Annotated in this window: 41 protein-coding genes (2 of these 41 cut by a window edge); 7 read left to right on the top strand and 34 right to left on the bottom strand. The window is 54.9% G+C overall.

From position 1 onward, the window contains the following. Positions 1 to 201, top strand: the 3' end of a protein-coding gene (locus B1748_RS22030; protein WP_087570107.1) for a phytanoyl-CoA dioxygenase family protein. 630 nt of this gene lie to the left of the window's left edge; only the last 201 of its 831 coding nucleotides appear in the window; its start codon lies beyond the left edge, outside the window; it ends in the stop codon at positions 199 to 201. 118 nt (positions 202 to 319) lie between these two features. On the opposite strand, the gene B1748_RS22025 is transcribed toward B1748_RS22030, so the two are convergent. Continuing rightward, positions 320 to 1384, bottom strand: a complete 1065-nt coding sequence (locus B1748_RS22025) for an undecaprenyldiphospho-muramoylpentapeptide beta-N-acetylglucosaminyltransferase (protein WP_087570106.1) — start codon at positions 1382 to 1384, stop codon at positions 320 to 322. Between the two features lie 212 nt (positions 1385 to 1596). On the opposite strand from B1748_RS22025, the gene B1748_RS22020 reads away from it, so the two are divergent. Continuing rightward, positions 1597 to 2322 carry a MerR family transcriptional regulator gene (locus B1748_RS22020; RefSeq protein WP_087570105.1) on the top strand — a complete coding sequence of 242 codons (726 nt, stop codon included), beginning with the start codon at positions 1597 to 1599 and terminating at the stop codon, positions 2320 to 2322. Between the two features lie 17 nt (positions 2323 to 2339). After that, positions 2340 to 2996 (top strand): GAP family protein, encoded by a 657-nt coding sequence (locus B1748_RS22015; RefSeq protein WP_087570104.1) that lies wholly within the window; start codon positions 2340 to 2342, stop codon positions 2994 to 2996. A gap of 54 nt (positions 2997 to 3050) precedes the next feature. Here the strand turns inward: B1748_RS22015 and B1748_RS22010 are convergent, their stop codons facing one another. Further along, positions 3051 to 5138, bottom strand: a complete 2088-nt coding sequence (locus B1748_RS22010) for a serine hydrolase domain-containing protein (protein WP_256975856.1) — start codon at positions 5136 to 5138, stop codon at positions 3051 to 3053. Between the two features lie 206 nt (positions 5139 to 5344). Next, positions 5345 to 7261 carry an FAD-dependent oxidoreductase gene (locus tag B1748_RS22005; protein WP_087570102.1) on the bottom strand — a complete coding sequence of 639 codons (1917 nt, stop codon included), beginning with the start codon at positions 7259 to 7261 and terminating at the stop codon, positions 5345 to 5347. Between the two features lie 202 nt (positions 7262 to 7463). Between B1748_RS22005 and B1748_RS22000 the strand changes: the two genes are divergently transcribed. Then, positions 7464 to 7847, top strand: a complete 384-nt coding sequence (locus B1748_RS22000; RefSeq protein ID WP_087570101.1) for a hypothetical protein — start codon at positions 7464 to 7466, stop codon at positions 7845 to 7847. 551 nt (positions 7848 to 8398) lie between these two features. Here the strand turns inward: B1748_RS22000 and B1748_RS21995 are convergent. The 3 genes from B1748_RS21995 to B1748_RS21985 all read right to left on the bottom strand — a co-directional run bounded on the left by B1748_RS21995 (position 8399) and on the right by B1748_RS21985 (position 12556). Beyond that, positions 8399 to 9985 (bottom strand): peptide chain release factor 3, encoded by a 1587-nt coding sequence (locus B1748_RS21995; RefSeq protein ID WP_087570100.1) that lies wholly within the window; start codon positions 9983 to 9985, stop codon positions 8399 to 8401. Between the two features lie 25 nt (positions 9986 to 10010). After that, complete coding sequence (gene zwf / locus B1748_RS21990) at positions 10011 to 11567, bottom strand: glucose-6-phosphate dehydrogenase (protein WP_087570099.1); 1557 nt, start codon at positions 11565 to 11567, stop codon at positions 10011 to 10013. Positions 11568 to 11680: 113 nt separating this feature from the next. Then, positions 11681 to 12556, bottom strand: coding sequence for a hypothetical protein (locus tag B1748_RS21985; protein WP_087570098.1), 876 nt, complete (start codon positions 12554 to 12556; stop codon positions 11681 to 11683). Between the two features lie 726 nt (positions 12557 to 13282). On the opposite strand from B1748_RS21985, the gene B1748_RS21975 reads away from it, so the two are divergent. Next, the gene (locus tag B1748_RS21975) at positions 13283 to 13993 is read left to right on the top strand and encodes a hypothetical protein (RefSeq protein ID WP_087570096.1); all 711 of its coding nucleotides are present in this window, start codon (positions 13283 to 13285) and stop codon (positions 13991 to 13993) included. Here B1748_RS21975 and B1748_RS21970 read toward each other — a convergent pair. The 8 genes from B1748_RS21970 to B1748_RS21935 form a co-directional block, all read right to left on the bottom strand. Further along, positions 13977 to 15077 carry an alpha/beta hydrolase gene (locus B1748_RS21970; RefSeq protein ID WP_087570095.1) on the bottom strand — a complete coding sequence of 367 codons (1101 nt, stop codon included), beginning with the start codon at positions 15075 to 15077 and terminating at the stop codon, positions 13977 to 13979. The genes B1748_RS21975 and B1748_RS21970 overlap by 17 nt on opposite strands. A gap of 5 nt (positions 15078 to 15082) precedes the next feature. Beyond that, positions 15083 to 16087 (bottom strand): glycoside hydrolase family 88/105 protein, encoded by a 1005-nt coding sequence (locus tag B1748_RS21965; protein ID WP_179215738.1) that lies wholly within the window; start codon positions 16085 to 16087, stop codon positions 15083 to 15085. 22 nt (positions 16088 to 16109) lie between these two features. Further along, a complete protein-coding gene (locus B1748_RS21960) occupies positions 16110 to 20237 on the bottom strand; it encodes a fibronectin type III domain-containing protein (RefSeq protein WP_087570093.1) in 4128 nt (1375 codons plus the stop codon). 79 nt (positions 20238 to 20316) lie between these two features. Next, the gene (locus B1748_RS21955) at positions 20317 to 21903 is read right to left on the bottom strand and encodes an extracellular solute-binding protein (protein WP_179215737.1); all 1587 of its coding nucleotides are present in this window, start codon (positions 21901 to 21903) and stop codon (positions 20317 to 20319) included. 126 nt (positions 21904 to 22029) lie between these two features. Then, positions 22030 to 22905, bottom strand: a complete 876-nt coding sequence (locus B1748_RS21950; RefSeq protein ID WP_087570091.1) for a carbohydrate ABC transporter permease — start codon at positions 22903 to 22905, stop codon at positions 22030 to 22032. Between the two features lie 14 nt (positions 22906 to 22919). Next, positions 22920 to 23837 carry an ABC transporter permease gene (locus B1748_RS21945; protein ID WP_087570090.1) on the bottom strand — a complete coding sequence of 306 codons (918 nt, stop codon included), beginning with the start codon at positions 23835 to 23837 and terminating at the stop codon, positions 22920 to 22922. Positions 23838 to 24045: 208 nt separating this feature from the next. Continuing rightward, the gene (locus B1748_RS21940; protein ID WP_087570089.1) at positions 24046 to 26367 is read right to left on the bottom strand and encodes a helix-turn-helix domain-containing protein; all 2322 of its coding nucleotides are present in this window, start codon (positions 26365 to 26367) and stop codon (positions 24046 to 24048) included. 302 nt (positions 26368 to 26669) lie between these two features. Next, the gene (locus tag B1748_RS21935; RefSeq protein WP_256975855.1) at positions 26670 to 28088 is read right to left on the bottom strand and encodes a molybdopterin molybdotransferase MoeA; all 1419 of its coding nucleotides are present in this window, start codon (positions 28086 to 28088) and stop codon (positions 26670 to 26672) included. A gap of 103 nt (positions 28089 to 28191) precedes the next feature. On the opposite strand from B1748_RS21935, the gene mobB reads away from it, so the two are divergent. Then, entirely contained in the window at positions 28192 to 28758 is a 567-nt protein-coding gene (gene mobB, locus B1748_RS21930) for a molybdopterin-guanine dinucleotide biosynthesis protein B (protein ID WP_087570087.1), read from the top strand. Positions 28759 to 28775: 17 nt separating this feature from the next. Here mobB and B1748_RS21925 read toward each other — a convergent pair whose 3' ends face one another. From B1748_RS21925 to B1748_RS21900, 6 genes are all read right to left on the bottom strand, one after another. Continuing rightward, positions 28776 to 29426 (bottom strand): response regulator, encoded by a 651-nt coding sequence (locus B1748_RS21925; RefSeq protein ID WP_087570086.1) that lies wholly within the window; start codon positions 29424 to 29426, stop codon positions 28776 to 28778. A gap of 62 nt (positions 29427 to 29488) precedes the next feature. Then, positions 29489 to 30505 carry a sensor histidine kinase gene (locus B1748_RS21920; RefSeq protein ID WP_087570085.1) on the bottom strand — a complete coding sequence of 339 codons (1017 nt, stop codon included), beginning with the start codon at positions 30503 to 30505 and terminating at the stop codon, positions 29489 to 29491. A 101-nt stretch (positions 30506 to 30606) separates the two neighbouring features. Then, complete coding sequence (locus B1748_RS21915) at positions 30607 to 31329, bottom strand: PspA/IM30 family protein (protein WP_087570084.1); 723 nt, start codon at positions 31327 to 31329, stop codon at positions 30607 to 30609. A 4-nt stretch (positions 31330 to 31333) separates the two neighbouring features. Then, positions 31334 to 31870, bottom strand: coding sequence for a PspC domain-containing protein (locus B1748_RS21910; RefSeq protein ID WP_087570083.1), 537 nt, complete (start codon positions 31868 to 31870; stop codon positions 31334 to 31336). After that, complete coding sequence (locus B1748_RS21905) at positions 31858 to 32544, bottom strand: PspA/IM30 family protein (RefSeq protein ID WP_087570082.1); 687 nt, start codon at positions 32542 to 32544, stop codon at positions 31858 to 31860. Before B1748_RS21905 ends, B1748_RS21910 begins: the two co-directional genes overlap by 13 nt. Positions 32545 to 32601: 57 nt before the next feature. Further along, the gene (locus B1748_RS21900; RefSeq protein ID WP_087570081.1) at positions 32602 to 32898 is read right to left on the bottom strand and encodes a LiaF transmembrane domain-containing protein; all 297 of its coding nucleotides are present in this window, start codon (positions 32896 to 32898) and stop codon (positions 32602 to 32604) included. A gap of 260 nt (positions 32899 to 33158) precedes the next feature. On the opposite strand from B1748_RS21900, the gene B1748_RS21895 reads away from it, so the two are divergent. Then, positions 33159 to 33734 carry a C40 family peptidase gene (locus tag B1748_RS21895; RefSeq protein ID WP_087570080.1) on the top strand — a complete coding sequence of 192 codons (576 nt, stop codon included), beginning with the start codon at positions 33159 to 33161 and terminating at the stop codon, positions 33732 to 33734. 112 nt (positions 33735 to 33846) lie between these two features. Here B1748_RS21895 and B1748_RS21890 read toward each other — a convergent pair whose 3' ends face one another. The 14 genes from B1748_RS21890 to B1748_RS21825 form a co-directional block, all read right to left on the bottom strand. After that, the gene (locus B1748_RS21890; protein WP_087570079.1) at positions 33847 to 35382 is read right to left on the bottom strand and encodes an ABC transporter substrate-binding protein; all 1536 of its coding nucleotides are present in this window, start codon (positions 35380 to 35382) and stop codon (positions 33847 to 33849) included. A gap of 76 nt (positions 35383 to 35458) precedes the next feature. Next, positions 35459 to 37015: a TolB family protein gene (locus tag B1748_RS21885; protein ID WP_087570078.1), complete on the bottom strand. Its 1557-nt coding sequence runs from the start codon at positions 37013 to 37015 to the stop codon at positions 35459 to 35461. A gap of 131 nt (positions 37016 to 37146) precedes the next feature. Next, positions 37147 to 38694, bottom strand: coding sequence for an ABC transporter substrate-binding protein (locus B1748_RS21880; protein ID WP_087570077.1), 1548 nt, complete (start codon positions 38692 to 38694; stop codon positions 37147 to 37149). Positions 38695 to 38781: 87 nt separating this feature from the next. Next, positions 38782 to 39720, bottom strand: a complete 939-nt coding sequence (locus B1748_RS21875) for a carbohydrate ABC transporter permease (RefSeq protein WP_087570076.1) — start codon at positions 39718 to 39720, stop codon at positions 38782 to 38784. Positions 39721 to 39732: 12 nt separating this feature from the next. Next, positions 39733 to 40665 carry an ABC transporter permease gene (locus B1748_RS21870; protein ID WP_087570075.1) on the bottom strand — a complete coding sequence of 311 codons (933 nt, stop codon included), beginning with the start codon at positions 40663 to 40665 and terminating at the stop codon, positions 39733 to 39735. 363 nt (positions 40666 to 41028) lie between these two features. Continuing rightward, the gene (locus B1748_RS21865) at positions 41029 to 42633 is read right to left on the bottom strand and encodes a helix-turn-helix domain-containing protein (RefSeq protein WP_087570074.1); all 1605 of its coding nucleotides are present in this window, start codon (positions 42631 to 42633) and stop codon (positions 41029 to 41031) included. Between the two features lie 3 nt (positions 42634 to 42636). Next, positions 42637 to 44388, bottom strand: coding sequence for a sensor histidine kinase (locus B1748_RS21860; protein ID WP_087570133.1), 1752 nt, complete (start codon positions 44386 to 44388; stop codon positions 42637 to 42639). Positions 44389 to 44550: 162 nt separating this feature from the next. Further along, positions 44551 to 45654: a hypothetical protein gene (locus B1748_RS21855; protein WP_087570073.1), complete on the bottom strand. Its 1104-nt coding sequence runs from the start codon at positions 45652 to 45654 to the stop codon at positions 44551 to 44553. A 24-nt stretch (positions 45655 to 45678) separates the two neighbouring features. Next, positions 45679 to 50847, bottom strand: a complete 5169-nt coding sequence (locus B1748_RS21850; RefSeq protein ID WP_087570072.1) for a hypothetical protein — start codon at positions 50845 to 50847, stop codon at positions 45679 to 45681. 16 nt (positions 50848 to 50863) lie between these two features. After that, entirely contained in the window at positions 50864 to 51748 is an 885-nt protein-coding gene (locus B1748_RS21845; RefSeq protein ID WP_087570071.1) for a carbohydrate ABC transporter permease, read from the bottom strand. Between the two features lie 19 nt (positions 51749 to 51767). Beyond that, positions 51768 to 52661, bottom strand: coding sequence for an ABC transporter permease (locus B1748_RS21840; protein WP_087570070.1), 894 nt, complete (start codon positions 52659 to 52661; stop codon positions 51768 to 51770). A 69-nt stretch (positions 52662 to 52730) separates the two neighbouring features. Then, positions 52731 to 54401, bottom strand: a complete 1671-nt coding sequence (locus B1748_RS21835; RefSeq protein ID WP_087570069.1) for an extracellular solute-binding protein — start codon at positions 54399 to 54401, stop codon at positions 52731 to 52733. Positions 54402 to 54563: 162 nt separating this feature from the next. Further along, complete coding sequence (locus tag B1748_RS21830; protein ID WP_087570068.1) at positions 54564 to 55970, bottom strand: response regulator; 1407 nt, start codon at positions 55968 to 55970, stop codon at positions 54564 to 54566. Between the two features lie 4 nt (positions 55971 to 55974). Further along, on the bottom strand, positions 55975 to 57671 hold the 3' portion of the coding sequence (locus tag B1748_RS21825) for a sensor histidine kinase (RefSeq protein ID WP_179215736.1). It continues 31 nt past the right edge of the window; only the last 1697 of its 1728 coding nucleotides appear in the window; the start codon falls outside the window, past its right edge; the stop codon is at positions 55975 to 55977.

The following is a 57671-nucleotide window of genomic DNA, read 5'->3' as shown; positions in this document are numbered from 1 at the left end:
TGGACGATGCATTCCGCCCCGGGCAACCCGACGGAGCATATGCGCAAGGTTATGACCGTCATCTATATCGCGGACGGGCTGACGGTAGCGGAACCCGACAGCAAGGCGCGCGAATCGGACATGAAAAGCTGGTTCCCGGGCTGCAAGCCAGGCGATCCGGCAGCAAGCCCGCTGAACCCGCTCGTCTACAGCCGGAAGTAATCGCTTTGCCTGCTGTCAGTCCGGGCACACAAAACCCCGCCAACACAAAAGCTGCCTTGGCGCCATCGCAAACGGATGGCGTCAAAGCAGCTTTTTCCCCGTCTCCTTGCGGACAGGCTTACTTCATAATCGTCGTGATCCAATCACGAATTTGTTTGATGCCGTTACCGGGATCAAACGCCTTCATCGTTTCCTTGTAACGCTCCCTGTTCCCGTACAGGTCCATCGTCCGCTCCAGCAGCGAATCCGGCGTCAGCTGCTCTTCCGGCAGCACTTCGGCATAACCCAGCTTGCGGAACGATTCGGCGTTCAGTATCTGGTCGCCGCGGCTTTGACCCTTAGTCAGCGGAATAAGGAGCATGGGCTTGCGGAGAGCCAAAAATTCGAATATAGAGTTCGAGCCCGCACGCGAAATGACCATGTCCGCGGATGCCAGCAGATGCGGCAGCTCGTCGTTTACATATTCGAATTGCCTGTAGTTGTTCGATTCCAGCTTGGTCTCTACGCCGCCTTTGCCGCATAGGTGGACAATCTGGAATCGGCTCGTCAGCGGCGACAGCTGCTTGCGTATGGCTTCGTTAATGCGCCGCGCCCCGAGACTGCCGCCCATAATGAGCAGCACCGGTTTATCCCGGCGGAAGCCGCACAGCTCGCGTCCCCGTTCCGCTTTCCCCTGCAGCAGTTCATCGCGAATGACGGGACCTATGTACCGGCTTTTGCCCGGCGTGGTCGACTTCGTCGTCTCCGGGAACGTCGTGCAGATGCCCGAAGCAAACGGCAGCGCGATTCGATTCGCCAGACCCGGCGTCATGTCGGATTCATGGATAAGCACGGGCACTCGGTTCAGCCAAGCTCCGATGACGACAGGCACGGACACGAAGCCGCCCTTGGAGAAGACGACGTTCGGTTTCTCCTTGTGAATGATTCGGTAGGCCTGCAGCAGTCCGCCCACCACCTTAAATGGATCCTTCACGTTATTCCAGTCCAGGTAGCGGCGCAGCTTCCCTGTCGAGATAGGCCAATACCTCACATCGGGCAGCTCCTCGATCAGCTTGCGTTCGATGCCGCTGACGGAACCGATATAATGAATCGACCAGTTCTCCTGACGAAAGTATGGAATCAGCGCGAGATTCGCGGTCACATGACCAGCCGAGCCTCCGCCCGTGAACATAATTTTTTTCATCCCCGTTAACCTCCAATCACATTCCTTTCATTATACTTTCGTCAGGGAAAAATAGCACGGGCAATCGCATTCTCCCCTCAACTTCCCATCGACTGCAAAAAAAACGGTTGAATGACAAAAAAACACTTGAAAGTGACGTTGCGTCATCTTTTACAATAGAATCATACCTAAATTGCGGGAAGAAGGTGACGAAGTCGATCTCCATTCATGAAATGTCCAAACAAACCGGCATTACGGTTCGTACGTTAAGATATTACGACCATATAGGCTTGCTCAAGCCCGCGGATAAGACGCAAGGAAATCACCGATTATACGGCGATTCGGAATTGATGAGACTGCAGCAAATCCAGTTTCTCAAAAAACTGGGCTTTGGCTTGCGGGAAATCGCGGACATGCTTGCCAGAGAAGAATGGAACTGGTCCGGCTCGCTAAAGCAGCAGCTCCATTACGTCATAAACGAGCAAAAAAAATTAAAGCAAACGGAATCGGATCTGCGAGGGCTTCTTAATAGCCTCGCGGTTGAAGGAGCAACCAATCGAGACGTCATCCATCGGCTTATCCGGTCATCCGGCAGCGATTCGGCGATCAAACATGATTACCGCGCACGAATGTTCGAGGAACGCGAACTCCCCCTGCTGGAACGGCTTCCTAATTTGAACAGCGACGATCCCGATTCTCTGGAGTGGATCGCTTTACTGGGTCAGCTCAACAAATACGGGGATTCGGCCCCCGACTCTCCCGCTATTCAGCGTATTATAGCTCGCATGCACGAGAAGTATCTGGAGGAATTCGGCGGCGAGGAGGCTTTTGCGGAGAAGCTGTGGGACATTCGGAAGTCCTCGGAACAATCGGAGCAGATGGGGCTGTATCCCATCCACGATCGGCTTATCTCGTTAATCGAAAACGCGTACGCCATCTTTTTATCTCGCAACAATTAGGGATCGGAGGTAGTTCGTTGACCACAGAATTAATTTTATCCGTTGGCGCCTTGTCCCTATTGGACATGCTTAGCCCCGCCATCATCGGAGTCACCATCTATTTGCTGCTCTCCCCCGGAGGGAAGGTGTTCACTCGTCTACTCGCCTATATTGCAACCGTCGCCGTTCTGTATTTTGCCGTCGGAGCTTTATTGATGATGGGACTCGGCACCGTCATGGAATCGGCAGCGGATCTTTTCCAAAGCCGGGCTGTCGGCATAGCTTTGACGATTATCGGCGCGGCCCTGTTTATCGGCAGCTTCTTTATCAACACCAAAAAAAAACATTCGCCCCCTAGACCTAAATCCAAAAACGTCGCTTCCATGGTTGCGCTCGGAGTAACTACTTTTGCGATAGAGGTCGCGACAGCTCTCCCCTATTTTGCCGCGATCGGGCTTATGGGCATAGCCGAGCTGACGCCGGTGGAGTGGGTTCCGCTGTTAGCCTCGTACAATGTGATCATGGTTTTGCCCGCGATCATATTATATTTGCTTCATCTAATTCTGGGACGTCTAATGCGCCATCCGCTTGAGAAACTTGGCACAAAGCTTGCTAACAGCGCCGGATCGACGTTGTCCTGGGTAATGAGCATCGCGGGGATCATCCTGGTTCTTAATAACATAGACAAATTTTAAACTCTTGGAATAAAAGAACAGCTCCCGATGCCAAGCATCGGGAGCTGTAATCCATTATTGAGCTTGCTGGGCCATCAACCCCGCAACGATAGCATCCGTCGGCGATGTCAGAAGCGCATGGAGAATAAAGGCTTCTTCCTGACGCTTAAGGGTTGCCTTGGACAAGAAGTCGAAGGCTCCGTCCGCATTCTGCTTTACTTCAGGACCGATGAGGCCTAACCCGACGAGCATCTTAACGGCAGGCTCAGCCCATTCGTCCGTATCCCCGGACAGCTTTACGGATTCGAACAGCTCCGCCGGATATTGCAGAACGAGCGCGCGCCAGATCATAACGGCCGCTTCCTGTCTGGTAATTGGTCGATCCGGTCTAAATTCTTCCGTGTTCGCTCCTTTGACAAGTCCCATCTCATAGGCTTGTTGGATAAACGGAGCGGAAGGATGGCCGGCGAGATCCTTAAAGGCGGGCTCGTCGGAAGTACTGCCGCTTAGTCCGCTAATCTCCATCAGAGCCTGCACGAACCCGCCGCGCGTTGCTGCTTCTTCGGGTCCGAATGCTGCCTTCGCGTCATTGGCGAGGTAGCCAAGCGACTGAAGCGCATGGATGGCCTCCGCATACGGATGATCGGCCGGGACATCGGCGAAGCCGGCAGGTTCTACGCCCTTGCGCGCATAGCCGAGCGGATTCAGATAAGGTTCCTTCATATAGGTAGCGATGCCGTCGTCGTTTAGTCGGAATGCCGTAAACTTGCCCGTCAGACCGTCGACAAACAAATTGTCGTCCACTTGCTTCAAGCTGCGAGGTCCCAGGAAGGAATCCGAGATGACCAGGCTGCCGTCTCCTTCCGCACCGAGCGTCGATACGATAACGCGAAGCCGCAGATCGGAATAAACGCCGCTAAATGCTTCCAGCTCCTCCGTCGTGTAGGGCTCGAACGCTGGATCCAGCTCAGCCGGCTTGGCGATATCCGGGAAAAACTCTGTAATAAAGGCCGAGTAGAACAGATCACGCAACGGTCCGAGTTTGTTGTATGTCAGGAATACGCCTGTCTCTTCCTCCGGAATCATAAACATCAGGGAACTGGTGCCAATGAGATCGCCCGCCTTGGTAATGACGCTTGAGCTGCTGCCCGCTCCAGGCAGCTGGATCGGCGCCTCAAAGCCATAAGTTGTATCCGGCAGCAGCGGATGCGCGTAAGAGCGGTACTCCTGCATGTCGGCTACCGTCGCACCCTTCAAAATACGTCCGGAACCGGCCGCTCCTTCGTTTAAGAACGACACCATATATTTGCCGACATCCTGAGCCGTGGACAACATGCCGCCCTGCGGCATTACCGTCGGATCGATGGCATAATGATCAAGCACCGAGCCGTCGACCCCATACTCCGTTACCATTCGCTCCTTCAGCTCATCTTTGGGCAAAAAGGTGCTGTTCGTCATGCCAAGCGGCTCGAACAGATTTTCCTCCATATAGGTCTCGAACGGCACGCCGCTGACGTTCTGTACCACTAGTCCTTGCAGCAGCGATGCGAAGTTGTCGTACATATAGGAGCTTCCGGGCTCCCTGACGACGGGAGGCATATGCTTGAGCGCGTAATCGTCCAGCTTCACGACACGATCGTAATCGGTATGTATATCCTCCGGAAGCGGATCCTGAATTTCGAAGCCGGTTGTATGCGTCAGCAATTGTTCGATCGTCACCGGGGCATCGTATGGATTATCAAACTTCAGTCCTTTGATGTACTTCGAGAAATCATCCTTTAAGCTCACTTTGCCTTGCTCCACCAGTTGCATGAGCGCCGTTGCCGTAAAGGACTTGGATACCGACGCTATTCGGAACAGGCTGCTTGCCGGATCGACCGGCTCTTCCGACTCCAGATCCGCAAACCCGTAACCGTTCTCCGCGATCGTCTTGCCGTCCTTGACGATGACGACGGATGCTCCTACATATAGCGGCTTTGCTTGCTCGGAGGCAAAAAACGAATCCAAAAATGCTTTAGCCGTCTCTGCATTCAAGTCCTTTGCAAGCGGCACTGCGCCAGAGCCGGCAGCCGTCGTATCCGTCGCCGGAGCTGCGTAAGCAGCAGGCACAACCAGGCTAAAAGCCACGACAGAAGCGGTCATTGTTTTAGTCAACCATCTCAACTGAACTTTCACTCCGTTTCTCGTAGTAAGATAACCAACTCTACTTAATACGGGATTCATAGAATGGCAGTTTCATATATTTGGAATAATAGGACCTCTGCGACTCTATAGAAGCAAATCAGCGAGTTCGAACCATGTTTAGCTCGTTAAGAGTCGCAGATGAAAAGCCGACGGGGCGAATTACGCTCCATCGGCTCTTTTTGGTCTTATTTAGTGGACAAGGCGTCCACGACATCTTTAATTAGCATGTATACGTCGCCGTTCGTCAGCTTATTGCGGTCCTTGATCAGGGACAGCGTGTCCGCCTGGACGAGGCCTCCCGCCATAAGCACGTCCAGCGCCTTGGCCGGCACGGCTTCGCCTTCCACGGCCGTCAAGAGGGAATATGCGGCTTGCTCCAGCGTCAATGGCATCGTGCTCACTTGGTCCGTCGGAATGTCCTTAATGGAAGGTTCCGCCGAATGCGCGAACGCTTCGGGATGCGTCTTGGACGCACCGGTCAGATTAAAGAAGAGACGTTTCGGATTGGACTCGATATCCAGTCCGAAGTCGACACCGTACCCGGCTTGAGAGATGCCCATGCTTACAGCCAGCTTCATGCCTTCGTAAGCTGGGTGGCTGATGAAGGGATATGGCTCGAGCTTAGGCGGAGTCAAATCCATGCCCTGCTCCGTCAGACGCTCCTTCAGGGTCGCGATCAGCGACTCGCTCGCCGACAACTCGCGGAACGTGATGCCTTCCTCCTGTGCAAGCTTTGCAGCTGCTCCTGCAGCCTGGGCTGTTGCCATGCCGAGCGGTACGACGCGAGCGCTGCCATGAGGCAAAGAGTCGAAGCTGGCCGAACGTCCGACGACGAGCAAGCCGTCAATCTTTTGCGGCACGAGCGTACGGAACGGTACGCCGTAGAACTTCGGTCTCATAACGACAGCGCCTCTGTCCGTAGGCGCGGACGAAGTGCTCTGAATATCGACCGGGTAGGAGCCGAATGCGATATCGTCCGGATGAGTCTGCTGCTCCAGCAAATCCGTCATCGTCAGACGATATTCGCCGATCAAGTGGCGAGTCTCTCGCACGTACAGCTCCGGCGCGAGCGCCCCAAGCTCGATCGGCTCAAGCTCCGGGTACAGCGACTTCAAATAATCGAGCATAAGCGGAATTTCCTTACGCGCGATTTCGTAGGCCTCTTCGATGGATGCGGGATTGAACGGGTCGACCTCGAAAATCTGAACGGCATTGATAAACGCGGTATCATTGACCGAACGGCCGATGTTAAGTCCCCGGGAACGAATGCGCTCCGGATTCGTGGAAGGATATTCCCACATTTCTTTGAAGCCCCATACGCTTTCGTTATTTGCTCCCGTATCCGGATCGTCGTCATTGTTCTGACGTTTACTGATGGCATCCCACACTTCCGGGGTCACGTTAACTAGCTCGTACACCGGCGTAACGGCCATCAACAGCTTGTCGTCGCCGATATCCTCGCGGCCGAACGTAAACGGCGCTCCCGCAGCAGCAGCGAAATCGCCGTCCTGCGTCGCGTCGATGACTGCCCCTGCGGTTATTTCCAATACGGTGCCATCAGCGGCCGTCAGCTTCGCTCCCGTTACGGTCGTTGCGCCGCCATCAGTCGAAATAATGGGCTCTATGCTCTTCATGCCCAAGCGAACCTCGATGTTATCTTCTGCTTCTACCAATTCATGGAAGGCATTGGTAGCCGTAATGATAGCAAAGGAATCGCCTTCGACTCGGTCGAACCATTCCTTAAATATGCCTTTGTTATAATAATCGACACCATCCGGCGCCCGGTTCATGTCCAGACTGTTAAGCCAGCCTAAAGTAAACAGTCCGCCCAATATTTCACGGTTTTTCCCGTCAACCAGCAGCGTCTTCAGGCCATTCCGCGCCGCGGATACGGCTGCGGCCACGCCCTCCGGATCGGTGCCTACGACGACTACGTCGTACTGCTCCTTCAGCTCCTTTACCGGAACCTGTGGAATATCCTTAACTTCCGTCACGGGCGCGGGGCCCTTGTCGTCCTGTAATTTTATTACGTAAAACAACCCTGCGATAATGATCAGCAATAGTCCCAATGTCAGCAAAATAATAGACTTGCGATTCTTCATGCCTGCTCTTGTACCCTCCCATTCTCTTTGTATCCCAACTATTATAGACTAACTGTCTATCTGGGCACAATAAAAGAGCGATAGTTTCATAGAGTTGCCACGTTTGAATAATCCATCCACATCCTGCGAATAACTAATCGGGTTGGCGTGAGACAGAATCGCGAAGCGCCACACTATCCTAATATCAGACGGAGGTAATTTCATGTATCAGAACCAATCCTTGTACCAGAATCAATCCATTACCGGCCAGATCAACCAATGCGAGCAACTGATCAGCCAACTCATCACCCAAACGCAGCAAGCCTCTCAGATGTACCAGCAATTGCTGCAGCAAGAGCAGCAAAACGCAAGAACGCTGGAGGAAATCGCTCAGAAGGAGCAGCGTGCCGCTCAAACGATCCAAACGGCACTGCAAGGTCATCAAACAGCCATCCAGCAAATGCAGCAAATGTCCCAAAACCTGCGTCAAATCGAGCAAGCTTCCCTTTCCCACGTTTCTCCTGCATTCGCCAATCAGCAAACCAGCCATTCCTACGGTTTTCAAAATCAAGCAGGGATGAACCAAGGCTTCAAAAGCTTCCAATAATTGAGCTTCTTGCAAGCGTGCGCCTCATTGGCGCATGCTCTTTTTTACTTCTTTTCTAACCATTCGGTTACGTTTCACTGGCTTTGTCAGCACAGTGGTTGCAAAACTTGCACTTTTTGGAGCCATAAGCGTTACAAACGCCTATGGCTGCTAATCAGAGTTACTTTTCGGTCCATCGGCGTTTTTAACGTCTACAGCTGCTCGTTAGCCTACTTTTTGGTGCCATATGCGTTATTAACGCCTACGGCTGATAATCAGGGCTACTTTCCGGTCCATCGGCGTTTTTAACGTCTACAGCTGCTCGTTAGCCTACTTTTTGGTGCCATAAGCGTTTATAACGCCTATGCACGCTAATTGGAGTTACTTTCCGGTCCATCGGCGTTTTTAACGCCTATAGCTGCTCGTTCGCCTACTTATTAGTCGCAAAAATGACCGCCAACCTATTTTGCCCCATTACTGCTGAAGCTCATTATCCACAATCTCGTATGTCGCATTATTTCCTATACAATAAAAAATCCTCCCGGCAGCTCTGCCGAGAGGTTGAGATAAGTTTAAGGCGCCGTCTCCAGAAACTTGGAGGTCGGATTTTTGTCCATGGCGGTGCGCATCGCATATTCGTTTTCGAACAAGGCAACGTAATTGCCCTTTTTGTCCTTCACGAGCGTGGAGTTGATTCGGAACTTGGAAGGATCGATCTTCTCGTCCACGATCCAGCGGGCGAATTGGAACGTCATCCGGTGCAGTTGGATGTCTACGCCGTATTCCGCCTTCATCCGATGCTCGAACACCTCGAATTGCAGATGGCCGACGACGCCGAGAATCGTCTCGTCGAAGTTGCCGGTGGAGTAAAACACCTGGATCGTGCCTTCTTCCGTCAGCTGGTCCAGCCCCTTCTGGTATTGTTTATGCTTAAGGGCATTTTTAACCGTTACCTTGGAGAAAATTTCGGGAGAGAACGTTGGCAGCTCGTCGAATTCCACCTCCATGCCTTGCGACAAGGAATCGCCTATACGGAAGATGCCGGGATCGAACAGACCGATAATGTCGCCGGGGTAAGCCGTCTCGACGATATCGCGGTCCTGCGCCAGAAATTGCTGCGGCTGCGACAGCTTGATCTCCTTCTTGTTGCGTACATGCTTTACGGCCATCCCCCGCTCAAACCGTCCCGAGCAAATACGCAGGAACGCGATACGATCGCGGTGAGCCGGGTTCATGTTGGCCTGAATCTTGAACACGTAGCCACTGAACTTCTCGTTCGTCGGCTCGATTGGGCCCGACATGCTGTTCCGCGAAGTCGGCTTCGGCGCGAGCTGCAGGAAGTTCTCCAGAAATGTCTGTACGCCGAAGTTGTTGACGGCGCTGCCGAAGAAGATCGGCGTCAGCTCGCCTGCGCGTACCTTGTCGTAGTCGAATGGATCACCCGCTACGTCAAGCAGCTCCAGATCGGAAATCAGCTGATCCGTCAAATAGTCGCCGGCCATCTCGCGAATAATGGGATCGTTGTAGTCGCCGACTTTGCGTACTTCTATCGTGGAATGATCGTTCCCTTGGAACAGCTCCACCTGGTTCTTCATCCGATCGTAGACCCCGCATAGCTCCCGGCCCATGCCGATTGGCCAATTCATCGGCACGGAACGGATGCCAAGTACCTGCTCCAGCTCTTCCATAAGATCGAACGGGCTTTTGCCCTCGCGATCCAACTTGTTGATGAAGGTAAAGATCGGAATTCCGCGCTTGCGGCAAACCTGGAACAGCTTTACCGTCTGCACCTCGACGCCCTTCGCAACGTCGATCAACATGACCGCGCAGTCCGCCGCCGTCAACGTGCGGTAGGTGTCCTCGGAGAAGTCTTGGTGACCGGGCGTATCCAGAATGTTTACCCGATGCCCCAAATAATCGAACTGCATGACGGACGAGGTAACGGAGATGCCCCGCTGCTTCTCGATCTCCATCCAGTCGGATGTCGCATGACGGCTGGCTTTGCGGGCTTTGACAGAGCCGGCCAGTCGAATGGCGCCCCCGAATAGAAGCAGCTTTTCGGTCAAGGTCGTCTTGCCGGCGTCCGGATGGGATATGATCGCGAACGTACGCCGTTTGTCGACTTCCTGCTTAATTTCGTTAGATAATGATTGATTCATGCTTGCCTTCCCTTCACGGTCTTATCTATTTATCCTTATTGGTGATCCAGATGACGTTATCCTCATCCTGGCCGTTGACCGGCCACCAGTGATGGCCCTGCTCCGCGAGCAGCTCGTTCGCCTTTGCCGGACCCCACGATCCTGCCGGATACGGCTCCAGATCGGATGAATCCTCGCGCCAGCCTTTCGCGATCCGGTCCACGAATTCCCATGCATGGGATACTTCGTCCCAACGCGTGAAGTAAGTGGAATCGCCTCGAGCCGCGTCATGAATGAGCCTCTCGTAGGCTTCCGGCGTATTGATGCCGATCATGCAGCTTTGGCAAAATTCCATCGATACCGGCTGGACGTCGTTGTCCGCGCCCGGTTTCTTGGCGTTGATCTTAATATAGATGCCTTCCATCGGATTAACCCGGATGACAAGCAGATTCGGCGACAGCTCGTGTTTTTGCGCGAACAGGACGTTTTGCGGCATCGCTTTAAATTCCACGACGACCTCCGTCGTCTTAACCGGCAGACGTTTGCCCGTACGGATATAGAACGGCACACCCGCCCAGCGGAAGTTATCGACAAACACCTTTGCGGCAAAATAAGTTTCCGTCGCGGACTCTTCGCCGACAGAATCCTCCTGGCGGTAGCCCGACAGTTCCTTGTTGCCCAGCTTGCCGGCGGTATATTGACCGCGCACGACATGACTGCGCACTTCCTCGTTCGACTCGTAGCCGCGAAGGGAACGAAGCACCTTTACCTTTTCGTCGCGGATGTCCTCGCCGTGAAGTCGGCTTGGCGGCTCCATGGCGATCATCGTCAGCATCTGAAGCATGTGGTTCTGCCCCATGTCCCGCAGCGCCCCGGACTTGTCGTAATAGCCGCCGCGTTCCTCGACGCCCACTGTCTCCGACAACGTAATTTGCACATTTGCGATATGGTGATTGTTCCACAACGGCTCAAAAAATGCGTTCGCGAAACGGATGACCTGGATGTTCTGAACCATCTCTTTGCCCAGGTAATGGTCGATCCGGAAAATCTCTTCTTCCTTAAACACTTGGCCCAATTGTTCGTTAAGCTTCTGCGCCGAGGGCAGATCATAGCCGAATGGTTTCTCAATAACTAGCCGATGCCATCCCTTGGACTCCAACAGACCTCCGTCGCGGAGATTTAGGGATACAGGGCCAAACAGTGACGGCGCAAGCGCCAGATAAAACAGACGGTTGCCCGGGATGTCGAACTTCTCGTCCAGCTCTGCGGATAACAAGGATAGCTCGCGAAACCCGTCGACGTTGTTAATATCCAGCGACATATAGACGAAGTGCTCCGCGAACCGCGTCCAGAGCTCGGCGTCGTCCGCCTTGTAGCGGCAGAACTCGTTGATGGATTCGTACAGATCCGAACGGAACTGCTCGTTGCTGCGCGCCCGGCGAGCGAGACCGACGACAGCGAATTTCTCGGACAGCTTGCCTTCTTTATATAAACTGAACAATGCCGGGAACAGCTTGCGTCTTGCGAGATCTCCGGTCGCCCCGAACAGGTAATAAACCGCGCCTTCCGGGGAATTCGATTCTATTATGGGATTGGGAGTCATACGCCTCATTCTTTCTACCTGAATTTTTATGGGAATTGCATGATATGTAGTTTAGCATATTCAACCTTAAATCGCCATTGAACGGGTTATAAAAAATGCAAATAAACCATCTGTTAATCTGCTCGTTCTTCGGCCGTTCGAACAGAAGAGAAATCACCCGAAATTAGCGGTACTCCTATCGTCAGCTCGTTCCGCGCTGTTTCCGTGCTGCGATGCTCCGCGACCTGCAAATTGGCATGCCAGTTATTTCCGAGTGCCTTCGACGACAAAAGAGCGTCGCTTAACATCGTGACGCTGCGCGTGCCTCCGTCCTCATATTGCTCCAGGATGCGGCCTCTGGCTATTCGCTCCAGCGTTTTGGCTCCTTCTTGTTTGTCCGAATACCCATGCGTCTTCATCGTTAGTGTCCACTCGTCGCTCATCTTCGCGAGGAGGGAGCCCAGTTGCTTAAGCGCAGCCTGCAGACCTTGCTCCGTCGAGTCTTCGACGCCCGATTCCAAAAGCAAGATCACCGTCATGCCATTGTCAGACTGTCCCGTCTGATGCAGCGACAGTCGAGCGGCGTCCGTACTTTCACCAAGAAGCGCGAAGTAATGTCCGGACACGCTGTTTCCCCCATTCGTCACGATTCGTTCCGTCTTTATGACTCCATCTGCGTCGGAGAATACGCTGTCGGACAACTGCGCCAATGACATCCCTTCGCTTAATACCGCATCGAACCGAAGCGTCCATTCTGCCGTCTTCGCTCCACCGGCTAACACCGAATCGCTCCAGCTCCATAGCTGCGCAAGATCATGGGCGTACCGCGCAGGGGCGGCAGCCTGATCCTTCGATTCCGATTTTTGCAGCACCAAAGCCGCAATCAGCAAGAGAACGAGCATCGCGCTTGCAAATGCCACGCCGTATTTGTTGCGGGGTCTGCGGGATCTCCCATGTCTTGCTGCTTCTGCTACATCCCGATTCAACAACGAATTCCGGGGTACATACATGGTATAACCTCCGTTCTTGTATAGGTAAACGTACATTTCGGCTTCCGGATGAATACACTGTCGCAACAACACCAATGGAGGGAATGGTTACGGAGCCATGGAACGAATCTATCCGCTTACTGTCGATCACTTGCAGCATATTATCGGGATGCCGGTCTGCGCAGTGGCAAAAAACGGATTGAGGTATGTTGGAATCGCGGAGAGTTGCGCTAACGGACGTCTTGTTCTCGTATCTCCTTGTCAAGGGGACTGTCAAGGCTTGCATTTCTCGCAGCCATATGGAAACCAATCAGCCTATGAACGGGAGCAGGGAAGCTCGAACGAGCAATCCACGTCAAACAGGCGAACAACAACCGGCAAAAAGAGTAAAGGTGTTCGCGGCAAGAAACAGCGGCAAGGGGATAAAGCAACGTCTGCTTCCATAGAAGCACACTCTACTAATTACACGCAATCAGGACAGAATCCTGCCCATGTATTGTCCCGAAGCGGATCACCGGGCGTTGCCGTTTTAAATCTAGACGACATTGGACTGTTATTTCTTATCATCTAATCGACAGCGAGAGTCTTTCGTCGACAAATTCGTTCCTTATAACGAACATTTCGTGACGTTTCGACTCTCTCGTTCGAGTCCTTTCGTGTTCGTTATATAGTATGCTGATTATATTATTTTTTTCTCATTCTCGTCGTGAATGTCCTTAAACAGGACTTGGAAAGGGGGAACACTTAATGGCTGAATATATCCGCTCCATAAGAGGGATTGAACGTTCGAATGCTTATGCGCCGATTAGCGCAGTTAACCCTTATGCCGCTTATCGCAACCGGGAGCTGATCGAACCTTCTCGCGCCGAGCCCGTCAACGGACTGGCCGATTGGGAAGCGTCGTCTGCTAAGGGAGCCGCGGCCTGGCTTCGAACAGCAAAAGCCGCCGAAGGAAAGCTGAACAGCCTGATAATCGAGCTGGGCCGCCAAGAAGGCTGGCGAAATGGAGAAGTAACGAAGGACAAGCTCCGTGAGCTGGATGATCTGTTGAACGGGCTTGCTTCTGTTTACAAGCGCAATGAGGAATATTTGATGCCCGAAGTGTGGGAGGTCATCGAACTTGCTCTGCGGCATCCGGCAACTTCGCAGTTTGGACTGGCGAGAGGCGAATTATCGCTGGAGGGCATCGAGGAGCGCCAAAAAGAAACTTTTGGCGCGCATTCGCCGGCTCTCCTCTCTGCTCTTGAAGACCCGGACAAGGCGAGGCGCCTGCTGCTTGGAGCGGATGGATTATTGACGGGATTGAAGACGGCGGTCGCATACGCCGAGAAGCAGCAGCCCGCGGACTGGCTTAAGCTTCCCTTTACAGCTGCATACCCTTACGCCATGTATTATGGCGCCGCCCAACTGTACTGGCCGCTTCCAAGCAGGGGGTCCATCGTCAATAAATACATTTGAGGGGAAGCATCCCATCGTTCTCCCAGAATCCTGCGTTTTCCAAGAAACGATCGATGTCTCCGAGTGCTTCCATCGTTTCCGCCACAGCCGCTGTATAGCCGAATAAAATGAACGCATGCTTCGATCGAGGATATAGAATTAGCCTCGCGTAGTTGCCGCAGCTGCGATGCGCTTCTACATATCTCACAGACTGCTCGGCTTCAACCGTACGGTCAAGCAGGCCATGCAGCGTCAGCGACGGCGGTTGACCCGGACGAATCCGCTGAAGTGGCGACAGCCGTCCCGCTTCCTCGCGCCCCAGAAACCAGTTTCGCACAGCCTGCCCGTTGGTCTGTGCCTTCTCCTGCAGAGGAGCGCGGGAGGAATACCGCCATTTGTCGGTCAGATCGACAATACCGTTGCAATTGACGATCGCAAACACCCCGAGCGGATGATCAAGGGGCAAAGTCCCGATGCAGGCGGAGAGATGTCCGCCTGCGGAATCGCCAGCGACGACGATTCGTTCGGGATCGACCCCCATCTCCGAGGCCTGCTCGCGAATGAACCGCAAGGCATCGATACAGTCGCTAAGGCAGTCCTCCACGCTGGAAGCTTGACACGCAAGCTTCGCCGCCGATGCAAGGCGGTTTGCCCCGCGGTCCTGATCTGCAGCGGAGTCGGCGCTTTCCTCCATGTTCGTGGTGAGCGGACTCTCCTTGCTTAAGCCCGCCTTTTCCTCCGTATTCGGAATGAGCCTGTAATCCACGCTAAAGCCGACGGCTCCCCGCAGCGCCGCGTACCGGCAATGCGGCACGAACTGCTCGGGCTGTCCGCCCGACCAACCTCCGCCGTGAATCCAAATGATCGCCGGCCTGCGATCCTCCGGTCTCCAGTCATCCGGCTTCACGAATAGCAGCCGCAGTCCGTTGCCGCCGACGCTTTTGTACATCAGCGTCTCCGGTTCCGCGCCTTCCAGCAATTTCGCAACCGGCCACGCCAATTCTCGTCCCGAGCCGAGAACGTCGCCGTATCCAAGCGTCCTCTGCGCGCCTTCGCCATCTGTCGTTTCGCGATCATTTCCTTTGCTGCTAAATCCTTCGCCCATCTAACTCAGAGCTCCTCGGACAACATCAGCAGCAGCAAACCTTGCCCGTAGCCTTCCAGGCGATCGCGCGCGATAACGTGATATTCGCCGGGATGGCTTTGCACGCCCGTTCCGCTGGATACGCCCCGCAGCACGCCGTCATGATCGATCAGCGCGCAGACAGCTCGATACGCCATGCGGGCCATTTCGCCAAACGCGGGGTCGACCGATCCTTCTCGGATGCCTCTCAGCACGGCGTAAGCGATGCCCGCCGCTGCCGAGCTTTCTACATACGTGCCCGGTTCCGTCACCACCGTCGTCCACAAGCCCGACAGATCCTGATACGCCTGCAATCCCATCAACTGTTTGTGCAGCACATCCCGAATTATCCGCCGATCCTCCGCATAACGTTCCGGCAGGATTCGCAGCAGCTCCACAGCCACGACGGCCGCCCATGCGTTGCCGCGCGCCCACTGACAGCCGATAATGCTTCCTTTGCTTTCGTCCCAGCCGTGATAGAAAAGGCCGTTCGGCTGCTGCAGCCCCGCGACATGCACATGGAATTGCTTCAGCCCTTCCTCTACCGCATCCTCGTTCCCAAGCCGAAACCCCGCTTCCGTCAGGAACAGTCCCGCCATAAACAAAGTATCGACCCACATCTGCTTCTCGAACTTGGTTTCCGTCAGCGTATGCTCGTAAGCGCCGTTCGCCAGTCTGAGCGAGCGATGCAGCAGATGATCGACGCGATCCGCGAGCCGATCGGCGTAATCGACCAGCCCCAGCTTGCCCGACAGCTTCATCAGGCCTGCCCAAGGAGCCGTGCCGTTCACCGTCTCCGGGATCGAACCCCTGCCGAGATGCTCGCCATACCACCGCTCAAGGAATGTCCGAATGCGCTCCGATCCCGTTCTCTCCCATAACGTAGTCAAACCGTACAAGGCCACGCCTTCGCTCCAATTCCATTCGCGAAGCGGCATCCGCAGCGTCGCGTCGACCGCCGCTTCTCTTATATGCTCAATCGTTCTTGACATTCGTATCGTCCTCCCCGTTGACTCAAGACTGTGGATAGGGCGGCAAGCTGCCCTTCCGTACGTTCTCCCAATAATCAAACCCGTTATGCCCGTATTCGTGGCTGCGGATGTAGCGGCGGAAAGTTTCATCCGGCTTGGGATCCCAATCGATTAGTCCGCCCGGAACCGTATCCCGGTCCCGCGAGCGAGGACCTTGCCCGTTGCCGTTTACCGATGCAACGCTATAGACCCAATTCGTCTCATCCGCCGTAATGTTGTCGTCTAGAAAGCGTCGCTCCGTCCCCTCGTACAGCAGCACGCTTTCGCCGCCTTCCGCCTTCCGCCGGTACAGCCGATACCGCTGCGCGCCCAGCACCATTCCCCATGTCGCTTCCACTGCTCCGTCCCTGCGCCGCAGCCGCAGCCCTTGCGGAGCGGCAGGCGGTTGCGCCGACGGATAGATCGGGTACGGCTCGCTCCAGTCCCCAGTCGCTTGCCCGCGGCATGCGCGGACCCGGACATGCAGCTTCGTTCCCGCAATCAGCCCTTCCAGCCGGTAATGCTTGCCGCGAATATCGTCGGCTGCCGTTTTCCACGAACGGCAGCCGTCCTTGCTGACGGCCAGCTCGTAGCGGTCCGCTCCCTCTGCCGAGTCCCATTCCAGCTCCGCCTCTTGCGGCGAGGCCAGCGACATGCGGAGCGTTCCCAGCCTTCCCGGCATGGCATCGCCATCCGTCCATTGCCATTCCGTCCGACCTGCCGGAAGAACAAATTCCAGCACGGTCACACCCTCACCGGCCTCGTCGCCGACCGCAGCCTTTGCTTCGTGCGCCTTACCGTCCACGTAAAGCTTATGCTGCCCTGTCACCCGGGAGGTCGGCAGCTCCAGTCGGACGACAAGCGGAGTCGCCGATGAGGAGTACCCGCTGAGCAAGCCGCCCACCACCGTAAACGCGAATGCTCCTGCACCTTGCCCACTGCCGCGGTACCGCGAACCTCCCGATGCGCCCGGCTTGGCCTCCGTTACGCCGCAGTCCAGCGCTTCCGCCGAGATGCCCGCCGTTGCCGTCGCCGCTTCCACCAGCTCAATCGTCGCCTTGATGCCCTCCGCCGCGATGAAGCGGCCACGGAACAACGCCGCCTCGACATGCCCTCGGCCATAGCGGCGTACGATGCCCGCATAGCCGTCGAACGCCAGGTCATCGCCGCCATGGCGAATGCGCGTTGCGCTGCGGAAGATATGGTCCTCTCTGCCAACCATCACCACGACGGCGCCGTAAGGCGTTGCCTTGACGCTCAAGATCTGCGGCTGCCATTCGCCGCGATGCGTCACGACCGTCAGGAAATCGCCGAAGCCGTCGTAATATCGTCCGACAGAGCCGTTGGGATAGCCATGCGCCTTCCGATTGATTTTATATTGTCCCGCCGGAACCTGCGGCCCGTCGATCGGCCCTGCCAAGGTGACCGGCGAAGGCGATACCCCCGGCTTCAGCTGGTAAATGGCCGGGAACGGGTCGTCGCGATGCGAGAACCAGGAGAAGCGCCCCCGTACCCGCATATCCGCCACTTCGTCGTAGATAACGATATAGTCGTTGCCGGACATCAGCACGCTGCGGGAGCGGTAATGCGGCCTCGCGTCGGGCCCCGCCGCCAGATCGGCAAACTGCGCATAACCAAAGTCGTGCAGCGCCCCCGTCAGCTCGTTACGTCCGATGCTCTTGTATTCATGCCCGTCAAGCACGGCGAAGGTCGTGCTGCCTTCTCCCGTCCCCATGTTATCGTCGCCGACATCCTCGGGACGGTTGTAGCTGTATCGTTTGCCGTCCGCGTAATAATAAATGACGCCGTTGCCGCCGTCGCCCGAACGTCCCCAGCGATAGTTGGGACCTTCGTCGATTTGCTGCAGGTGCACCGACATCTCACCGGACGTCCCGACTGCGGAGCGCAGAACGTGGCCGTAGCCAGTGAATTTTGCCGACTTCAGCCCCGGCGGCGTACCGGGATTAGACAGGTATTCGCCTTGCAGCATGATACGCCAGACGTCGCAATGGTCCCCGCTTTCGAAGCCGGGAGCCTCCGCGGGACATACCGCGAGCAGTTGCTCCGCCAGCAGCGGATCATAGTCCAACAACATATCTCCCAGCACCCGAAGCGCGTAAGGCGGAGGCAGCGGATCGTTATGGACGCCGGAATGCGCCCCCTGCGGCGGATAGGACCGACCGCCCGACAGCGGAGCGCTGAGGCTCCTCAGCAGCCAACCCCCAAGCTTCGCCAGATTGGGATACAGCAGCGTACTTTCGCCATGCGTTTTGCGTAGACACCATGCGGACCGAACCATCGGTACCAGCGCGGCCCAGACGTAGCAGCCCAGATTTTCCGTCCAGCGGCCGCCTTCGGCATTCCACTGCGCTACGTCGGGACGGGTATGGTACTTCAAATTCAGCGCCATTGCCTTCTCGTAATGGGCCATCCAACGACCGGCGTGGGGGTGATGGGGGAACAGCGCCGACATATATCCAAGCACCGCCTTGTAGTCAACCAGGAAATTGGGATGGCCCGACAACATCGTATGAATGGGAGCCACGTATTCATCCTCACGCACATAAGCCATCAACGCGCTGGCCGCCTTGAAGCGGCGGAATTGCTCCGGCGTCATGTCTCTGGCCGACAGGTCGAAGACCGGCGTCCAGAACGCGAACTCCCTGCTCGACACCGGTGCGGTGCCCTCCACCTGGTTGAAGTTGAAGGACAGCTTGTCGACGATTTCCTCCATATCCTCCGGCCTCGGCACCTCATGCAGTTCAAAATACCACATATGCCCCGCCTTCGGCAGTTGCTCCGGATCGAACAATCTTGGATATTGCTCCTGCGGTTCCTCCCAATCCAGCACCCAATCCTTCACCTTGTCAAGCGGCAGGAAGCTATGCCACAATGCGAGCTCGTCGATCAACGGCAGACCGCCCCCGGCTGCGGGAACCCTGAGCGCTGCCGTCGACTGGGCCGCACGTTTCCTATCAGGGTCATACACCGCCAGTTTGGTTGCCCGGACGCCGGAGGCCAGAGGATAGGACCAAATCAATCTCTCCTCTTCGTGCTCCTCCAGACCGTCCTCCCCGTATCGGAAGGAAATCGCCAGCGTATCCGACGATCTCCAGAGCGCATATTCCCCGTCGTCCCATTTCATGGGATCCCCATGGAACAGGCCGACCGCCAGCCGTTTCTCTTCATCCACAAACGCTGCTGACCTTCCCGTATGCCAGGACAGGAAATTGTCGTAAGGCAAAATACGAAACGGCAGCTCCCCCCGCTCGCCGAGGTAAGCGTCGATCGCCTCGTCGCCCCGACTCTTTGTGTAGCGGCGGGACGGCTGCAGTCCTGTCCATTCGATTTCCAGCCGACTGCCGGCCGCCCTCTCCATTTGCTCCTCCAGCTCCACAAAAGGCATGTCCGCCGCCAAACGGATCGTTAGGGCGTACCGCTCGTCGTTCTCCCACAGAAAGGTGATCCGATGCTCATGCAGGACTGCGCCAGAGGAGATGCATTCGCTTTGCACCGAGCACGGTTTTTGCCCGCTTGTCAGACGCGCCGTGGCCAGCTTGCCGCCGTTCGCCAGATAAAGGCCGAACGCCTCTTGCGTCGCGACATCTTCATCTTCCGGCGAGCTATCGACGGAATCCGGCCGTGTCGATCTCAATTCGGCGGTCGTCGCCGAATTCGCAGCCTTCGCCCCTCCGGGCGTCGCCCTATCTCCGCCAGCTCCCTCAAGCGCGATGCCGGCGCGCGGCACGGCAATCTCGATCAACCCGTTGCCGAAGCGAATGCCGTCGCCATCCTCCCGCACCGCCATGCCGCGGGTCTCACTCGCTCCTTCATGCTTCTCTTCATCCACTACAGACTCCGAAGCTGCCCCGTAATGCAGCTCATAACGCCGCGTCCCGCCTCTCGGCAGATCGGCCAGAAAAGCGATTTCCCCGCTTATGACATAGCCGCCTGACAGTTCGGCCCCAACGAGTTGCACCGGTACCCGCCGACCGTCCCCGTCTCGCAGCGCCAAGCTGTCCGGATGCGCTTCGCCGGGTTGGAGCCGCAAGGGATACCGCACCAGCGACAGCGGCCATTCATATTGTTGATGATCCAAATGATCCTTTAATTCGTATACCGTAATCCCCATGTTTTCCCCTCCAAGGCCATTCTACAGGTTCGGGCAGGAGACGAATCTCCTGCCCGACTTTTAAATAACTTTGCGCCGATTATGATTGCAGCGAATCGTACAGCTCCTGCGCTTCCTTCTGCAGCTGCTCTCCGCCCATGTCGTTCCATTGCTTCACGAAGCTGTCGAAATAGTCGATCGGCTGATCTCCGCGAATGATGGCGGCGTAGGCTTCGATTTTCAGCTTCTTCAGCTCGCCCCAATATTGTCCGGCCGAAGGCAGGATGTCGGGTTTGCCGAAAATATCGGCAACCGGGTTCGCGGCATACTTTTCATTGATTTCCCGAAGCTGGTCGCCGTAATATTTGTAGAAGATTTCGAAGTTGGGACGTCCGCCGAAAAACGTTTCTCCAACTTTAATGCCTTCCTCCCGCATCTTGACCGCATCGTCGTACGGCGGCAAATATTTGACGCCTTCCTTCAGGTCCGTGCCGTTCTTGAAATCCCAATGCGTTCCTTGCGTCCCGTAAGCGAGCGGCACATACACCTCTTCGTCGTTGATGACGGCATCGATAATTTCGAGCGCGCGCTGCAGCTTCTCCGGCTGGTCCTTCATATGAGCGCCGAACGACATCCCGTTGGCCGCCGTTCCCCACGACCATCCGCCGCTTTCGCCCCTAGGTCCCTTCGGCAACGCCCCGAATTCGATTTTGCCATCCGGATTGATCGCCTTTAGTGCGGAAACCGCGGAGTTGGGGTTGCTTTCGTCCGTCGTGAATATGCTGGCATTGTCATTAAAAGCAAAGGTGCCGTCGATAAACTTTTCGCCCAAATTTTGTCCGGTCACGAATTCGGGATCGATATACCCTTTTCCATACCAATCGGCGAGCAGCGTCAACGCTTCCTTGGCTTCCGGCATAACGGCGCCGTTCGTCACCTTGCCGTCTTTTACCGTCCACTGGATCGGCATAACGCCGAAAGCGCCGAATATTTTTTGGAAAGCCGCGTAATCGGAATTGCCGTTGGAGCTCATGCCGAATACATTAATGGCTTTCAGCGCTTCAAAAGCCGCCGTCATTTCGTCGATCGTTTCCGGGATTCCGGTTACTCCCGCTTTCTCCAGCAGGTCGACGCGCCATGCGATCGGCGTCGTGTTTTTGCCGCCGAACAACGTCGGCACGCCGTAATTGACGCCCTTGTGCTCCGTATAGAACCAGCCTTGCGGCGCATTATTGTCGATTTCCGCTTTGGTGCGCGGCGCATATTGCTCGATCAGCTCCATCGGCACCTCGGCGAGCAAGCCCTGATCCGCATATTTCTTCATTTCATTGGGGTCCATGACGATCATGACGTCCGGCACTTCGCCCGTCGTCATCATAATTTGCTGGCGCTGGGCGTAATCCGCGCGCGGAATGGACACGATATTCAGCTTGACGTTAAACTTCTCCTCCACAAACTTCTCGCCGAATGAATCCGGCAGCATCACATCGTTAACCATCCAAGTCAACTCGACCGGCTCAGGTCCCCCCGCCGCTTCCTGTGTCGGGCTTCCGCCCGGCGATGCGGATGGCGACGGCTCCGCCCCATTGCCGGAGTTCCCGGAACATCCAGCCATAACGAGCGTCGTTGCCAACATCAGCGCCATACCGTTCAACGCCAAGCCCTTTTTTCCTTTTCTCAATACCATTTGTAGTTCCCCCATTCGTAATGTAGGATTGCATCTATTGTACGAAGTCTTGCGACTTGATACCGATTATGGCGTGGAACGGGCACTCCGTCGCCGTGTATCGGCATATTGGTGCGCCCATACCTGTCATCCTTTGACGGAGCCCAACATGATGCCTTTGACGAAGAAGCGTTGAATGAACGGATAGACGCACAGGATCGGCAGCGTCGCAATCATGACGGTTGCGGCCTTTAGCGTTTCCTTAGAATACGTTGTGGCATGCAGCAGCTCTGCCTGGGTCGCCAGCGCGTCGCTTTCCTCGATAACGGTTCGTCTGACGAACAACTGCAGCACTTGCTTATCCATATCATGAATATAAATCATCGCGTCGAACCAGGCGTTCCAATGACTGACGCCCGACCATAGCGCCACCACCGCAAGCACCGGCAGCGACAGCGGAAGCACGATCGAGGTGAACGTGCGAAGCTCGCCCGCTCCGTCGATTTTGGACGAATCCATGATTTCCTCCGGAATGGCTTGGAAGAAATTGCGCATAATGATCAGATTGAACGCGCTGACGGCGCCCGGAAGAAGAAGCGCCCACATGCTGTTGAGCAGTCCCAAATTGCGGATCAGCAAATACATCGGGATAAGTCCGCCGCTGAAAAGCATGCTGAAGACGTAAAGCTTCATAATGAGGCTGCGGTGCGGAAACGATTTGCGGGATAGCGGATACGCCGACAATGACGTAAATAGCAAAACCAGTGCGACACCTCCGACCGTTCGCAGCGCCGTATTCAGGAAGGCTTGCGCGATACCGCTTTGGGCGAACACCTTCTCGTACGATTCCAGCGTCGGACGCATCGGGAACAGATGCAGGCCGGGCAGCTTCGCGTCAACCGGCGTGCTGAGCGACATCGTAAGCGTATATAAAAAAGGATACAGCGTCAGAAAAGCCAGAATCAGGAGAGCCATTATGTTGATGCCGTCGAATATTTTTTCGCTTCTTGTGCGATGATGCATGTTGTCTCTCCCCTCTACCAGATGCCCTGGTCTTTATCGTACAGCTTGACCAAACGGTTGGCGAGAATGACCAGCAGCAATCCGAAGGTCGAGCTGAACACGCCCGCCGCCGCTCCAAGCTCATAATTCATCGTCAACAGCCTGCGCAGCACGTACGTATCCAGAATATCGCCCACTTTGGAGGTGGTGGCGGTCATCAGGTTGTAGATCTGATCGAAGCCGACGGACAGGAAATTGCCGATCGACAGCAGCAGCATGATCGTAATGACAGGCGTAATGGCCGGCAGCGTGATATGCCAGATCCTTCTCCATCGGCTGGCGCCGTCCGCGATCGCCGCTTCGTATAAGGTGGGATCAATGCCCGCCAGTGCCGCAAAATAGACGATGGAACCCCAGCCTACGCTTTGCCAGATATCCGTCGCGACGATGATGCCATAGAAGTAGGAAGGTTCGATTAGCCAGCTTATTGGCTGAAAGCCGAAGTAGCCCAAAATCCGGTTGAATCCTCCGTCGCGCCCCAGGAACGTAAACAAAATGCCGCCGAGAATAACCCAGGAGAAAAAATGCGGCAAATACGTAATGGTCTGGATGCTCCTCCGAAACCAGCTCAGCCGCACTTCATTCAACAATATGGCGAGCACGATGGGAGCCGGAAATACAAAAGCGTATTTCAGCAAAGCGATAATAACCGTATTTCGCAGCGCGTCGGTAAACCCTTCGCCCGCAAACAGATATTGAAAGTGCTTGAAGCCCGCCCAGGGACTTCCCATGATGCCCTCCAAAATTTTGAAATCCTTGAAGGCGATCAGAATGCCGTACATCGGTACATATTGAAATAGCAAAAACAATAAAAAACCCGGCAAAAACATGAGAATCAAATATTTATTCGACGCATAGGAACGAAGAGTTGCCTTGATTCCGCTATGTCTCACCCCATCACTCCTTAACGTTTGGTTAGTTCGGCAACCGCCTGACATCAATGTAGCCGTAATGTGCATTTCGCCGCTACTGACACTTTTTGAATTGATTTCTCCCCGCTTCGGGAGGGCAGCAGCAGCCATAAAAAATAGGTTCGTGCTGCCGTAATGGGCGGCAGGACGCAAAAAACTCCGGCATCGCGGGGTGGCGACGCCGGAGACGTTATTCCTTTTCTTTCGTTTTGGCGCTTTCTCTGTATTCTCCCGGCGTCATGCCAAGCTTCTTCTTAAACACGCGGAACATCTGCTGCACGCTCGTATAACCGATGGCTTCCGCGACTTGCCCCATGTTGAGATCGGTTTCGACCAGCAGCCCTTGCGCTTTCTCCAGCCGGATCCGGGTCACATAATCGATAAAGGTCTCACCCAGCTCTTCCTTGAACAACTTGCTCAGATAAGAAACGCTGATCCCCGACTCTTCCGCCGCCATCTGCAGCGAAAGATCGGACGAATACCGGTCATGGATCATATCGACGGTTTGCTTAATGATCGTATCCGTCTTGCGACGTTTGACGGAGTCCATGTAGCGCAGAATCGGACTCATCAGCCACTCTCGAAACCAGTTGTCGATTTGGGAAATGGATTCCATGCGGAAAAAGGATTCGTACGGATTTTCGCCGAACACGGCTGCGATATCCTCCTCATACTCCTGCACCAAACGGATCACGGCGACCAGCAGCTGCAAATAAAAGGTTTTGGCCATTTGCAACGATGCATGCTCGCCGTCCAACTCGTCGCGAAACGCCTTCAAACTCCGTTCGGCAAGGGCGCCGTCTCTGGAACGGAGCGCATGGAGCAGCTCCTGCTCCTCGGCTGCGGGATAATGAACCAGCTTCTCCGCAACCAGCGTCATATTGGCATAAGGAAGAACCTCGTCATAGGCGCTGGCCACATTCATGCGAAGCGCCTGGAGCGCATCCCTGTAGGAATAAGCGAGATCGTGGGCGGAATCGACGCCAGAGCCTACGCCGATCGTAATCGTTTGCTTCAGAATTTGTTTGACGACCGATCGCAACTGGTCCGCAAGCGTCACCGGAAGCTTATCATGATCCTCGCCATCGGGATAATTAACGATCAGCACCGTGTGCCGATCCGTAATAATGGACTCCATCCGAAACGTCGATTCATCCTGCTCCTGCAGCTTGTTCAGCTCGGTCCCGATATTGGACACCGCGAACAGAAACAGCTCTCGCTCCGCCCGGAAGGAGCTTTGCCCAGATTCGTCCATCTGCGCGATCATGACGCACAGCTTGCCGAGCGGGAACAACTCGCTCCTGTCAATCTCTTTGGCCAGCCGCGACACATCGACTGCATTGCCGTGTATTAGGGAATGAAGATAGTGCGATCTCAGGAAGGAAAGGTGTACGTCCCGCTTGCTTTGTCCTTCCTTGACCGTGGCGAGCAGCCGATTGATGCCCTCTTCCATCACCGCAATCGCATCTCCTTGCAGCTGTGGATGTTCGGAAGGACGGGCCGACGATAACCTATCCAGAATGGATCGGATGCTTCGCTGAAATTTACTGTGCGTGAAATAGGCGGAGTATACGACCATCAAGCACAAAACAACCGTAATGATAATTATGATTCGCTTGAATTCTTCTACCGGCTGCCTTGGCACGTAGGCAGGCACCGCAATGGCGTAAGTCCACCCGTTTTTGTCCGATCGGAGCACGGAAAGGAAATGTTCGCCGACCCTCGTCGTCCGGACGCCCTCCTGCGAAATCCGGCTCATTTCGTGAAGTAAAGCATCGTCCTTGTCGCCTTCCCCGCTCTCGTCCGGCATACGGGCAATCAGCTGCCCTTCCTTGTTCATCACAAACAGCTTGCCTTCCGCGTTCAGGGGAAACCTGGAGATTGTCCGTTGCAGAAAGTCGGGTTTCATATTAACGACGATGACCGCTTTGGGTTCCTTGTACAGCATCGGCAGCAAACGAATGTGCGTCAGTGTCGAGGTGGCTTCGCCATTCAGGCTGACGATTTCTCTTGGAGCCACCCACTTCTGGAGACTTCTGGCGGCGATCATATCGTCTACGTTATCCAGCCAGGATACATCGCGGAACACGCGGCTTTCATTCACTTTGGAGACGATATCGTGATTCACGATAATTTGTTGGCCTATATGGTAAAAATAAATCGAATGGATCGTATCCGTTACGTTTTTGATCTGGGAGAGCTGGTTGCGGACGGCGTTGGTTCGCGGGAACGCGCCAAGCGTCGTTTCGTTCTGAATGTTCATCAGCGCGATGATATCGGACTGCAGCGCGATCTGATTCGACATCTGTTCGATATTGACCATGTCGGATTCCACTTGATGCCGAACTTGGGACAAGCTTTCCATGGACGAACGGTGAATTTCCTCCTGTACAATCCGCGAACCCATATAGTAGATCAAGGATCCGAACAAAATGACGGGAATGATCGACAACAGAAGTGTTTGCGTTATCCACTTCGAGGAAGCTCTGATTCTCATCGAAAGCCTTTTCACGCCGTGCTTCCCCCTGACTTGATTCTTCTTTTCCTTTTATGATGCCATAATGACCATTACGATTCCATTGGCATTTCTTCCGAATCGCCTTTAAGGCGCATAAACACAAGCTTGATCGCCCTACCAGCTTCGGCATTACGCATCCATTAACATTATTTCAGATGGCAAGCTAGCCGGCTACGCCAAACACCCCGAACTCCCGTTTACCCGGAATTCGAGGCTAATGGATGAACGATTCAAGATCGGACGGCAATGATGGCTGCGTTTCCGTTGCAGCCGGACCGTACTTGCCGGGCATGCCCTCACGTCGGCAGCAACATCACTTGCGCCCATTCTCCCGCTTCCAGCCCCTGCGGGCCCGCGGGAATGATGACGAGTCCCTCCGCATCAGCGATTGAAGCCATCATGCTGGACTTGGAGAACGCAAGAGGGTCGGCGTATATAATACCGTCTTCTCCATACCGGAGGAGAGAGCGAACGAAGCGGATATGCGGGCTGCCCTTGGATACGGAAAGCTCCAGCTTCGCGGTTATCTTGCGCGGCAGCGGCGAAGCGCAGCCCTGCATGGCTAGCAGTGCCGGGCGCGCGAACAATTCGAAGCCGACGAAGCAAGCTCCGGGGTTGCCGGATAGGCACAGCAACAGCTTGTCTTCGTATATCGCGGCCGAAGTCGGACTGCCCGGACGCATCGCGACTTTGTTGAACAAGAGGCCGCTCTCCCTCACTTCGTCCGCTCCGGCGCCGTAGACGCGGGTTCCTGCAGCCCCCAGCTCCCGAAGCAGGCAAGCCATCACGTCGTAGTCGCCCACGGATACGCCGCCCGTCGTTATAATGAGGTCGGCTTCCTCCGAGGCGCGGCGAAGCGCCTCCTCTACCGCCGCCCGATCATCCGGCAGCGTGCCGCACAGCCAAGGCACCGCCCCGCTCTGCTCGGCCATCCACGCGACCATCGCGCTGTTGCTGTCGCGGATCCGCCCCGGCGCGGCAGGCGCCGCCACCGGCATCAGCTCGCTGCCGGTGGCAAAGATCGCCACGCGGGGGCGCCGGTACACCGGCACGTCGGCATAGCCGAACGTGCCGAGCAAAGCGGCGTGGCCCGGCCTCAGCAGCATGCCGGGCTCCGCCAGCAGGCTCCCGAGGCGGAATTCCTCGCCTCGGGGCGCCACGTTCTGGCCGGGCAAGGCGGCCGCTCGCACGAGCACCGCCGCTGCGCCCCCGGCCAGAGACGCCTCCGCGGTCTGCTCCAGCATGACGACCGCGTCGGCTCCTTCGGGGACAGCCGCGCCTGTCATGACGCGCGCAGCCGTCCCCGGCGCAAGGGCCGCGGCGGCGAGCTCGCCCGCCGCGACCGCAGCCGCTGCGCGGAGCAACGCCGGCGAGTCCGGCGCCGCTCCCGCGGTATCCGCCGCGCGCACGGCGTAGCCGTCGAGCCCCGCGCGCGGGAACGGCGGCCAGTCGCTCGTCGCGCGCAGCGACTCCGCGAGGCGGCGGCCGCCGCTTTCGGCCAGCGGCGCCAGCTCGCTGCCGACAGTTCTTGCAGCGGCAACGACGCGCCGCTGCGCCTCCTCCGGCGTAATCGCCCGCCGGTTAAAGCGTCCATCGCTCCCTGGCGAGTTTACTCGCTCCACGCCATCCAATGACCCCTTCTCTTTCCCCATGCACGTTCCTCCAAGTCCATGAACTTGAGCCCATCTCTCTTCCTCCATTGTATCACAGAGCAAGTGAGACAACCTGCCATAAGCATCAATTTCATCTCTCCAGATTCCGCATCTTCCCGCAAAAATATGGTAAGATGAGCAAAATGATCTCGAGAGGAGCTTCTCTATGGCGAATCCGCAGCACAACGAATTTATGAAGCCTCACGCCAATCCCCCTGCCCGCCCCTTCGTCATCCAAGTCGTCGGATACAAAAATACCGGCAAAACCACTTTGGTTTGCCGGTTGACGGAGCTGCTGAAGCAGCGGAATTATAAGGTTGGCACAGTTAAAAGCGATGCTCATGATTTCACCATCGATGAACGCGGCACGGATACTTGGCGGCATCAACAGGCAGGCGCCGACATAACGGCCATATCCTCTTCGAGACGTAGTGCAATACTAAGCAACAAACCGTCATCGCTTGCCGAATTGCTAGTTCATATGCAGCATGTCGATATCGTCCTGGTCGAAGGCTTTAAGAGAGAGACACATCCGAAGCTCGTGCTCGTACGAGAGGAAGTCGACGCTGGGCTGCTCGCCAGCTTATCTCATATAAGCGCCGCCGTCCTATGGCCTGAGGCTCTGTCCCTACCTGCCGTCACAGAGCGCTTAAACGGGCTGCCCGCTTATAGCGTTAACGATTCCGAGGAAATCGCCGCGTACATTCTTTCCCAGGCCGCCAAACATTTATAACGCCGCAGCTTTTTTTGTTACTCCGCAATTCCCTGCTTATGGGCATAGATCGCGGCTTGCGTACGGTCGTCCACATCCAGCTTGTTAAAAATATTCGTAATATGAAACTTTACAGTTTTTACGCCGATAAACAGCTCGTCCGCGATCTCCTGATTGGACTTGCCTTGCGCGAGCCGCTTGAGAACATCCATCTCGCGTTCCGTCAGGTCGTCGTGCAAAGGAGCCTTCTCCTGTTGTTTGGGCTGCCGGAACCGGTTCATCATCTTCGCGGCCACTTGCGCCTCAAGCACGGATTGGCCGCGCGCCGCCGCGCGGATCGCCTCGGCGATCTCATTTGCGCGGGATGTCTTCAACAGATAGCTGAAGGCTCCCGCTTCGATGACGGGATAGATCTTGCTGTCGTCGATAAAGCTCGTCAGTACGATAACCTTGCAATCCGGATGCTGCTCCAGCAGCTTAGCCGTCGTCTCGACGCCATCCATGCCCTCCATGACCAGATCCATCAATACAATGTCGGGCTTATAAGCCGTAGCCAGCCGTATACCTTCCGGGCCATTGCTGGCCTCTCCCACTACCTCGATACCATCCTCTGTATCCAGCACGGCTGCAAGTCCGATACGCACCATCTCGTGATCGTCGACCAGCAGCACTTTGATTGGCGCCTCCATATCTTCCATCTCTCCCCCAGTAGGTTGTTACCATCCGGAACTCCGCTGTTCGCAACCTTGATTTATTGAGCCCCGGCCTTCACTTGGCCGTCTACCGGCACCCACAGATGTATTGTCGTTCCTTCTCCAGGCTGGGACATCATTTGCATGCTGCCCCCAAGCTCGTTCACGCGTTCCTCCATCGTGAGCAAACCGTACGACGTTTGTTTCTTCACTTCCAGATCGAAGCCGATGCCGCTGTCCTGCAAGGTCATATGAACCCGATTGTCGAGACGCATCAGGCGGATATGCATCTTGTCCGCCTTGGAATGCCTCAGCGTATTCGACAGAGCCTCCTGAGCGATTCGGAAGAGATGATCCTCCGCTGCTGGCAGCAGCGTAATCGTCTCGTCGACTTCGAGCGTAATTTCCATCGGTATCTTTTGCTGCAGTTCCTCAATCAATGCCTTCAACGCTTGACCGAGATTCTTGCCCTCCAAATGGACAGGCCTTAAATGAAGAAGCAGCGCCCGCATCTCGGATTGCGCCACCGCCGCCATTTCCTCGATGAGCTGCACTTGACGCTTCGCCCGTTCCCAGTCCCGCTCTATCGTACGGCTGACAGCCGTAGCCGTCATCGAGATGGCGAACAGCTGCTGGCTGACAGCATCATGAAGCTCGCGAGCCAGACGCTGCCTCTCTTCGATGACCGCGGTGAACCTGACCTTTTCCCTCCAATTAGGATCATCGGCAAGTTCATCCGGGCTAACGGCATCGGGATCATTGGAATCAATCGTTACCGTATACGAAGGACGTTTGCGCTGCTGCTCCGTCAGTCTCTTGAGCGCGGCCTTCAGCTTGGAATTTTGAAGATAACTCATAATCGTTGCGGCCACAAGTCCGCCGCCTACGCCGATCAATCCCATGACGGCCCATTTGCCCTTGAGCGTGTATAGCTCCACTACATCGAGTCCTTGCAGAACGATGACCGCCAGACTGACGATAATGAGCAGCCAAAGTACCGTCTCCGCCGTATTGCGCTTGCGGGCTGCCTTTGGACCTTCATCGCCCTGGCTGCGCTTATCTTGTTCTGCTTGCATCTGGAACGCTCCTTATGTAATTGTATATGAGGTTGTTCAACGTGGCAAAGCAGGAAAGAGCAGACCGTCTCCGGTCCGCCGCTTTCCTCATTTCGTCCTCATTATTCTGTTGCGTCGTTGTTTGCCGCAGGAGCATTGCCCGCATTCAGCTTGCTCTTGAGCGCTTCGAACTGCTCGTCAACCTTCATGCGCTTCTCCAGATCTGCCGAGCTGACCGGCGTGGATCCAGCCGAACCGCCGCTGTAGCTGCCGTAAGGGGTGCGAAGAACATCCGCTTCCGCCTCCAGCTGCATAATTTTCTCTTCCATCCGGTAGAAGCCGCGGGAAGCAGAACCGCTGTCGATGGTGTGGTTCGCGCTAAGCTGAGCCATTTGCTTCTGCGCCTTGGCAACTTGAGCGCGGGAAGCAAGCTCGTTGCGTTTGTTGCGAAGCTGGTAGAATTCTTCCTTCATGCCGTGAAGTTGCTGCATCAGCTCTTCCGCTTGCGCCTTCGCTTGTGCATGGAGATCGATATATTCCGTCACCTTCTGGTCAAAATACAGCTTCTCTTCCAGCAGCTTGCGAGTAAGCTCTTCCTGGCCGGCGCGCAATGCTGCTTCCGCCTTCGATTCGCGGTCGGACGCGCTGCGTACCGACTCGTCAAGACGCTGTTTCATGCGGCGCTCGTTCGCCATTTGTTTGGCAACCGTTACCTCAGCTTGATGAATTTCGGATTCCATGTCACGCAGATACTGGTTCAGCATGACTACCGGATCCTCCATTTTGTCGAGTACCTCATTTACCGATGCTTTCGTCATATCCTTCATTCTTTTGAAGATTCCCATAATATTATTCTCCCTTCTCGTATTTCGCGATTTTGGATTTTAATTCGTCGATTTCACGTCTTAGCGCCTTCTTCTCAAGATCGTCCATCATGCTGTCGAATCCGGGTGTCGCTGCAGGATCCTCTTTGCGGTATCCCCACTTGTCCTGAGGAGGGGGAGTCGAAGTTCCATACGACGCATTGTATGGTCCTTGTTGCCCGCTGGCAGAGCCATATGTTCCGTTGCTGTATCCACCGTTATTGTAACCGCCGTTATTGTAGCCGCCGTTATGGCCACCGCCGTACCCGCCGTATCCTCCAGGGCCGGGTCCGGGGCCGTACCCGCCGTGACCGTATCCGCCATGGATCGGCGGCTCCTTCGGGATAACCATACCTGCGATGAGGTAGATAAAGATGACGGTACCGCTCGTAAAAATCGTCACGACGACAAGCAGAATCCGGAGCAAAGTAGCATCAACGTTTAACATCTCGCTGAGTCCGCCGCACAGACCCAGCAGCTTTTTGTCGCGCGTAGAGCGATATAATTTTCTCAAGATGACCATCCTTCCTTCTGAAGTTTACGCTTCAACTCATCCAGCTCTCGATCGATCACCGATTTAACCGTGCTTCCAAGGCCAGAGCCGTCCATTTCATGCCCCATTCGGCGTACGTCCCGGATGCTCTTTGCTTCCGTCTCCAGGTCGTTGATGCGATCCTCCATCCGGCGGAACATCGCCCCTGGCTGCGGGCCGCTCTCTCCATATCCGCCGAAGCGGCTGTTCAAGCGTTGCTGCAGCCTGATGGATTCCATGCGTGCCGCATAATATTCGCGTTTGTCATAGACCGCTTGATATTCGCTGCGCATCTCGCGAAGCTGTTCTTCCAGCTCCAATGTATGCTGTCTGCTCTGTTCGAACAAATCCTTGTATTGAGCCGCTCGTTCATCAGCCGTCGCCTTCTCGTGAAGCGCGAACCTCGCCATATTCTCTTCGCCCGCCTTGAGGGCGGTCATCGCCTGCTGTTCGCGGCGTTCCTTCTGCGATTCGGCCTGCAGCCACTGAGCTCTCAGGTGATTGGAATGATTCGTATATTGCTGATGCAGCTTCTCTGCCTGAATGATATCTTCCCTGGTGGACCAGAGGAATTGATCGATCATCCGAACCGGATCCTCGGCCTTCTCCAGCCTTTCGTTCAGCGTTGCGACGGTGATGTCGCGAATTCGTCTTACGATGCTCATCTCTGTATCCTCCTCGAAGGTTCCGAGCGGCGTATCAGCCGCTCATCCGCCTATCCCTTAATATGTTCTCCGATTTCCGCCTTTGAACAACGATACGCCTGCTACAACCAATCCGATTGCCAGGATCAGCATCAGCAGACCGCCGAGCTTGCCTAGCAGCATGATGCCGCCCAATCCGATTAGAATGCCGCCGATCAGCCTTTTGTTATTCATCCACCCCAGAATACCGAAGCCCACTAGAATAAACGGAATCAGGAAGCCGATAATCCGGCCGAAGTCGATGTTCAGAAAGTTCAAGGCAGCTAGTCCGCCTACGATAATCAGTAATACGCCAAGTGCGCTTTTTCCATTCATCTCCAACTTTCTCTCCTCTCTACAATTAGAATTTCTTCATATTCGCTTCCGCGTTAAATCTTGTTGCTCTTGCTTATGTACTTAGTATAGATGGTTTAAAGCCTTGGCAAAACAGACTTTCGGCACTTTCTGAACTAGACTTTGGTCGAGTCGCCAACCCGTCTCAAGAAGCGGAATTGGGTAAAGACCCAGTTTTTGCAGGTTATAAACGCTTTCCTGCCATGTTACGGTATAGCTATCAACCAGGAGGTGCATCATAAATGACAACTACGAAACGCCATATAATCAAGAAAAGCCTGATCGCCAGCGTAGTCGCAACAGCCTTGCTGACAACCGGAGTCGTCCCGCTTCCAATCGATGGACATGCCCATGCCGCTACGGCAAGCGCATCCAAATCTTCGAAAATCGAAGCAACGATCAAGCTCGGCGGCAAATATATGGGTACGCCTTACGAGTTCGGCTCGAACCGCAGCACAACGCGGACGTTTGACTGCTCCGACTTCGTAAAGCATATCTATAAGCAGGCAACAGGGGTAACCATCCCCGGCTCGTCCGCAACCCAAGCTGCGTGGGTGAAAAAAAATTCTACCGTAAAGACAAGCTGGTCCAGCCTGAAGCGCGGCGATCTCGTGTTCTTTATGTCTTATAAAGGTTCTTCCGCATCCAGTTACAGCAAATTAAGCAAGTCGAAGCAGAAAGTGACGCATGTCGGTCTCTACCTGGGCAACGGCCGCATTCTTCACACCTACTCCAAGAAAAGCGGCGGCGTACGCGTCGACTCCGTCAAGGGCACGCAGTGGGAACACCGCATGATCTTCGGCAGCAGCGTCCTCTAAAAAATTGCTTCTATTATAAGTATGCACTCAGCAACAACCAATAACGCCGCGGCGCGCGATCTTTCGCGTTCCGCGGCGTTTCTGCGTCTGCTGACCGCATAGCCGTCAGATTCTATTTTGCCGCCAGATAAGCATCGAATTGCCTCTGCTTCTCTTTGATAATCCGGGCGATCCCCGCCGACTTCAGCTTTTCTTCGTATTGCGGAAGCACATGGTCGATATCCACCGTGCCGGTATCCAGCGCATTCAAGTACTGACGGTCCACGTTAACGACGGCTGCCACCTCGGCTTTGACAGGAGCGCTGTCGAAGACGAAGCCCAATCCTGGAGACAGATGCGCCCCTTCGTTAAACGCCCGGAACTTCTCCCATTTGTCCGGATCCTCGGTATCCCATACGTCGTTCAGGAACTGATTGCCGAACATCCAGTTCGAAGAAGGATTGTAGTCCTGCGTTCGGTCCGTTTGTCTAATGATGCCGTCTCCCGCTTGTTCGTAATGCATGCCCTTAATCCCGTAGTTGACCAAATTGTTGAGATCGCGATCCGTATGAAGAAGATTGATCCACGCCATGGCCAGATCCGGCCGCTGCGACGTCGAAGAGATGCCCAGCATGGAGCCCGCCGTCTCCGAGGTGGAGATCGTCTTGGCATTCAGCTCTCTCTGCGCCAGCTTGCCGACCAGCCCGGTCGCCATGGCAATCTCCTCAGCCTTGCCGGGCTTTAGCGAAGAGGTAATGGAGAATACGCTGCCGCCCATTAAAGCGTCCATATTCATCGTACTGTTGGTGACCGCATCGTTATTAATGTAGCCCTTCTGATAGAATTCGCGCGTAATGCGCAGCGTCTCCACATATCGTTCCGTCTCATAATTCGGTTTAACCTCGGTACTGTCTCCGTCCTTGAGCAGGATGCCGGGGATCGACGTATCGCCGAGCGCGTCATAGTTGCCAATGTAATGAGCATTGAATGTCTCGCCTTGCCTCATATAGATGGGAGTCATGTCCGGCTTCATACTTTTAACTCGGGCGAAGACGGGCTCCAAGTCCGCAATCGTGTGGACGAGAGACATATCGATATCCAGTTCCTCCGCGATATCCTTCCGGTAGATAATGCCCCCCTGTGCGGCCAACTCCTTGTTGGTGGGTACGCCGTAATTGCCTCCATCGATCTTGGAACCGCTCAAGAAAGCGGGATCCAGACTAGCCAGAATACCTTCCCCATAGCGATCCAGCAGCTCCGAAAGCTCCAGAAATGCCCCCTTGGCGACATTGACCGCATGTTTGTTCCATTGCGCCGTAAAGATGACATCCACCTTCTCGCGGGAAGCAATCATCAGATTGATTCGGTCCTCCCACTGTCCCCAATCAATGGGCATCAGATCGATTCTAGCGTCCAGCTTGCCCTTTAGGTAGTCGTTAATTGCAGCCTCCACCGCAGCCTCATCTTTCTGCCCCGCTCCCGTATAAACGAATTTGATCGTGTACGGTCCTGCCGTCTCATGAGGCTGATCCGTGGACGCATCCCTTCGAAAAGCGCTTTCATTTCCATTGGGGGAGGAACAGCTTCCAAGCAGCAACAGATAGGAGAGCATCATTGGCGCCAACAGCAGAGCGCGAACAATCGAACCTTTCGAGTATCTCCACGGCATCGACGCTCTCCCCCATCTTTTTCCGTTTCATTCCAGCTACTTCTATTTTAATGGATCACAATCAAAAAGCAATATATCAGTCCATTCGAATGTAGACCATATCCTCCGTGACGATCCAATTCTCTCCCGCGAAGCTTATCTCCCTTACATTCTCTTGCAAAACGAGGCTCTCCTTCTCAATTCCCCGAGTGTCATCCTTTCCTTCCCAATGCAGAAGAGTGCCTCCTAGTTGGGACGCCGCCTCAATCCAAGCTCGTTTTGAAGCTTCATTAGAGGATTGCTTCGCCCAAGCTCCGCTATCTGACAGAAGCACGTAAGTATGGCTGTCCAAATCTACCAGCAGCAGCGGCTCCCGCAGACCTGGCCTGCTCTTATAGAGAGAAGCTAGCTCGAGTTTCTCGCCCGGCAGTCTATCCGCGTTTGGCTGGAGAGCCGTCAACCCGCCGGTCGGCAGATGAAGAAGCAAGAAGCTGACGTTATCCGGTACAAGCGATGCAGAAGCGCCCTCCACATCATAGAAACGCAGCACCGCATACTCATCCTCTGCCCCGAGCCATCCGGCAACCTCAACGAATTGCCCCTTGCTCCGATCGAACATGATGCTCTGTCCATTTCCTTCCCTCGTATAGATGTTCAGCTTGTTCATCGCCTTTAGCGAGAATTCGGAGTCCTCATAAATAACAGGGTTTTGCTCGGAGGTGGATGAGTCATCGAATATGGCGTACTTTCCGTTCGGGCTCCAATAAAACCAGCCGCTTTGCCCCCTGATGGCCTCCGAAGAAAAAGGAACGGTTGATCGTTCGTTCCCTTCTAAATCGAGCAACACGAATCGACTATTGTCACTGTCCAAATGCCAGATCAATTCGCCGTCCGGCGATACCGATGTTAGAAAAAAAGGCCAGCTATGCTTCGTTTGTTTCGGCAATTGCCGTACTTCGCCGTCCGCAATATCTATCACCCAAAGCTTTCCTTCCGAATAGCTGTTTAACACGAGTGATTCTCCGGATGCCGTCATCCATCCCGGCGCAAAATGCTCCTCTTGGGATATCGAGTCCAATTCCCGGATTGCGGGTACGATTACGGTCTTTTCGCCGGATGTAATATCCAGCTTTTCTACGCTATAGGATTGAACCTCTCCTTCGTCGTTCGCGCCTTGGACAGCGATATACAGAAGATGGCGGCTGTCCAGCATGCCGTAAGCTTTCGCTATCGAGTGAGCCGCGTAGCTGTCATTGATTATGGCGCTGAAGAGCGGATAGGTTCGAAATTCTCCGCTATCGGGATGGATGACTGCGGCGATGGCTCCAAACCGGACACCGTTCACTAGCGACTCATTGCTTGTCAGAACGTGTACGACATATGGCGTTCCTTCGTCGCTGGCTGCCGTGAACAATTGAAATGGATTGTATGTCCCATCGGTTGCGAGCCGGAACCCATTCTCCGTTTCCACCTTTTCAACCGCTCCTATCGTCCCATTCTCCGTCGTTGGAACCGGAGTCGCGGACACCGTCTGCATCGTCTGCAAAGTAGGCTGCGGGGTAACTGCATTGGACTCCCTCTCCGCTTCCTCCCCCTCACACCCCGTTAAGGCCAAACACGCGCATAACAGGATCAAAATAACTGTTTTTTTCATTTCGACCTTCCCCTTCCAGCACCTGGTTAACTATTAGACGCTTGCCGAGAAGGTTGGGTTGCGATTGGAGAAACGAAAAACCCCGAACTCCGGCAACGAGCCGAGATCAAGGTTTTACGATTCCACCTCTATTACTTGCTCGCCAGGAAGTCGTCGAATTGCTTCTGCTTCTCGGCTACGACCTTGTCGATGCCGGCATCCTTGAGCGCTTGACGATATTCCTTTAATCCTTGCTCCGGTTCGACGGAGCCCGTCTCTACGGCTTTCTGGAACTGGCGGATAACGTTCGCAAGGGCGCCGACTTCGGATTTGACCGGCTCGCTGTCGAAGACGAAGCCGAGCGCGGGCGAGGAGATCGCTCCTTCGTTGAACGCTTTGAATTGCTCCCACTTGTCGGGGGCTTCGGTATCCCATACGTAGTTGAGGAATTGGCTGCCGAACATCCACGCGGAGCCCGGGGAATAATCGACCGTTTTACCCGTTGGCGAAATGATTTCGCCGTTCTTCGTATAATGGACGCCTTCGATGCCAAAGTTCAGAAGGTTATTGATTTCTTTGTCCGTATGCAGCAGGTTGATCAACATCATGGCCCGCTCCGGATTCGTCGACGTCGAGGAAATTCCCAGCATGGAGCCTGCCGTCTCGGAAGTTGCGACCGTCTTCGATGTCATGATGATTTGCGCCGTTTTTCCCGGAATCCCTGCAGCACTGGCAATTTCCGCATCCTTGCCCGGTTTCATCGGCTCTACCGTGGAGAATACTTTGCCCGCATTCCAGGCATCCGCGGATGCAACCTGCGTCGTCGCGGCGTCGCTGTTAATGTAACCTTTCACATAGAAATCGCGAGCCAGCGCCAGATATTCCAGATACCTTGCCGAATCTTCGACCGGGGCTACTGTCGTGCCGCTCTCATCCTTTAGAAGCGCTCCCGGGATGGTAGAATCGCCCAAGAAGTCATAGTTTCCGAAGTAGTGGGCATTAAAGACCGCGCCGGTCGTATACAGCGGCACAAGGTCGGGACGTTTCTCCTTTACGATCGCGTATACCGCGTCGAGATCCTTGGGCTCCTTGACGGCGCTCATGTCGATGCCAAGTTCGTCGGTCACGTCTTTGCGGTAGACGATGCCTCCGGCGGAAGCCAGCTCCTTATTGGTGGGGACGCCGTAGTTTTTGCCGTTGATTTTGGCTCCTTCCAGGAAAGCGGGATCCAGCGTTTCCTTGATCCCTTGGCCATATTGATCGATGAGATCATTAAGCGGAATGAACGCGCCTTTGGAAACGTTGTTCGCGTGACCGTTCCATTGCGCGGTGAAATAGATGTCGATGACGTCGCGGCCCGCGATCATCAGATTGACTTTGTCGTCCCATGCGCCCCAGTCGATCGGCATGAGGTCGATTGTGGCGTTAATCTTTGCCGTCAGCAGCTTGTTCAGCGCCTCCTCCACGACGGCTTCGTCCGTCTGCGGCGTACCCGGGTAGACCAGCGTCAATTTGTGCGGCTTCAGCTCGTCCGGCGCCTCGGTTGCATCGCCTCCGGTCGACGCGCTCTGCTCCGGTTTCTTCGTCGCTGCCGGCTCCTTGCCGCTGCCGCTATTGCCCGAGCATGCCGATACGATTAATGCCGTTATCATGGAGAGCAAGAGCAGCGATACCCATTTTCCTCGACTTTTCTTTGTCATGGTTATGACCTCCCGAATGAAATAATGAATTTATGCTTAACTAGCGTCAGCTAGCTCAAGCCAATGCTATACGACATAACTGCGGGATTATCCCTTGACCGCGCCGACCGTCAGCCCTTTCACAAAGTACTTTTGGAAGAACGGGTAAGCGAAAATAATAGGGCCGACGCCGATGATGACCATGGCCATCCGCACCGTTTCGCTCGGAAACCGGAACGTCCCGCCCGCCGCTTGAATCGCCGCAGCCGCTGTACTGTTGTTCGCAAGGAATTGAATGTTCAGCATCGTTTTGTACATGAGATACTGCACGGTAATATTGGCATCCTTTGTAATGAACACCAGGCTGAGAAACCAGTCGTTCCAATACGTCAACGTCTGGAACAAGGCCACGGTGGCCAGCACGGGCAGCGATAACGGCAACACGATTCTCATGAAGATGGTCAGCTCGCCGGCGCCGTCGATCTTGGCCGATTCCAGCACCGCTGACGGGATGGTTGTGATAAAGAAGGTTCGCATGATCAGGACGAAAAAGGCCGAGATGACAAGGGGCATAATAAGCGCCATAATGTTGTCTTTCAGCTCCAGCATTTGCACGTAGACAAGGTACCACGGAACAAGACCGCCGCCGAACAACATAGTGAAGAAAACGAAGAAGGTAAAGGGCTTCGCATGCGGAAAGTCGCTCCGGGAGATGGGGTATGCGTACAGAGCCATAATGATTAAGCTTGATAATGTGCCGAAGACCGTCACGAAGATGGAGATGCCGTATGAGCGAATTATTTGCCTGGCATCCTTGAACAGGAACTCATAGGCGCCCATGTCGAACTTCGACGGGAAGAATTGGTATCCTTCGCGAACAACGGTCGACTCATCGCTGATGGATACCATAATGATCAGAATGACCGGGATGATGCAAAACAGGGAATAAAGAATGAAGAAGAGATGGATGCCCGCCGAAGCCGGCAACGATAACTTGTTTTGGGGATTGGATGCGCTTGGCGCTTTCTCCGCTACTATTGACTCCATGCCGACCACCTCCTAAAATAACGCGTTATCCTTATTGATTCGCCGGACGATCCAGTTGGACAGAAACACGAGCGTGAAGCCGACGACCGATTGCAGCAGCCCCGCTGCCGAAGACAGTCCGATATCGCCAACGGTCAGGAATGTTCGATAGACATAGGTATCGATGACGTTCGTCACCGGGAACAATACGCCGGATTCTCTTGGCACCTGGAAGAAGAGACCGAAGTCGGCGTTGAAGATTCGGCCGATCTGAAGCAGCGTCATGATGACGATGACCGGCGTAATAAGCGGGATCGTGATTCGCGTCATTTGCTTCCACTTGCTGGCTCCGTCGATGGTAGCGGCTTCGTAATATTCCTCATCTATGCCAATGATCGCGGCCATGTAGATAACTGTGTAATAGCCGACCCACTTCCACGTGTTGACCAGCGGCAATACGTACGGCCACACCTCCTTGGTGAAATACCACTTCACCTCGTCCAGTCCCAGCATCGGCAGAAGCGTCGTATTCAGAAATCCATGTTCGTCGCTCATAAAGGCGAAAGCCAGATAACTGACCACGACCATCGACAGGAAGTAAGGCAGGAACATGATGGTTTGATGCAGCTTCGCCAGAAAACGGCTTCTCATCTCGTTCAGCATCAGGGCGAACGCGAGCGGCACGATCAGATTCAGCACGATGAAGCTTCCATTATAGAGCAGCGTGTTTCTCGTAATGATCCAGGCATCCTTCGTTTTGAACAAATATTCGAAGTTCCGCAAGCCCGTCCATGGGCTTCCAAGAATGCCGTCGGTGTAATTGATGTTCTTGAACGCGATCAGAATGCCGAACATCGGAATGTAGTTATTGACGACCAATATGGCGATTCCGGGCAGCATCATCAGATAGAACATCCAGTATTTGCGGAAGACGCTCCTCTGAAATTTGCCGTAAAGAATGTCCATCGCCTTCCCTCCTCCTGTTTCTCGCTTGCTACTTCTTTAGTTTAAATAAAAAAAACGCCGACATCTGTCGGCGTAATGACCGCATTGTCGGCGCTGTGACTAATAAGGTTGTTCAAAAAGTCCGATTTTCATCACGAAGTAGGCCAAGAAGCATACTCGACATCGAATATGGAACGCAAGCGAAACTAAGCGTATGCTTTCGAAGTATGTTTCCTCCGGAAACATTGCAGGTGCTCACGTAGCTTCCACTACGCTCCGCTCCTCAGGTTCTAGCTTCATCCAATCTTCTCGGTACTGAGAACCGAACTTTTTGAACTTTTACTATAATGGTTGTTTAAAAAGTCCGCTTCCTATTAATTGGATTTAGATGTTTTGAAACTTTTTCCTGTATTCTTGCGGGGTAAGTCCCGTGACGCGTTTGTAGGCCTGGGAGAAATGCGAGAAGTTGGAATATCCGACCGATACGGCGATATCGCTGATCCGGTTGTTCGTATTCGCCAGCTCCGTCTTCGCCTTGGTCATTCTGAGCTCCGCCAGATAGTCGGTTAACGTCAGTCCCGTTTCCTTGCGGAACAGCCGGGAGAGATAAGCAGGATTCAGATAAACAAGCTCAGCTGCCTGCTCACGGCTAAAATCCTCGTGGAGATGCTCCTTCATATGTTGTTGGACCTTCTCCACGGCGCTGGATACCACCTTGCCGTTCTTCGACGAATAGTCAGCCGTCATCATGCAGATCCGGTGGGTCCAAGCCCGCAGCTTGGACAACGACTTCAGCGCGGCCGCGCCGTCCTCCCACTCGTTCGCCGGGTATACGTCGGATGCCTGCAACGTTCTCTCGTTTAACCAGCCGAACAGCATATGCATAAAGCCAAAATAATACGAAGCAAGTTCCGTATAGTTCGCCTTGCGCTCCAGCAGCCGGTCGAAACATTCGTCCACTCGGTACGCAAGCTCCGTTCGTTTGCCAAGCGAAAGCAAGGAACTCCAATCCGCAAACGGGAATTCATACGCGGTGTGATTGCTTTTGCTTTTGCCCGGTTCGGCATGGAGCCATACGGTGCCGCCTTGGCTGACATTGTTTTTCTCCTGCTCCAGCAGCCTCTGCGCTTCCGCCCTCGCTTCCTGCAGCAAGACCGGCGAGCCGGCGTAACAAGACAGCTGACAATGCAGCAGCGTGCGGCATTGCTGGATCAGATGCAGACAACGCGACTCCAGCCCGGATTCTTCTTCGGGATGAGGGTGGTAGTCGATGACGTAGAGCATGCCGTTCGGTTCCTGCACGACGGTCCCGGCACGCCCCTCGAGCAGCAGCTCTTCGGCTGCCTTCTTGACCGCATAAGTCATAATCGCTTCGTCTCTCGCCGACCATTCCTCTCGCCATTGCTCGATGCTGACGACGATCATACGGATGAGACTGTCTCCTTGCAGCGGGATGTCGTAGGTCCCCAAAATCGGCTCCAGCCTGCTTGGATGGGTCGATACGCGATCATGCAGATAATCCTGCCAGAACCGCTCGACCATGGCGGGCCGCTGCTGTCTCCACTGCTCGGATACCATCGCGAACGTATCCTTGATCTCGACGAGCTGGCGCTGCTCCTTTACCTTCATCGCGGCGGCCGCGATACATTGTTTTAACTGGGCATGATCAATCGGTTTGAGCAAATAATCGAAGCAGTCGAGATGCACCGCTTGCTGAGCATAAACAAAATCCGCATGGCCTGTCAGGAACAACGTCACGGTATCCGGCTTATTCCCATTTACCCATCGAAGCAATTCAATGCCGTTGTCGCCGGGCATATCGATGTCCGATAACAAGATATCGATCCGATGCTCCTGCATCATCTCTTTGGCTTCTTCCGCGTCATATGCGACAAAGAGCTCCGCGATTTCCGTATCGCTCCAGTCGATTCCATGGCGGATCCCGCGAATCGCTATATCCTCGTCATCCACGACCAACAAATTATACATCGTTTAAGCTCCTCCCCCTTGCAACGGAATGCTGATCGTGACCACGGCACCTCCGTCAGCGCTATTGCCGAATTCGATTGAACAGCGGTCTCCGTACAGAATCGACAATCGGTCGATCACATTCATAATGCCAAGTCCCCCGGAATCGCCTTGAGGCACATACCGTTTCTGCCGGAGCTGTTCTAACACCGCCTCATCGTACCCCGTACCGTTATCGGCAACCGTCAGCGTCAATGCGGGTTGGCCCTCTCTCTCGCCTATTGCCGCGGTAATCGAAATATGGAAGGTTTTCCGCCTGTTCTTGAAGCCATGTATGATCGCATTCTCTACGAAAGGCTGCAGCGTTAGCGCCGGAATCGGCAGTTTGGTTACTTCTTCATCCGCTTTAATGGCGCAGGCCAGCTTATCGGGAAATCGGATCTGCTGAATCGTAATATAGTTGCCGATATGCGACAGCTCCTCCCGGATCGTAATGGTGTCCGAGTTGCTGCGCATAATAAATCGGAAGTAGTCGGCCAGGTGAAGCGACATCTTTTTTACGGATTCCGTATCGTTAAGAGCGGCCAGGTTATAAATAATATTCAAGCTGTTCATATAAAAATGCGGGTTTATCTGGCTTTGGAGCTGCCGCAGCTCCCCCTGTTTGACGCGGAGCTGCTCCTCGTACACGTCGATCTTAAGCGTCTTGATCTGCTCCGCCATCTTGTTAAAGGTTTCGCCCAGAAACTCGAATTCGATCGTCTTGCCCCGCTTGAGACGGACATCCAGCATGCCCAGCGAGATTTTCCGCATACCGAAGATCAGCTCCTGAAGCGGCTTAAACAACATTTTGCGGATGAAAATCAAATACAGGGACAAAATCAGAACCAGACCAATCGGAGCGAATAACGCGACATTGCGGAAAAAGCTCAGTTCCTTCAGCAGCGCCTGCTCGGGAACAATCACTTGATAAGCGACGGGAACAACCCGGCTGGGCCGGTTCATGACGAGATAGGACTTTCCGTTATCGCTACTGCTCAGCGTCTGGTAGGAAACATTCGTAATCCGTGTAGCCCCGGCATCTACAGGAGGTTCATTTTCCGTAAGCCGTTTTTTGAGACGATCTTCTTCCCGCAGCCATATCCCCGTATCGCCAATGACACCGTCGCTCCATTGGGTGAGGAGACTTTCGTTAATGTCCTTCAAGCGAATCAGCGCTCCGACATGAAGTCCGGCATTGACCTCAATGCTATTCAGCAGGAAAAATCCCCCCGGCATTCTCTGATCGAACCGAACCTCCCATCTCCGGCTAACGTCGTCCGTTATGGATGCCGTACTGGCTGTGCGCTCGCCCATATGCGTCTGTATAATATCCTTCATATTATTGTATTCGCTGTTCGTACCCATAATAATGTCCTGTTCGTGATACAAGAACACGCTGTCAATGACATTATAGATGTCGACGTCCCGCTTCAGCTTGGTATCGATCCGAATCTTCGTAAGCGTATACATATCGTCGTTTGTCGGGAACGACATTAACATGCCGACATCCACGTCCAGAATGGACATCTTAAGAAGGTAGTTCATAATTTCATCCAAATTGTCGTCCGTCTGCCCGACGAAGATATCCAGCGTATTGCTGTACGTCTCCGTTACCTTGTCGCGAACGATATCCCTGGAATAGAAGTGATTAATCATCATGAACAAAAGGGTAGGCAGCATGACCGCCAAAAAACCCGCAATCAAAATGGTTCGAATCGAATAAACGAATTTCAAAGCGGCTTCCCCCTCGCGATAACTAATCATTCTACAAATCTTGCCAATAATCCTCTTTGTCCGGAGGGTTGCATCAGATCTGGCAAACACAAAAAAGCAGCCATCTTCAGTAGAAAATGGACTGCTTTTTTCCTCTGGCACACTTGCCTTGGCTTTCACCGTTTACTCTTTAAGAGAGCAAATATCAAACGAGCGGTACAATGCAGGCAACGCCTCGCGCAACGCTGCTTCGTTCTCATGGGGATCGCCGCGTTCGTACAACCAGCGCTGCGGCAGGCTGCCCCGCGCCTTCCCGTTCAGCTTTACTTCATAAGCCCCGTTGTCATACACAATAGCCGTACATGGCACAAGCTCCCCCGGCAGCACCGTATCGCCCTGCTCACATAACGTCCGGGGCAGCAGACGGTAGCTACCGTCTGCACGGCGTACAAGGGCACGACCAGATACCTCGGCCCAGATCGCCGTTTCCCATACATTGTGGCTTATGCCGTCCAGCTCTGCGAGCTGCTCCGACGTTGCTTCCTCTTCCACGGCGCGTAGAAAGTCCATCCGGCTCTCATGCAGGAAAGCAAAAGTGAGATACCGCCGCAGACGCGGTTGCATATCCCGTACGAAGGAAAGATTAGGCAGCAGCCAGAACGAATTGTGTCGGCCATACGCAAACGGTCCATCTCCGGTGGCGCAGGGGTACAGCGCGACGGGCAGCCGGCTGTCCAACAGGCATCTGATCGCATTCGGGTCCAGCAGCACGTTCCATTCCAGAAAGCCGGGGTCAGAGGAGCCGGCGGACAGATGCACCCGACGCACCTTCTCCAGCATCAGGTCCGGCTCGCGATTGTAAGCAGCCGCGATTGTGCGGGCCGAGCCGAAGGACAGAACCTCTACCTGTCCTGCCGCTCGACGCAGCGTCTCCAACATCAGACAGATGCCTCCTTGTCCGTAAGCCGGCGTATTCTCCATCTTATCGTCCGGTCCCTTCATCGGCACGAACGGTCCCGGCGCGAAGGGTATCTTGCGGTTGTAAATATAATTGAGCTGCGACATCGGCACGATACCAGGGTCACGTCCCAGGCCGCGCATGTCGCGAAACATCGGATTGTTGTCGTTCGCATAGGGCGAACGGAATTTCTCGGTCACATCCAGTATGACGGCCAACAGGTCAATTTCCGGCAGAGAATAAGCGGTCAGAATGTCAAAGTTGTCGCCGGGATCTTGCGCCGGATGATACATGTCGGTTACGACGATAACAGATGTTTTCTCTTGCATCAATATGCCTCCTAGTGTCGCGATTCAGTCCAGTTCCAGCACCGCAACCTGTCCGGGAGCCACCGCGAACGATGGCAGCAAGCGATCCGCTCCCGACACCTGCAACGTATAATCGGTCTCCGACACGATGTCGCGCGCTTTGGCCGAGGCCGCACCCGGCCAGCGCAGCGATACGCTCAAGGAAACATCGCTGCGGTGATTCACCAGTAAGATGCCCGGCTTGCCGTCAGCTTGACGGAATGGCAAATATTCCAGCCCTTCCGCTCCGCCGACAACCACCTCCGCGCTGTTGAGCCGCGTCGTAAAAGCCCCGATCATGCGGGCGGACGACGGCAGCATAGTCGCCCCCGGGAATGCGTCGCTGTTCAGGTCGTAATCGGTCAGCGACAGGAACACCTTGCCGCTGCCGTAAATATTCCTGACGGCGACGGGATCGCCGCCTGCAGCCTTCGCGATAACGGCAGCCGAGGGTGCGGTCACCGACATGGATGCATACGCGTAGCTCTGTCCTTGCGGCAGCGTATCTGTCGTCACGACCGATGAAAGCTCGCTCACAAGCATTGTAGTGGCCGACGAGTTGCTCGTCAGCGCCGTATTATAGCTTCCGCCCCAGAAATCAGTCTCCAGGCCGTACGACGCGAACTGACTGGCGTTGGCGTACAGCCATCCCCCGTCCTCGACATAGTCCTTCAGTTTGTCGAACAGCCCTTGATCTCCCTGGAATCTGCCCATCAGCACTACGCCGTCGTATTCGGCCAGCTTCTCCGGCGCAATATCAGATGCCACCACATCGACCGGACCGTATGGCGTAGAGGTAAACACACCTGGATATTTGAAAAGCCCGCCGCTATTCTCGGAGCCGGGGTACAGCAGTTTCATCGTCTCACGCTGCGCCTCCTCCGGCCGCTCGGCAGGCAACAGGCCCCAACGCTGACCGATCGGATTGCCTTTGTCGTAAGGAGGATTCGTCCAGCTTGGCCAGCCCTGCCACAGCGTGGACGGCGTATAGCCGTTGTTCAGGTCGGTCATGATGGCAACACGCTTCGCCGGGTTGCCGGCCTCGTGGTTGTCAGCGTACGCATGGAACGCCTTGACCTCCTGCGCCCACAGTGACGGCTGCCAGTCGCCGTCCCTGCCTTTGTCGGTGAATACTGTAATACCGTCCTGCGGAACCAGCATCCGGGAGCCCGAATAGTAGGCAAGGAACAGCGAACGCCTCATTTCGTTAACGCTGTAGCCGGTATTCATGTTCCCGATGCCCCACTGATTCTGATACTGGATCATTTGCGGGTCTTCGGTCGGCACCTTATGGTCGTACCACAGCGACAGCCATGTGCCGAACGGCTTGTCGAACTGATACGAGGCCCCTCGCAGATAAGCAAGCTGTACGCCTCCGCTGACCATATGCTCCTGCAACTGGCCGATTACCCAGTCGGCTCCGGCCCGATACGTCGCATGCTGGTACGTTAGCGCGCTGTTGACCAGCGCCTCGGTGCCCCAACTCTGATAACGATCGGCATATAGGCCGATTTCCGCTTCATACTTCGCTCGGCCTGCCGCATCCGTGGCGAAGTTGTACAGGTCGCCCATGTCTTCGCGCGTCTCCTGCCGCAGCGCTCCTTGTACCATAGAGATGTCCATCTCCTCAGCATGCAGCCCCAGAAAGTAATTTCCTCCAATGGATTGCAGCACTCCGACCTCTTCCTCGGTGAAAATATCCGGCGTCGTGTCCTGCACCCAGCCTTCCGTCACCTTCGCAGGGCGCGCAATGTCTCCAAGCCCTCTCCGCTGGCTGACCATAAAACCGGTGCCGCCTGCCTGCAACTGCGACGCGGACACCAAAATATCAATTTTCGAGTTGCCCTGCCAGCCGTTGGTGGCCAAATAGCCACGCTTCGGCAGCCATACAAAGTTGCCGATACCGTTATTCAGCGTCTCCTTCGTCTCCTTGATCGTGCCCGTATCGGGCCCGATCAGCACCTCGTCAGGCTCCGACGTATCCGAGACCGAGCGGCCGGCCAGCAAATACGCCGCCTGAATTTCCGGAGAGCGCGTGCGGGTACCGCCTGTCAATCTGATTACCACTTTTTTCGCTGCACCGTCAGCGACCGCTCCCATATCAAGCAGCCAGCCTTCTGTTTGAGCTAGCACGTTCTGCCCGGCGTCCAGCGCCTGGATTTGCAGCGTCGATCCTTCCGGCACGACGGCTTGCACCGCCACCGCCGCCAGCCGTTGTCCAGCAGGATACGACGGTACATCAAGCGTCAGCCTGCCGGTATCCGCATAAGCCTTGCGCCCGATCCGGATGTAATCCACATTTGCCGTGGACGTGCCTGCCGCGATCCGGTACATATGATGCGAATCTGTCTCGTTATTGCCCCTCGGAATATTGTAGAAACTGAATACCTGCTGTACCGATGCAGGAGCGGAACCCGAATTCAGACTGACGGTATGGGGTACATCGTCCAGATAAACCGTCATTTCTCCGCCGCCCGGTTCCTTGAGCGCATAAACCTCTAAACTGTCTCCGATGAAAGTTCCGCGCAGCTCTCCGCCGGGCGAAATCCGCGCCGCCTTGCCGTTATGGTAAACGCCGCCCGTCACTTCCGTCCAGCCGCTGCCGCCGAGAGCCCCGAGACCGGGGCCAATGACTGAGCCGTCGATCACTTCGATGTAGTCAAGCCATACATCCCATGATTTCCAGAAGGAGTTGTGTTTCACATATCCCGTCTCGTCGTTCAGGGAGGTCAGCTTCAGCGTATGGTTGCCCGGGGACAGGCCGGTGACGGACAGCAGCTCGTCGTAAGCAGTGAACACCAGATCGTTATTGCCGTCAATGACGCCCTCAATGGCTCCATTGTCGATGCTGTAGCCGATCTGTCCTACCCAAGAAAACTTCATGCCGTAGAGCCGGATACCCGTCCCGTTGAAGCTCAGCGTCAAAGTAGAGTCCTCGGACGGCTTGCTGCGCAGGTGCAAGGTGCGGTTCATCGCTGCCCATTCGAAGGGACGGACATCCCATGCGCCTGACAAGGCTGAAGAACCGTACAACTCCTCGGCCTGAATGGCCTCGAGCGGCGTCTCCGCTTCACGGATCGTATAAGACAACGCGCCGTCATCGTCGAGTCGTAATGTTTCCTTGTAGAAATCCCGCGCCGGTCGCGGCTCGAAATCCTCACGGTATATGACCAGTCCGTCATGCACGACAACCAAATCGTCAATGACAGCGGTTCCCTGCCCGTCCACAAAGAAATGGAGCCGGTAATCGTCGGAGGAGCCCAACGTGAAGGTCGATTCATGAGCGTAGATCTGTCCGCTCGGGGCGGTTGCCGTCGTTGCTCCCCTGTCGCCCGCCGTACCACATGCTCCGTCGCATGCTTTGAACATCACATCAACGCCCGTACCGATTACCTTATATTGAAACCGAACCGTGTAACTCTCGCCCGCCTGCAAAATAAACCTCGATGAGTCGGTTCGTGCGATCTCCACTGGTCCGGCTGCTTTCCCGTCGGCTGCCAACGAACGGCTGCCATAGATGGCCAGCCCCGCCTCTCCCGTCACTCGGCCGCCCTCGTCCGCAGTTTCCGGCTGCTCCAGATAAGTTCCGCTGTAATCCCCTGTCCATAAGCGCTCGAAATCCTCATGGGAGATCAGCTTGCCATCCTTGTAGAGCTTGATGGAATCGATCGAAATTTCGCCGCCATTACGGATTCCCCAGACCAGTCGGTAATCGTTGTAATTGCCCAGCTTGAACTTATGCTCGACGTGGTACGTGTAACCCGGCGCGCCCTCCAGCTTAAGGGTGCCATCGTTGTCGGGCATGCCGTCGCGATCCTCGTCCAGCGGCGTCCAGCCCGCTGATCCCGTCGGCGAATAAGCAAAGAAGTAAAAATACTTTTCATTCGCCGGCTTCGACGTCAGAGGGGATGGACGAATAATACGGTAATCGAATTCGATAAAATATTCGCCCTGCTCAGCGAGCGGAAGCTCAGACGGAACGGAGTGCAGCACCTCGTTCCACTCTACGCCCGTCGTTGTTTTGGCAGTTACAGAATAGCTCCCGTTTAAAACCTTGCTTTTGTTGGCGGTGATGAAACCGCCGTCGCCCCAGGGAGACTGATAGGGCGTATCGTCGAAATCACCCGCCTTGAGCGGCTCGAAGCCTTCTTTGTAGACTAGCTTGCCTGCGACGCCTCCTTTATACACCTCAATATTGTCCACGGATACCGCGCCGCCGCCCCGAATACCCCAGATCAGGCGGTAATCATCATGAGGACCGAGTTGGAACTGCTTCGTTACCGTGTAAGTTTGTTCGGCCGCGTCGTCCTCCCATGTTTGCCAACTGGAGGCGGAAGCGGGCTCGCCGCCCGTATCGCTTTTGGCGAAAAAATATAAATAATCGCCCAGCGGCTGCAGAGCCCGATACTGAAAGCGAACCGTATAAGTTTGCGAAGCTTCCAGCGTGAGTTGAACGGGATCGGAATGCAAGAACTCCACCCATTCGGCTCCCTGATCCGAAACGCTCCGCAGCGCGTACAGCCCGTCGATAACCTGCTCCGGTAGATCCGTCACGACGCCATGTCCCGGCCAGGACGGGGCGGATAGATAGGTCTGGTACAACGGAGCCTCCGGTTCGAACGATTCCTTGTCGACGGACACGCCGCCTCTCTTTACTACGATATCATCGATGGAAACGGCTCCGCCGCCACGGAGTCCGAAGACGAGGTGGTAGTCCGTACGGGAGCTTGTCGTCAGATCGATCGTAGCGGTATACTCATGAACCTCCCCCGGCTCTCCCTCCAGCTCGGCCCAGCCCAACGATTCCCCACCGCCGCCTGAAGGCGTGTATGCAAAAAAATACGCGTAATTCTGCGGAGTCTCAGCGATTCTGTATTTAAATGTAACCAAATAGCTGTTCCCTGGCAGCAGAGGGAGCTTGCCAGAGTCGGAGTGCAGAAATTCCCGCCAGTCCGGCGACGAGGATTTGGCGTACAGCGAATAGTGGTCTGCGATCACCTTGTCCGGTTCGCTAGTAATAAGGCTGTCCACATTGGGCGGGCTCGTCAGCGCGTACGCGGTGTCTCCAATCTCTTCGGCCGCTTGCGCGGCGGGCAAGCTCGAGCCCGGCAGAATGGGAAAAAGAAGCAAAAGGACTAATACAAGCAGCAATCCCGTTTTCAAACGACGGTTCATCAGGGCAGCCTCCTTGTTATTCTTTGACCGATCCAAGCATAATTCCGTGAATAAAAAAGCGTTGCAGAAACGGGTAAATCAGCAGCACAGGAAGCATGGTGACAAATATTTTTGCCGCATTGAGCGTCCGGTTGGACAGCTCCCCGAGATTTTTGAGCTGATCCGGCGTCATACTTTCCGTACTAAAACGGACGACCATTTGTTGTACATAGGTTTGCAACGGATATTTCTCCGGATTGCTGATCAGAATCAGCCCGTCAAAGAAGGAGTTCCAATGGCCGACGATGCTGAACAGAGTTACGGTCGCAAGCACGGGCGCGGATAGCGGGACAAAGATGTTCCACAGCACATACCACGGCCCCGCGCCATCCATATAACCAGCCTCCTCCAACTCCCGCGGCAAACTGCGGAAGAAGTTGACTGTCAGGATGACGTTGAACACCGGCACCGCCCCCGGCAGCACCAGCGCCCAGATCGTATTCAGCAATTCATATTCCTTGATGGTCAGATACCACGGAATCAGTCCGCCGCTGAACAGCATCGTAAATACAACAAACCACATGTACACATTGCGTCCGGAGAACTGCGCTGCGGATTTGGACAGCGGATACGCCATCAGCACCGTCAGCACGAAGTTGATCAGCGCCCCAAGACCCACACGCTGCAAGGAAACGCCGAACGCGCGAAAAAAAGCGGGATCGTCCATAATAGTCCTGTAAGCTTGCAGTGTGAATTGGACCGGCCATAGCTTAACGAGCCCCCCGGCTGCCGCGGCGCTGGAGCTCAACGAGACGGCCACCGTATACCAGATCGGATAAAGCGACAGCAAGGCGGCGCCGCCCAGCACCAGCGCGATCAGGCCGTCCGCCAGCTTGTCGGACAGAGAATGGGATTTCATCATGGATGTTCACCTCCGTCCTTCAGAAGATTCGATAATTGGCAAAGCGGGATGCCAGCACGTAAGAGCATATAATCAACACGAAGCTGACAACGGACTTCAACAAGCCGACAGCGGTGGCAAGACCATACTGGGCATCCATCAAACCGCTGCGGTACACATAAGTGTCGATGATATCGCCCGACTCGTAGACGACGGGATTGTATAAGTTGAACACTTGATCGAAGCCCGCATTAAGCACATTGCCGAGCCCCAACGTCGCGAGCAGCACAATGACAGGTAGCATGCCCGGCAGTGTCACATGCCGCAGCCGCTGCCAGCGCCCCGCGCCGTCCAGCGCCGCAGCCTCGTACAGCGCCGGGCTGATGCCTGCCAAAGCAGCGAGGAACACAATCGTATTAAAGCCAAATTCTTTCCACACTTCGCTTCCGATCAATATCGCCGGGAACCACTTATTGCTGGCAAAGAACAGAATCGGCTCGATATCAAACACGCTGAGCAGTTGATTGACCAAACCCTTGTAGCCCAGAATATCGGTAAGAATGCCTGCCAGGATAACCCATGACAGAAAATGCGGCAAATAAACGACCGTCTGCACGATCCGCTTGAACAGCCTCATCCGCAGTTCGTTCAGCAGCAGCGCGAATACGATCGGCACGGCCAGATTGCCCGCTATTTTCATAATGGCGATAAACAACGTATTTCTAAAAATAAGTCCGCTGTCCCGCAACTGAAACATATAGCGGATATTGTCAAGCCCCGTCCACTCCGAATGAAAGATGCCGCGGCCTGGACTGTATTGCTGAAACGCGATAACGATGCCAAACATCGGCACGACAGAGAACAGCACCAGCAGCAGAATACCGGGCGCAAGCATGAGATGGTAGTCCAGCGCAAACGTTTTTTTTCTCCCCATGACGGCTCCTCCCCCTTCAAAGGAAAGTGGCGCCGGACTGTCGCGGGCACCACTTTCACATTTATCGTTTTATGGCTGCAGGAGTTCGGCCACCTCGGCCGTTATTTCGTCACCGCCCTGCTTCTTCCAATCAATTACGAATTGGTCGAACGCTTCGATCGGCGCCGAGCCCATAATAATTTTGTTAAACACCTCCTGCTGCAGCTTGCCGAGAGCCGCTCCCTTCGTCACCATTGTGTTCGTTTCGCCGTAGTAGAGGCTCGGCACTTTATTGAGCTGAGGCTCGAGCAGTTGTCCGCCCCCGACAACATAGGAGAAGGCTTCCGACCAAGCTGCAATATCCGAGGTAGGGTTGTCTTTTGTTTTAAGCCAGCTTTCATAAATGCGCTTCTGTTTGCTCGTAAGCTGATCCGCTGGCAGCTCGTTGTTCAGAGCCTTGATGACTTTCTCAGCATCCTTTTCGATGGAATCCGGGAAGTCGACCGGCGCACGCAGCGGTTCGTTGACCCAGTCCACGCCGAGATCCATATCGGCCTCGGGATCAAGGCCCTGTTCGTTTTCGGTCTGCACATTGACCAGCTTCATGATTGCTTCGGGATGTTTGTAGCCTTTTTTCACCACATAGAACATCGAAGAAGGCGATTGCACATGCGTGTTGTATTTGCCGTCCTTGCCGAGCGGCGCCAGATATGCCTTCCATTGTGCTTCCGGATCGTTCTGCATCGACTGGTTGAGCGGGTTGAAGCCCATCCACCACGGTCCGAAAAAGACGCCCGTACGGTTGCTGATGATCGGCTCCAACACATCCTTGCGCAGCGCAAACTCCTTGTCGATGAGACCCGCCGCATACATCTCTCTCAGCTTCGCCAGCGATTCTCTCGTCTCCGGGGCGATCAGGCCGCTCATGACATTGCCGTCCTTGTCCTTCACCCAGTTGGTCGGAAACGCGCCGTAGGAAGCGAAGATCGGATTCAGCGTCGGGAAGTTGTTGGTCATGCCGAACAGGCTGTAAGCCGGCAAGCCGATCTGATCCTTGACGTTGCCCGGATTTTTATCCAGAAACTCAGCGATGACATGCTCCAGTTCCTCCAGCGTGGTCGGCGCCTGCAGCCCGAGCTTATCCAGCCAGTCCTGGCGGATGAACATCATGTACATCGAGTCGCCCAGTCCCTGCGAAGCGGGAATCGCCATCACCCGTCCGCCGAACGTGGCCGCTTTGGTCGCCGCATGATCGCCCGCCGCATAGATTTCCTTGACGAGCGGAGACGCGTATTGCTCGATGACCTCGGTCATATCCTCTACCAATCCGGCGTCCACCAGCTTGCGCAGCTCGGAGTACGAGTACACGACCATAGCGTCGGGAAGATCGCCACTGGCGGTCGCTACGCTTACCTTCTGGGAGTAAGCTTCGCCTCCCGCTTGCCAATAAGCTTTAAACTTCAAATTCAGCCGCTTCTCCAGATAACGCGTAAACTGGTTGCTGATCGGCGTATCTCCTTCCGGCAGCGATTTGTCAGACAGATTAAGCGACTTGCCAATGGAAATTTCGAGCGGCTCCTCGTACCGTCCAAAGGGATCGTGCTCTTCGACGATGGAGGTTGCCTCCGGGTTGGCTGTTGCCGTATTTCTCCCCGTTCCAGCGGTGCTCTCCGGCTTGCCCGCTCCACCGGTGCAGGCAGTCGTCAGCATGGCGGACAGGACAAACAATAGAGTGAAGTTTCTGATAAATCGTGTTGACACGTTACATCCCCCTAGCGTATTTGTTTAATTAACTGTTCAGCTTGCGATCGCACTTTTATTATAAATGAAAAAAACCGTTTCCAAGTCGGGAAACGGTCCTTGATTAAGAGCATATTTGCCTCATGTCGCCTAAAGAAAGATTTAGCAGCGGACGAAATTCCACTATGGGCTGGACGTTTCTCCACTTGTGCCGATATAGCGGGAGCGGTATTCGCGCGGCAGCAGCCCGTATTGGCTGCGGAATACTTTACTGAAATATTTTTCGTCGGCATAACCGGAGCGTTCCGCTACCCAGTAGATAGGTTTGTCCGTGCTTTCCAGCAGACGCTTCGCCCGTTCCATGCGAGCTGCGCGCACATATTCAACGAACGGCTTGCCCACCATATCACGGAAACATTGGCTGAAGTAACTGCGGCTGAGATTAACCGCTACGGCGACATCAACGAGGCTAAAATCTTCTTCCAGATGCTCCTCGACATACCGAATCGCCTTCGCGACGCTCTCTACTACCTCGGACGAATACCCGCTATGCAGAAAGGCGGCCTGATATCGTCGACGGATGCCGTCCAGCATGTCGACGCAGCCGCTCCAATCCGTCATGCGCTCGAGATCCGGCTCCAGACCCGCCGCTTCTCCGGCCACTCCGAACGTGCGAAGCTCCCGCAGCGACGACAGCAGCATGTCCCGCGTTTGGATGGCAGGCAGGCGCGCATCCTCTGTCTCCCGCAACAGCTTAGCATACGCCTCGTCATCGCGTAGCCACCGCCAGTCGGTCCAGCTCCGTTGCAATGACGACTGAAGCGCTACGGTCTCCGGTTCAGCCATCGCTTCCGCAAGCCAAGCCTCCGGATCGACCCGGTAGACGCGACGTTCCGGTTCGGACAGATAGAACAGCCCCGTCTCCCGGAAGCGCCGCGCCGCTTTGCCGAGCCGATCCCGTTCTATGCCGCACGGCCTCTCGAAACCGAGCACCGTCCATTCTCTGCCAAGTGCTTGCTGAATGCTTACTGCCCCGCCTTCCTTGTTGTATTCGGGAAGCGGCACGTACCAGACGCCGTCATCCAGTTCCTGTGCTTCTGCGACCATATGAGCAGGACGCTCCGCCGCTTTACCTCCGCGCTTGCCGATATAATAGGCGATCGCCAGTGTCTCCAGCGACAAACTCACTTGCGCCATGCCGCCTCGTTGACGTTCCTTCCCGATACGCGCCTTGATCCGGCCCAATACCTGCTCCAGCTGCTCCTTCTCCAGTTCTACCTTTGCAATATAATCGATAGCGCCGAGGCGCAGCGCTTCCTGCACCAGCTCGAAATCCTGATGGAACGTCAGCACGACGACCGGAATGTCGGGATGCCGCTCCTTCATGACATGCATCAGCTCCAGTCCCGACAATACGGGCATCGCCAGGTCGGTAATGACCAGATCCACAGGATTGGCCGACAAAAATTCCAGCGCTTTCTCGCCATTAGCCGCCTCGCCCGCCACTTTCATTCCGAATTTGTCCCATGGCATCAATGCGATAAAGCCAGCTCGAACCAGTTTTTCGTCATCCACGACCAACACGTTCATCTCGTTAAGTCCCCTCCTGTCTGATGGGCAGCTTGAGATAGACGCAAGTGCCTTCGCCTTCGACGCTTTCTATGCCGAAGTCCGCGGACTGTCCAAATTGATTTTCCAGCACCTTGCGAACGTAGTAGGTGCCAATGCCAAGACCTATCTTGCCGTCTGTTCCGAGACCGTCCTGCATCAGCATATCCAATTTGGGCTGCGTCATGCCCGCTCCATTGTCCCGCACTGTAATCGTGAATACAGACTCGCCGGACAATCGCCCAATCGTGACGGTGATGACCCCGTTCTCGCCGAGATTGCCGTGATACAGCGAATTTTCAACGAGAGGCTGCAGGATAAATCGCGGTATCGCGAACTGAAGCACCTCCGGCTCCGCCAGCACGGACACCTGGAATTCGAAGTCGTAGCGGACTCTTTGCAAGGCAATATAATCCTGCAGCGCTTCGATTTCCTCCGCGACGGTAGACATATGTCCTTTTTTGCCCAGATTGTAATACAGAAGCTTGTTCAGCGAAGAAGCCAGCTCGTCGATCTCATGATTGCCCTTGACGCGAGCAAGCCACCGTATCGTATCAAGCGTGTTATGAATAAAATGCGGGTTGATCTGGTACAGCAGCTTCTCCGTCTCGAAGTCCGCTCGCCGCCTCTCTTTGATGGCGTTATCCTCCAGCAGTTGCCGGATGCGAAGCCGCATCTTCTCGAAGTGCCGCAACAGTTGATCGAACTCCACGATTCGGGTAGACGCGATTGGCGTAGACAAGTCGCCGGTGCCGACCAGTTGGAAACCGTTGTTGATTCTCCTCAGCGGGTCATAAACCATGCGCCAGATCACCCGCGCGAGTATAAGGCCCACGACAAGCGACAGCAGCAGAATGACGCCAAGCTGCAGCAACCAGCGGTTAATCTCCTTATGGTAGGTGCCACTGGGCACCAGGCTGACGACCCTCCAGCCTGTATACGTCGGTTCATGAAACAGATAATACCCAGCACTGCGAACCTTCTTCGTACCGCCCAAAGCGAGACGACTGCCTGGCGGGAACGCCTTCTCCTCTTCCGAATAAATCACTACGCCGGTGTCGTCCACAATGAGATGCGGGCGATTCGTCCGATCGGTTTCGAGAATATTTTGCATAAAATTATAACTTGTCTCCGCATAGATCATCACATGTTTGTTGTCGGGCAAGTCGACTCTTCGAATGACGGATAGTACATTCCGGTGATTAAAACGATCCAGTGATCGATGCGGACGGAAATAGGTGATGCTTGAAGTCTTAGACATGACCGGCAACTCGTCCAGTCTAAACTCCCTTACCTGCGGCATTGCAAACACTAGCGACTCGCTGGACTCGTCGTAATAAAAGGTCAGTCCAATCACGGGGTTGGTAATGGAGATCAAATTGAGTTCGCTCGTAATCTCCCGTGTCAGCTTCGATTTCTCGTACAGATCGTCCGAAGTCAACCACTCCCCCAGCTTGCTCCCCACGCTGTCGGCGAAAGCGAAGCGCTGTGTGGCGTAGTTCAGACTTTCCAACGTTCCCTGCAACGATGTCGCGAACTGCTTCAGATTGTTCTGAATTTCGTTCTCGATTCGCTGATTCAACAGCGGATACACGTTGCTGAGATACAGAATCAGAATGGACACGAGCGGTGCGAGCACCATAATCGTAAAAAACAGCACCAGCCGATTCTTGAGAGATCTAG

The organism is Paenibacillus sp. MY03, from assembly GCF_002165585.1.
GTDB lineage: Bacteria > Bacillota > Bacilli > Paenibacillales > Paenibacillaceae > Pristimantibacillus > Pristimantibacillus agaridevorans.
The sequence above is the reverse complement of the archived record's forward strand: the minus strand, read 5'-3'. Positions and strand labels throughout refer to the sequence as shown.

Coding starts and splice junctions, on each gene's coding strand:
- B1748_RS21975 (WP_087570096.1), top strand. CDS start 13,283: ATGGCTGAATATATCCGCTCCATAAGAGGGATTGAACGTTCGAATGCT.
- B1748_RS21965 (WP_179215738.1), bottom strand. CDS start 16,087: ATGTCAAGAACGATTGAGCATATAAGAGAAGCGGCGGTCGACGCGACG.
- B1748_RS21880 (WP_087570077.1), bottom strand. CDS start 38,694: ATGACAAAGAAAAGTCGAGGAAAATGGGTATCGCTGCTCTTGCTCTCC.
- B1748_RS21840 (WP_087570070.1), bottom strand. CDS start 52,661: ATGGGGAGAAAAAAAACGTTTGCGCTGGACTACCATCTCATGCTTGCG.
- B1748_RS22025 (WP_087570106.1), bottom strand. CDS start 1,384: ATGAAAAAAATTATGTTCACGGGCGGAGGCTCGGCTGGTCATGTGACC.
- B1748_RS21915 (WP_087570084.1), bottom strand. CDS start 31,329: ATGGGAATCTTCAAAAGAATGAAGGATATGACGAAAGCATCGGTAAAT.
- B1748_RS21920 (WP_087570085.1), bottom strand. CDS start 30,505: ATGCAAGCAGAACAAGATAAGCGCAGCCAGGGCGATGAAGGTCCAAAG.
- B1748_RS21845 (WP_087570071.1), bottom strand. CDS start 51,748: ATGATGAAATCCCATTCTCTGTCCGACAAGCTGGCGGACGGCCTGATC.
- B1748_RS21850 (WP_087570072.1), bottom strand. CDS start 50,847: ATGAACCGTCGTTTGAAAACGGGATTGCTGCTTGTATTAGTCCTTTTG.
- B1748_RS21895 (WP_087570080.1), top strand. CDS start 33,159: ATGACAACTACGAAACGCCATATAATCAAGAAAAGCCTGATCGCCAGC.
- B1748_RS21925 (WP_087570086.1), bottom strand. CDS start 29,426: ATGGAGGCGCCAATCAAAGTGCTGCTGGTCGACGATCACGAGATGGTG.
- B1748_RS21900 (WP_087570081.1), bottom strand. CDS start 32,898: ATGAATGGAAAAAGCGCACTTGGCGTATTACTGATTATCGTAGGCGGA.
- B1748_RS21885 (WP_087570078.1), bottom strand. CDS start 37,015: ATGAAAAAAACAGTTATTTTGATCCTGTTATGCGCGTGTTTGGCCTTA.
- B1748_RS22020 (WP_087570105.1), top strand. CDS start 1,597: ATGTCCAAACAAACCGGCATTACGGTTCGTACGTTAAGATATTACGAC.
- B1748_RS22005 (WP_087570102.1), bottom strand. CDS start 7,261: ATGAAGAATCGCAAGTCTATTATTTTGCTGACATTGGGACTATTGCTG.
- B1748_RS21855 (WP_087570073.1), bottom strand. CDS start 45,654: ATGCAAGAGAAAACATCTGTTATCGTCGTAACCGACATGTATCATCCG.
- B1748_RS21985 (WP_087570098.1), bottom strand. CDS start 12,556: ATGTATGTACCCCGGAATTCGTTGTTGAATCGGGATGTAGCAGAAGCA.
- B1748_RS21905 (WP_087570082.1), bottom strand. CDS start 32,544: ATGAGCATCGTAAGACGAATTCGCGACATCACCGTCGCAACGCTGAAC.
- mobB (WP_087570087.1), top strand. CDS start 28,192: ATGGCGAATCCGCAGCACAACGAATTTATGAAGCCTCACGCCAATCCC.
- B1748_RS21960 (WP_087570093.1), bottom strand. CDS start 20,237: ATGGGGATTACGGTATACGAATTAAAGGATCATTTGGATCATCAACAA.
- B1748_RS21870 (WP_087570075.1), bottom strand. CDS start 40,665: ATGGACATTCTTTACGGCAAATTTCAGAGGAGCGTCTTCCGCAAATAC.
- B1748_RS21950 (WP_087570091.1), bottom strand. CDS start 22,905: ATGCATCATCGCACAAGAAGCGAAAAAATATTCGACGGCATCAACATA.
- B1748_RS21995 (WP_087570100.1), bottom strand. CDS start 9,985: ATGAATCAATCATTATCTAACGAAATTAAGCAGGAAGTCGACAAACGG.
- B1748_RS21875 (WP_087570076.1), bottom strand. CDS start 39,720: ATGGAGTCAATAGTAGCGGAGAAAGCGCCAAGCGCATCCAATCCCCAA.
- B1748_RS21865 (WP_087570074.1), bottom strand. CDS start 42,633: ATGTATAATTTGTTGGTCGTGGATGACGAGGATATAGCGATTCGCGGG.
- B1748_RS21970 (WP_087570095.1), bottom strand. CDS start 15,077: ATGGGCGAAGGATTTAGCAGCAAAGGAAATGATCGCGAAACGACAGAT.
- B1748_RS21830 (WP_087570068.1), bottom strand. CDS start 55,970: ATGAACGTGTTGGTCGTGGATGACGAAAAACTGGTTCGAGCTGGCTTT.
- B1748_RS22000 (WP_087570101.1), top strand. CDS start 7,464: ATGTATCAGAACCAATCCTTGTACCAGAATCAATCCATTACCGGCCAG.
- zwf (WP_087570099.1), bottom strand. CDS start 11,567: ATGACTCCCAATCCCATAATAGAATCGAATTCCCCGGAAGGCGCGGTT.
- B1748_RS21955 (WP_179215737.1), bottom strand. CDS start 21,903: ATGGTATTGAGAAAAGGAAAAAAGGGCTTGGCGTTGAACGGTATGGCG.
- B1748_RS21910 (WP_087570083.1), bottom strand. CDS start 31,870: ATGGTCATCTTGAGAAAATTATATCGCTCTACGCGCGACAAAAAGCTG.
- B1748_RS21890 (WP_087570079.1), bottom strand. CDS start 35,382: ATGCCGTGGAGATACTCGAAAGGTTCGATTGTTCGCGCTCTGCTGTTG.